The 44,812-nt window shown below is 67.7% G+C and carries 43 protein-coding genes and 7 pseudogenes; 29 read left to right on the top strand and 21 right to left on the bottom strand.

The window, feature by feature from the left end; genetic code table 11:
- Together ALI22I_RS02350 and ALI22I_RS02340 are read right to left on the bottom strand one after the other, a co-directional pair.
- Positions 1–574 (bottom strand): annotated as a pseudogene (locus tag ALI22I_RS02350) (helix-turn-helix domain-containing protein); the annotation flags it as partial.
- 806 nt (positions 575–1,380) lie between these two features.
- A complete protein-coding gene (locus tag ALI22I_RS02340; protein ID WP_077003908.1) occupies positions 1,381–2,856 on the bottom strand; it encodes an alpha/beta hydrolase in 1,476 nt (491 codons plus the stop codon).
- Positions 2,857–3,017: 161 nt separating this feature from the next.
- Here ALI22I_RS02340 and ALI22I_RS02335 point away from each other — a divergent pair, with 161 nt between their 5' ends.
- Positions 3,018–3,764 (top strand): MerR family transcriptional regulator, encoded by a 747-nt coding sequence (locus ALI22I_RS02335; RefSeq protein WP_077003915.1) that lies wholly within the window; start codon positions 3,018–3,020, stop codon positions 3,762–3,764.
- Positions 3,761–4,213: a CocE/NonD family hydrolase gene (locus tag ALI22I_RS02330; protein WP_083751359.1), complete on the top strand. Its 453-nt coding sequence runs from the start codon at positions 3,761–3,763 to the stop codon at positions 4,211–4,213. Before ALI22I_RS02335 ends, ALI22I_RS02330 begins: the two co-directional genes overlap by 4 nt.
- 52 nt (positions 4,214–4,265) lie before the next feature.
- Here ALI22I_RS02330 and ALI22I_RS02325 read toward each other — a convergent pair whose 3' ends face one another.
- The gene (locus tag ALI22I_RS02325) at positions 4,266–4,994 is read right to left on the bottom strand and encodes an SDR family NAD(P)-dependent oxidoreductase (protein ID WP_179118064.1); all 729 of its coding nucleotides are present in this window, start codon (positions 4,992–4,994) and stop codon (positions 4,266–4,268) included.
- Positions 4,995–5,054: 60 nt separating this feature from the next.
- Here ALI22I_RS02325 and ALI22I_RS02320 point away from each other — a divergent pair, with 60 nt between their 5' ends.
- From ALI22I_RS02320 to ALI22I_RS52825, 3 genes are all read left to right on the top strand, one after another.
- Positions 5,055–6,479 carry an alpha/beta hydrolase gene (locus tag ALI22I_RS02320; RefSeq protein WP_077003906.1) on the top strand — a complete coding sequence of 475 codons (1,425 nt, stop codon included), beginning with the start codon at positions 5,055–5,057 and terminating at the stop codon, positions 6,477–6,479.
- 352 nt (positions 6,480–6,831) lie between these two features.
- Positions 6,832–7,215: a TetR family transcriptional regulator C-terminal domain-containing protein gene (locus ALI22I_RS02315; RefSeq protein WP_077003905.1), complete on the top strand. Its 384-nt coding sequence runs from the start codon at positions 6,832–6,834 to the stop codon at positions 7,213–7,215.
- A complete protein-coding gene (locus ALI22I_RS52825; protein WP_179118063.1) occupies positions 7,212–7,892 on the top strand; it encodes a hypothetical protein in 681 nt (226 codons plus the stop codon). Before ALI22I_RS02315 ends, ALI22I_RS52825 begins: the two co-directional genes overlap by 4 nt.
- Positions 7,893–8,133: 241 nt before the next feature.
- On the opposite strand, the pseudogene ALI22I_RS55290 reads toward ALI22I_RS52825, so the two are convergent.
- The 4 genes and pseudogenes from ALI22I_RS55290 to fxlM (ALI22I_RS02300) form a co-directional block, all read right to left on the bottom strand.
- A pseudogene (locus ALI22I_RS55290) lies at positions 8,134–8,388 on the bottom strand (thiopeptide-type bacteriocin biosynthesis protein); the annotation flags it as partial.
- A 299-nt stretch (positions 8,389–8,687) separates the two neighbouring features.
- On the bottom strand, positions 8,688–9,950 hold the full coding sequence (fxlM, locus tag ALI22I_RS02305; protein ID WP_077003903.1) for a methyltransferase, FxLD system: 1,263 nt from the start codon (positions 9,948–9,950) through the stop codon (positions 8,688–8,690).
- 89 nt (positions 9,951–10,039) lie between these two features.
- Entirely contained in the window at positions 10,040–10,207 is a 168-nt protein-coding gene (locus tag ALI22I_RS50290; RefSeq protein ID WP_179118062.1) for a hypothetical protein, read from the bottom strand.
- Positions 10,208–10,224: 17 nt separating this feature from the next.
- Positions 10,225–11,508 (bottom strand): methyltransferase, FxLD system, encoded by a 1,284-nt coding sequence (gene fxlM, locus ALI22I_RS02300; protein ID WP_238598023.1) that lies wholly within the window; start codon positions 11,506–11,508, stop codon positions 10,225–10,227.
- Positions 11,509–12,216: 708 nt separating this feature from the next.
- Between fxlM (ALI22I_RS02300) and ALI22I_RS54370 the strand changes: the two genes are divergently transcribed.
- The 11 genes from ALI22I_RS54370 to ALI22I_RS51865 all read left to right on the top strand — a co-directional run bounded on the left by ALI22I_RS54370 (position 12,217) and on the right by ALI22I_RS51865 (position 20,710).
- Positions 12,217–12,345, top strand: a complete 129-nt coding sequence (locus ALI22I_RS54370; RefSeq protein ID WP_274522735.1) for a hypothetical protein — start codon at positions 12,217–12,219, stop codon at positions 12,343–12,345.
- Positions 12,342–12,884 (top strand): DUF6879 family protein, encoded by a 543-nt coding sequence (locus tag ALI22I_RS02290; RefSeq protein WP_077003900.1) that lies wholly within the window; start codon positions 12,342–12,344, stop codon positions 12,882–12,884. Before ALI22I_RS54370 ends, ALI22I_RS02290 begins: the two co-directional genes overlap by 4 nt.
- Entirely contained in the window at positions 12,811–13,728 is a 918-nt protein-coding gene (locus ALI22I_RS02285) for a helix-turn-helix domain-containing protein (RefSeq protein WP_238598024.1), read from the top strand. Before ALI22I_RS02290 ends, ALI22I_RS02285 begins: the two co-directional genes overlap by 74 nt.
- Positions 13,729–13,848: 120 nt before the next feature.
- Positions 13,849–15,000, top strand: coding sequence for a radical SAM protein (locus ALI22I_RS02280; RefSeq protein WP_238598021.1), 1,152 nt, complete (start codon positions 13,849–13,851; stop codon positions 14,998–15,000).
- Positions 14,997–15,575, top strand: coding sequence for a 3'-5' exonuclease (locus ALI22I_RS02275; protein WP_077003913.1), 579 nt, complete (start codon positions 14,997–14,999; stop codon positions 15,573–15,575). The genes ALI22I_RS02280 and ALI22I_RS02275 overlap by 4 nt, the downstream gene beginning before the upstream one ends.
- Positions 15,556–16,197, top strand: coding sequence for a dTMP kinase (gene tmk, locus ALI22I_RS02270; RefSeq protein ID WP_077003898.1), 642 nt, complete (start codon positions 15,556–15,558; stop codon positions 16,195–16,197). Before ALI22I_RS02275 ends, tmk begins: the two co-directional genes overlap by 20 nt.
- Positions 16,198–16,548: a hypothetical protein gene (locus ALI22I_RS02265; protein ID WP_077003897.1), complete on the top strand. Its 351-nt coding sequence runs from the start codon at positions 16,198–16,200 to the stop codon at positions 16,546–16,548.
- Complete coding sequence (locus ALI22I_RS02260; RefSeq protein WP_077003896.1) at positions 16,536–16,868, top strand: hypothetical protein; 333 nt, start codon at positions 16,536–16,538, stop codon at positions 16,866–16,868. Before ALI22I_RS02265 ends, ALI22I_RS02260 begins: the two co-directional genes overlap by 13 nt.
- A 1,122-nt stretch (positions 16,869–17,990) precedes the next feature.
- Positions 17,991–19,133 (top strand): carboxylate-amine ligase, encoded by a 1,143-nt coding sequence (locus ALI22I_RS02250; protein ID WP_077003895.1) that lies wholly within the window; start codon positions 17,991–17,993, stop codon positions 19,131–19,133.
- Between the two features lie 16 nt (positions 19,134–19,149).
- Positions 19,150–19,983 (top strand): NAD(P)-binding domain-containing protein, encoded by an 834-nt coding sequence (locus ALI22I_RS51870; protein WP_202970579.1) that lies wholly within the window; start codon positions 19,150–19,152, stop codon positions 19,981–19,983.
- On the top strand, positions 19,952–20,710 hold the full coding sequence (locus ALI22I_RS51865; protein ID WP_202970577.1) for a hypothetical protein: 759 nt from the start codon (positions 19,952–19,954) through the stop codon (positions 20,708–20,710). The genes ALI22I_RS51870 and ALI22I_RS51865 overlap by 32 nt, the downstream gene beginning before the upstream one ends.
- Before the next feature lie 174 nt (positions 20,711–20,884).
- Here ALI22I_RS51865 and ALI22I_RS02240 read toward each other — a convergent pair whose 3' ends face one another.
- Entirely contained in the window at positions 20,885–21,949 is a 1,065-nt protein-coding gene (locus tag ALI22I_RS02240; RefSeq protein ID WP_077003912.1) for a cobalamin-independent methionine synthase II family protein, read from the bottom strand.
- Positions 21,950–22,336: 387 nt separating this feature from the next.
- Between ALI22I_RS02240 and ALI22I_RS02235 the strand changes: the two genes are divergently transcribed.
- A complete protein-coding gene (locus ALI22I_RS02235; protein WP_143531903.1) occupies positions 22,337–23,014 on the top strand; it encodes a hypothetical protein in 678 nt (225 codons plus the stop codon).
- A 508-nt stretch (positions 23,015–23,522) separates the two neighbouring features.
- Here the strand turns inward: ALI22I_RS02235 and ALI22I_RS02230 are convergent.
- Positions 23,523–24,128 (bottom strand): hypothetical protein, encoded by a 606-nt coding sequence (locus ALI22I_RS02230; RefSeq protein WP_077003893.1) that lies wholly within the window; start codon positions 24,126–24,128, stop codon positions 23,523–23,525.
- 599 nt (positions 24,129–24,727) lie between these two features.
- Between ALI22I_RS02230 and ALI22I_RS02225 the strand changes: the two are divergent.
- From ALI22I_RS02225 to ALI22I_RS02205, 6 genes and pseudogenes are all read left to right on the top strand, one after another.
- Positions 24,728–25,026, top strand: a pseudogene (locus tag ALI22I_RS02225) (urease subunit gamma); the annotation flags it as partial.
- 43 nt (positions 25,027–25,069) lie between these two features.
- A pseudogene (locus ALI22I_RS52820) lies at positions 25,070–25,285 on the top strand (urease subunit beta); the annotation flags it as partial.
- Positions 25,237–25,416: a hypothetical protein gene (locus ALI22I_RS52815; protein WP_238598025.1), complete on the top strand. Its 180-nt coding sequence runs from the start codon at positions 25,237–25,239 to the stop codon at positions 25,414–25,416. The pseudogene ALI22I_RS52820 and the gene ALI22I_RS52815, both read left to right, overlap by 49 nt.
- A 328-nt stretch (positions 25,417–25,744) precedes the next feature.
- Positions 25,745–25,966, top strand: a pseudogene (locus ALI22I_RS55285) (NHL domain-containing protein); the annotation flags it as partial.
- Positions 25,967–26,165: 199 nt separating this feature from the next.
- The gene (locus ALI22I_RS52810; protein ID WP_077003892.1) at positions 26,166–26,540 is read left to right on the top strand and encodes a hypothetical protein; all 375 of its coding nucleotides are present in this window, start codon (positions 26,166–26,168) and stop codon (positions 26,538–26,540) included.
- Between the two features lie 9 nt (positions 26,541–26,549).
- Complete coding sequence (locus ALI22I_RS02205) at positions 26,550–27,056, top strand: PPC domain-containing DNA-binding protein (protein ID WP_077003891.1); 507 nt, start codon at positions 26,550–26,552, stop codon at positions 27,054–27,056.
- Positions 27,057–27,289: 233 nt separating this feature from the next.
- Here the strand turns inward: ALI22I_RS02205 and ALI22I_RS02200 are convergent, their stop codons facing one another.
- The 7 genes from ALI22I_RS02200 to ALI22I_RS02165 form a co-directional block, all read right to left on the bottom strand.
- Positions 27,290–27,568, bottom strand: a complete 279-nt coding sequence (locus tag ALI22I_RS02200; protein WP_077003890.1) for a hypothetical protein — start codon at positions 27,566–27,568, stop codon at positions 27,290–27,292.
- Positions 27,565–28,251, bottom strand: coding sequence for a hypothetical protein (locus ALI22I_RS02195; protein ID WP_143531902.1), 687 nt, complete (start codon positions 28,249–28,251; stop codon positions 27,565–27,567). Before ALI22I_RS02195 ends, ALI22I_RS02200 begins: the two co-directional genes overlap by 4 nt.
- A gap of 1,070 nt (positions 28,252–29,321) precedes the next feature.
- A complete protein-coding gene (locus ALI22I_RS02185; RefSeq protein WP_202970573.1) occupies positions 29,322–30,314 on the bottom strand; it encodes a sugar phosphate isomerase/epimerase family protein in 993 nt (330 codons plus the stop codon).
- A gap of 2 nt (positions 30,315–30,316) precedes the next feature.
- Positions 30,317–31,234, bottom strand: coding sequence for a myo-inosose-2 dehydratase (gene iolE, locus ALI22I_RS02180; RefSeq protein WP_077003887.1), 918 nt, complete (start codon positions 31,232–31,234; stop codon positions 30,317–30,319).
- Complete coding sequence (locus tag ALI22I_RS02175; RefSeq protein WP_077003886.1) at positions 31,234–31,797, bottom strand: hypothetical protein; 564 nt, start codon at positions 31,795–31,797, stop codon at positions 31,234–31,236. The genes iolE and ALI22I_RS02175 overlap by 1 nt, the downstream gene beginning before the upstream one ends.
- Positions 31,794–32,924 (bottom strand): ferritin-like domain-containing protein, encoded by a 1,131-nt coding sequence (locus ALI22I_RS02170; RefSeq protein WP_077003885.1) that lies wholly within the window; start codon positions 32,922–32,924, stop codon positions 31,794–31,796. Before ALI22I_RS02170 ends, ALI22I_RS02175 begins: the two co-directional genes overlap by 4 nt.
- A 118-nt stretch (positions 32,925–33,042) precedes the next feature.
- Positions 33,043–34,956: a GMC family oxidoreductase gene (locus ALI22I_RS02165; RefSeq protein WP_143531901.1), complete on the bottom strand. Its 1,914-nt coding sequence runs from the start codon at positions 34,954–34,956 to the stop codon at positions 33,043–33,045.
- A 592-nt stretch (positions 34,957–35,548) separates the two neighbouring features.
- Here ALI22I_RS02165 and ALI22I_RS02160 point away from each other — a divergent pair.
- From ALI22I_RS02160 to ALI22I_RS02145, 5 genes are all read left to right on the top strand, one after another.
- Complete coding sequence (locus ALI22I_RS02160) at positions 35,549–36,076, top strand: hypothetical protein (protein ID WP_143531900.1); 528 nt, start codon at positions 35,549–35,551, stop codon at positions 36,074–36,076.
- Positions 36,077–36,462: 386 nt separating this feature from the next.
- Positions 36,463–36,846, top strand: a complete 384-nt coding sequence (locus ALI22I_RS02155) for a hypothetical protein (RefSeq protein WP_077003883.1) — start codon at positions 36,463–36,465, stop codon at positions 36,844–36,846.
- A gap of 406 nt (positions 36,847–37,252) precedes the next feature.
- The gene (locus ALI22I_RS52805; protein WP_238598020.1) at positions 37,253–37,582 is read left to right on the top strand and encodes a hypothetical protein; all 330 of its coding nucleotides are present in this window, start codon (positions 37,253–37,255) and stop codon (positions 37,580–37,582) included.
- Positions 37,569–37,931 (top strand): integrase core domain-containing protein, encoded by a 363-nt coding sequence (locus tag ALI22I_RS50285; protein WP_238598019.1) that lies wholly within the window; start codon positions 37,569–37,571, stop codon positions 37,929–37,931. Before ALI22I_RS52805 ends, ALI22I_RS50285 begins: the two co-directional genes overlap by 14 nt.
- A 99-nt stretch (positions 37,932–38,030) precedes the next feature.
- Positions 38,031–38,948, top strand: coding sequence for a fructosamine kinase family protein (locus ALI22I_RS02145; protein WP_202970571.1), 918 nt, complete (start codon positions 38,031–38,033; stop codon positions 38,946–38,948).
- A gap of 1,325 nt (positions 38,949–40,273) precedes the next feature.
- Here the strand turns inward: ALI22I_RS02145 and ALI22I_RS02135 are convergent.
- Positions 40,274–41,314: an IS630 family transposase gene (locus ALI22I_RS02135; RefSeq protein ID WP_083751354.1), complete on the bottom strand. Its 1,041-nt coding sequence runs from the start codon at positions 41,312–41,314 to the stop codon at positions 40,274–40,276.
- Positions 41,315–41,383: 69 nt separating this feature from the next.
- Between ALI22I_RS02135 and ALI22I_RS02130 the strand changes: the two are divergent.
- Positions 41,384–41,652, top strand: a pseudogene (locus tag ALI22I_RS02130) (transposase family protein); the annotation flags it as partial.
- An 83-nt stretch (positions 41,653–41,735) separates the two neighbouring features.
- Here the strand turns inward: ALI22I_RS02130 and ALI22I_RS02125 are convergent.
- The 4 genes and pseudogenes from ALI22I_RS02125 to ALI22I_RS02120 form a co-directional block, all read right to left on the bottom strand.
- Positions 41,736–42,377 (bottom strand): PIG-L deacetylase family protein, encoded by a 642-nt coding sequence (locus tag ALI22I_RS02125; protein ID WP_077003881.1) that lies wholly within the window; start codon positions 42,375–42,377, stop codon positions 41,736–41,738.
- A gap of 280 nt (positions 42,378–42,657) precedes the next feature.
- A pseudogene (locus ALI22I_RS52800) lies at positions 42,658–42,857 on the bottom strand (IS5/IS1182 family transposase); the annotation flags it as partial.
- A gap of 341 nt (positions 42,858–43,198) precedes the next feature.
- Positions 43,199–43,540, bottom strand: coding sequence for a hypothetical protein (locus ALI22I_RS48465; RefSeq protein ID WP_143531899.1), 342 nt, complete (start codon positions 43,538–43,540; stop codon positions 43,199–43,201).
- Positions 43,541–43,742: 202 nt separating this feature from the next.
- Positions 43,743–44,339 carry a class I SAM-dependent methyltransferase gene (locus ALI22I_RS02120; protein ID WP_274522736.1) on the bottom strand — a complete coding sequence of 199 codons (597 nt, stop codon included), beginning with the start codon at positions 44,337–44,339 and terminating at the stop codon, positions 43,743–43,745.
- Positions 44,340–44,812: the final 473 nt, after the last annotated feature.

Here is a 44,812-nt window from a genome sequence, read left to right as displayed (position 1 = left end):
ACACGCGCTTGAGGGTGAGGGCGCAGTCGACGTGGAAGAAGTCGCAGGCCGACATGCTCGCGGCCTGGGTGCGCAGGAATCGCCGCCACGAGGTGTCGATGTCGCGCTGGGGTGCGGGCGGTATCCGCAGGTGCTTGAGCACGCGGCGGATGGTCGAGGCGGCTGTCCGGTGGCCGAGCTTGAGCAGTTCGCCCTGGATCCTGCGGTAGCCCCACCCGGCGTTCTCCCGGGCCATCCGCCCGATCAACGCCACGACGGTGTCGTCGATCGGCGGTCGGCCGGTTCGCTGTGGGTAGGTCCACTTCTTCGCGACCAGGCGCCGGTGCCACCGGAGCACGGTGCCCGGTGTCACCAACCGATGCTCACGCAGCAGTTGGGGGAGTCGGCGCACCAACGCGGCGAGCATGACGCGATCGGTCCAGTCCAACCGCGGGCGCGGGTTGGTTCGGCGCAGCACGGCGACCTCGTGCCGCAGCACCAGCAGTTCGACGTCCTTGGCTGCGGAGGAGCGTCCGAGGAGTACCAGCCAACCGCCGAGTCGAACGAAGATCAGGTACGGCAGTCGTAGCGTCACGTCTCACGATCATGCCGCCGTGGCGCATGGCGCACGATCACCGCAGGTCAGCAGCCCAGTGCAGAGTTCTGGCACCCCACAGGGTGAGCAGGTCGGTGGCGCGCAGGATGAGCAGGGTGGCGGCGAGGTTACCGATCTCGAACAGCGCGAAGGCACCCAGCAGCCGGCCGAGTTGGCCGTGCAGGACCGGGCGGACCCGGATCCGCAGGGGGCGTCGGCGTACTGCGTTGTCTGCTCAGTCGTGTACGGATGAACGTGCCCAGCATCCTCGTTCGAAACAGTCACCCTTCGGGCGACGCCCCGTGAGCCAGCGCCGCTGGTGTCCCCTCATGCCGATGTGCGAAGGCTGACTGGGTGAGATGAGGGTCTACGTCTTATTTCGCTGTTCAGTGCGGCGACGGTCGCCTACGGCGGGGTCCGCCTGGACTCGGCGGCTGTGGAAGCCATCTTCTCCGAAGGAGCCCGCCCTGCAGCGCCCGAGGTGCAGCCTTCTGATCTGGTAGGTCAGTCGGCTGTGCGGTAACTGGGTCACGTACACCTCACGCAGATGTTGGCTTGGCGGGCGCGTCGCGGTCGCCGCGCGGGACAGGTGGTTCGGCGTTGGGCGCGCCCCGGGGGTCGCGAGACGATCAGCCGCGACGCTCCGGGTTCGAGGCTGTGGGGCCCGACCCGGACGTGTCGAACGTGTGAACGCCGCGGCTCAACGGCGCCTCACAGTTCCACGTGGACACCGCTTGCTGACTGTCGGGCACGGCTCGGAGATCTGGGGGTCGACGGTGCTCTCGCACCGCCGCCCCCCGGGTCTGTCATCTGCAGGACATGTCCTGCTTCGGCAGCTTCCCGTCCACCAGGAAGCTCGTCGTGGTGTTCAGCGCACACGCGTTGTCGCTGAGGGCGTAGACGCCGTGGCCGGTTCCGTCGACGCTCACCAGCCGCGACCTGTCGCCGAACTTCTCGTCGATCAGTTCCCCGCCGCGGTGTGGGGTCACCGGGTCGCGCCGGTTCTGCACCACCAGTACATTCGCCGGGCCGTGGTCGTTCACCGCCACCGGTGGTTCCGCCGGCTCGTGTGGCCAGTACGCGCATGGCACGATGTTCGCGCTCGCCGCGCCGAACAGCGGGTACCGTTCGCGGTCCTGGGCCACCGCGCGCCGGTAGGTCTCGACATCCGAGGGCCACTCGATGTCGTTGCACGTCACCGCGAGGAACACCGACCACATGCTGTCGTTCGGCGCCGGCGTTGACAGCGTCGTCGCCGCCCTGTCGTCGCCGTCGCGCAGCGACTGCCATCCCTGCGCTGTCGGCGCGTACCTCGTCTTCCCGTACAGCCCCGCGAACGTGGCCAGCCGGAACAGGCGCCCGTCCATGTCGGCCGTTGGCGATTCGTCGAGCCGCTCCGCGAGCGCGAAGTAGGTCCTGCGCACCTCTGCCGGCGTGCGGCCCAGGCCGTACGACTCGTGCCGCGCCGCCGCCCACTTCGCGAAGTCCGGGAACGTGTCCTCCATGCCCAGGGCGTACCTGCGCAACCCGTCCCGGTCGAGGTGGGTGTCACCGATGTTGCTGTCCAGCACGATCCGGTCGGACCGCTCGGGGAACATCGACGCGTACGCGGCACCGAGCGCCGACCCGTAGGAGTACCCGAGGAAACTCGTCTTCTCCTCGCCGAGCGCGGCCCTGATCCGGTCCAGGTCACGCGCCATGTTCGCCGTCGAGATGTGCCGCAGCCTGCCGTCGGTGTCATGGGCGGCGCACTGGTGGGCGACTCCCTTCGCGACCGTGGCCTGCTCGACGACCGCCGCGTCGTCGACCGCGTACGGCGGGATGGCGCCGAGGTAGTCCTGGTCGGCGGTGAAGCCGCAGCTCACCGGCGCCGAGTGGCCGATACCGCGGGTATCCATGCCGATCACGTCATAGCTGTCCAGCACTCCCTGCGGCATACCATGCGACGCCAGGTCCGCGGGAAACGACAACCCCGACCCGCCAGGACCACCCGGGTTGAGCATCAGCACACCCCGCCGCTTGTCCGACTCCGTGCTGGCCAGCCGCGATATCATGATCTCGATCTGCTCGCCATCCGGCGCGCGGTAGTCGACCGGCACCGGCACGGTGGCGCACCGCAGCACCCACGGCGGGGGCACCACCACATCGTCGGGGCACGCGCCCCACACCAACCCCGCCGCCGGTTCATCGGCCGTCGCGGGCACCGCCGCCACCGAACCCGTCAGCCCGACCACGACCGCGAGGGTCACACCCCGGATCGTGTCACGCTTTCGTCGTCTCATCTCCAGCCTCCCCGAACTCGCTCTGTTCCCATGAGAGGCCCATTCGAATCTGTGCCCTCGGGGCATGGTCAAGCACACTTGACTGTGCCCCAGGGGCACGATGTCGAATATGGGTGCGAGCCGACGACAGGGCCGACGACGGGGAAGGGACGCGCACACGGATGGCGTGGAGCACGCGGGAACTGGCCGAACTGGCAGGCACGACCCTGAAGACCGTCCGCCACTACCACCAGATCGGACTGCTCGACGAACCGGAACGCGCCGCGAACGGGTACAAGCGGTACCGGGTCCCGCACCTGGTCCGGCTGCTGCGCATCCGCAGGCTCGTCGACCTGGGCGTGCCACTGTCCGCCATCCCGGTGCTCGAGAAGTCGGAGCAGGGTGCGGAGCAAACGCTGCGCGCGCTGGACGCGGAGCTGAAAGCGAGTATCGAACGCCAGCAGCGGATGCGGAAGGAGCTGGCGTTGGTCCTGCGACACCACAGCCTCGTCGACCTGCCCCCTGGCTTCGACGGGACCGTCGCCGACCTGTCGGACGTGGAGCGTGCGCTGCTGATGGTCTACTCACGAGTGCTCGACGAGCCGGCGATGGCCGTGTTGCGGCAACTGCACTCAACACCCCGGCCGCCGGAACAAGACGAGTTCGACGCACTGCCTGCCGATGCCGACGACGCCACGAGGCAGCGCCTGGCCGAGGCCTACGCACCGGTGGCGCGCCGCCAGTTCGAACAACACCCGTCCCTGAAGGACATAGCGATGAGCGAGGCCCTCACCAAGCCGGTCGTCCTCCACGGACTGGTGGAGCTGTACAACCCCGCCCAAATCGACGTTCTGCAGCGCCTGAACACCCTCCTAGAGCTCACACCCCCGGAAGCAACACCCACACCGAGAACCAACACCTCGGAATAACTCACCAAGGTGCTGGATGTCCGCTGGCGAAGGCCACCCGGCTGACCGGCACGCCGCGGCTGTCGCTGACCGCCGAGGGCCACGGCAACGTGATGGTCAAGCTGTACGACGTCGCGCCGGACGGCACCGCGGTCATGTTCGACGAGCAGGTTTCCACTGTGGACGGTGGTGAGCTGGCCTTCGACCTGCAGTCGACCGACTGGACCCTGGCCGCCGGGCACTCGCTGGCGGTGGAGATCGGCACCATCCAGGCCAACGCGCTCAACGACTGGATCGACACGCCGTCGCGCAAGAAGATCGAGGTCACCGGCGCGCGGTTGGAGCTGGCCACGGACGATCCCGCCGACGACGTCGCCACCGAAGGCGCTCGCGCGCCCTACCTGGACACGTACCTGGGCATCTACACGTCGAAGCTGCCCATCGGGGAACCGGAGTTCACCCTGCCCTGATCGTCCACCCGGCCGGGTGGAGCGGATTTCACGCTCCACCCGGCCGTTTTTGCTACAGGCGGAAGCCGCCGGTGGCGTCGACCAGTTGCCCGGTGATCCACCGGGCGTCGTGGGAGGCGAGCAGGCCGACGACATCGGCCACGTCCTCGGGTTCGCCAATGCGGCCAAGGGCGTTCTGCGCACCGAGATCGGCGATGAGATCGGAGTTGCCGCGCAGCCAGGAAGCGTTCATGTCGGTGTCGATGGTGGCGGGGACGACGGCGTTGACGGTGATTCCGCGCGGGCCGAGGTGCTGGGCGAGTGGCAGGGTGAGCGCGTCGAGCGCGCCCTTGGTCATGGTGTAGCCGATGATGTCGGGAATGGCGACACGGGTGGCGCCGGAGGAGACGTTGACGATGCGCCCGCCGTCGGCGAGGCGGGGCAGGCCCGCCTGGATGATCAGGAACGGCGCGGTGTCGTTGACCTGCTGCTGGCGGGCGAAGTCCTCGGCGCTGAACTCCTCGATGGTGCCGCGCAGGGAGATCCCGGCGTTGTTCACCAGCACCCGCACCGGGGCGTCGCGCAGCGGGCCCGCGGCGGCGTCGTAGGCGGCCCAGAAGGCGGTTCCGGTGTCGGGCGCGGCCAGGTCGGCGGCGAAGCTGAACGCCCTGCCACCGGACGCGGTGATCTTCTCGACGACGCCGGCGGCATCGGAGTCCTGGCGGTAGTGGACGGCAACGGTGCGCCCACCGACGTCTATTCCGATCAGTACAGAAGTCGATTTTTCTTGACCATGCCTCAAGGACACGGTTTCTACTCGGGTGGTGGGCGGGCGCATGTCCCGCCCACGGAGAGGGAAACCATGCGCAGAGCGTTGACCATCGTCGTCGCCGCGGTCGCGGCCGCGACGGCACTCGCACCACCGGTGCTCGCGGAACCGTCGTTGCGGTGGGGTGACTGCGAAGGGCTGGACGTTCCCGGCCTGCAGTGCACCACCGTGGACGTTCCGCTCGACCACCGGAACCCGGACGGGCCGCAGATCGAGATCGCGCTGTCCAAGCTGGCGAGCAAAAATCCCGAGCAGCGCCGGGGCGTGCTGCTGACCAATCCCGGCGGGCCGGGCGGAGCCGGGCTGGACTTCCCCGTCGGCCTCGGGCTGCCGCAGAGCGTGCTCGACACCTACGACATCATCGGGTTCGACCCGCGTGGTGTCGGCCGCAGCACGCCGGTGACCTGCGACCTGACGCCGGAGCAGCAGAGCCGCGGCAACATCCCGCCCTACGCGCACAACGCGGTCGACGTGCTGGAGCAGGCGAAGAACGCGAAGGCCGTCGCCGAGCAGTGCGCCAAGTCCGAGACCGCGCACCTGCTCCCGTTCATCTCGACCGCGGCCACCGCGCGGGACATGGACCTGATCCGCGGGAAGCTGGGCGAGGACAAGCTTTCGTTCCTCGGTTACTCGTACGGCACGCATCTCGGCGCGGTCTACACCACGTTGTTCCCCGAGCGCAGCGACCGGATCGTGCTCGACAGCAACCTGGTCCCGGCCGGACTGGACCGCGAGGCCAGCCGCCTGTTCGGCCCTGGCATGGAAGAGCGGTTCCCGGACTTCGCCGCGTTCGCCGCCTCGCATCCCGAGTACGGCCTCGGCGCCACCCCGGAGGCGGTGACCGCGAAGTTCCACGAGCTGTCCGACCGCTTGGACCAGAAGCCGGTGGACGGCATCGACGGCTCGACGTTCCGGTTGCTGACCTTCGGCGGGCTCTACCGCGACAACCGGATGCCCCGCTTGGCCGAGACGTGGCGGGCGCTCGACACGAACCAGCCGCTGCCGCCCACCGCGACCGAAGCGGCGGCGCAGGATGTGGACAACCTCGTGTCCAGCCACCTCTATGTGCTCTGCAACGACAACCGCTGGCCGCGGTCGATCGGCACCTACGTGCACGACACCGCTGTGGACCGGGAGCGCTTCCCGCTGTTCGGTGGGGCCGGGGCCAACATCCGCCCGTGTGCGTTCTGGTCGACCGAACCGGCCGAGCCGCCCGTTCGCGTCGGTGACCGCGGGCCGTCGAACGTGTTGCTGTCGCAGAACACCAATGACCCGGGCACCCCGCTGGCCGGTGCCGAGAAGATGCACCGCGCCCTCGGTGACCGGTCCCGGATGGTCACCGCCGAGCAGGGTGGCCACGGTGCCTACCTGCTCGGCGCGAACCAGTGCCTGAACGACGCGGTCACGACCTATCTGACCACGGGCGAGCGCCCGGCGGAGGACCTCGTCTGCTCGTAGACCCCGCGGCGGCCCGCCGACCACCAGGTCAGCGGGCCGCTCCGGGCTAGCGAGTGTTTGAAAGTGTTTGCGTGGCGGTGCGGGTGGCGGCACCTCAGGCGCCTTCTCGCTCCGGGAGCTCCACCTCATGAATACCAATTCACCACGGTGAAGCTGTCCTCGCGAGAAGACACCTGAGAACCCGCCGCGGTGCCGGTTGACTGCCCCACAGCAAGCGGCTCCGCCGCTTATAAAACACTAGGGGGATTCCGCGATGAGGGCGTTGACCTTCGCAGGGCATCCAGCTGGGCCGGGTTGTAGAACTCGAGTACGCCGTCGAGGACCTTTCCCACAGGCTGCCAACCGGGTCCGGTTGGCAGCGACCACCGGAACCGTCGGTGACCAGCTTTTCTCAGCGCTCGCCACGCTGCTGCCGCTGGACGAGGAGCGCAGACGCGAGGCAGGCGTGTGGCTCGCAGTCGCCGCGCGGGCCAACACACTTCCCCGGCTGGCGCGGATCCAGGCCGAGGGCAATGCCGAAGTCCGCGCGGCATGCGTTGCCGCGCTCCGGCTTGCCAAGCAGCGCAAGGAAACCCAGGGCCCGGTCGACCCGGATCTCGACGGGGCGGCGCTCGCCGCGTTCGTCGACGGCCTGTGGGGGCACATGGTCAACGATCCAGCCGCGTTGGACGCCGACCGAGGGGTCCAGCTCCTCGCCGCCCACCTCGGCCGCCTGCTGCGGATGCGTGACCGATGACCCGCGAATCGCTCACCACCGACCCCAGGACCGAGCCACCCACCGCACGGGCTTGGGCAGCCGCGGTCGCCCCGATTCTGCTGCTGGCCGCCATCTCCGCCTATCTCAGCGACGGTCGCACCATCCGCACGGCGGTGGCGTTCGCGGGTGCCGGGGTGTCGATCGTCCTCGTGGTGCTGCTCGCCGGTCTGGCCCTCGGCCGCAGACACCTGGTTCCCGGCGCACTCACGCCGGTCGCGGTAGCGGTGGCCGCGGTCATGCTGCTCGTGGTGGCGAACTCGCTGCCCACCCTGCCCGCGCTGGCCGGTCTCGACGGCAGCTGGCAAGCAAAGCTGCTCAACCTGGTCTGGCTCGGGATACTGCTGGCCTGTTGGCCCGCCGGGCGACGGGCCGTCGGACTGACCACCGTGCGCCCGCAGCCCGGTTCCGGACGGCCGATCCTGCTAGCCGCCTCAGCTGCTGCAACCAAGCGGCAAGACCCGAGTGCCTGTTCAAGAAGGTTCAGGCTGGTCGGACTTACCGCGCCCCGCGATCCAGCGGGACGCGCTCGCCCCGCGCCGGCGGCGGGAGAGGGGTCAAGCCCCGCGGGCGCTCTTCCCGCGGGGCTTGGCGCCCGACCGGCGACGGCGCAGCGTGCGCGACGTCCCGCCGGATCGCGGGCAGCGGAGAGGCAGTAGGTGAGAAGGTGTATCGGTCCGCGGCCCGCAGAGAGCGGACGACTTGGATGGCCAGGTCTGCATGCGGCTCGGGGCGGTGAGGCCGCTGGCAGTGGGCCGGGAAAGGTAGGGCGTGCTCATGAGGTGTTCCCGGTATGGGGGTAACTGAGGGCGACGGCGCGGGCCGCCCAGGCAAGAATGCTTTGGGCAGCCCCGAGCGGTTCCAGTGGAAGATCACCAGGTAGCTCAAGACCTCGCGCAGGCCCCTCTCCAAGGTGCCGGCGCGAGCTGCGACGCCCGGCGTCCGGCCGGCCTGGCGGAAAGCGGTCGCCCACTGGGCTGCCGCGGCCAACGGGCCGTCGGCCTGCAGCAGCGGCCCCTCGGGGGAGGTGTCGGTGAGCATCAGTCGTTTGAGGGCACCGGACATGGCGGCCGGTCTCGTCGTCGGGATGTCATCAGGAAGAGGGCGTTCTTGGGCGACGCGGTGCCAGACATCGCCTTGCTCATACCATTCCAGTCCGGCAGCGCATGAGGGTGGTGCACAGCAGCACCGACAGTTCGCGTCGGCCGAGCCCGATGCCGCCGTCAGGATTTCAGGCCCACGAGAGGGCGTGGTTTAGGACATTGGCGGCTTGTTCGGCGGCGGTATGCAACCGGCCTCGAAGGTCTCGGGGATCGTTCCTCGCTGTAGTCCGGCTGATGCGACGAGGCTGTTCAAGCGCGGATGTCCAGCTCGAACTCGTCCTCGAAGGGCGCCTCCAGTCGCGCTGTCGCACCGCCGGGCGACTCGATCGCTACTACGGTCACTGTTCTCCTCTACTGGTGGTTGGGGTGGTGCAGGATGTCCTGGCCGACGGCGTTCGCGGGATGTGGCCAGGAGATCAGGACCCGGCTGTGGCGCTTGCCGACGACGAAGTCCGCCGCCGGCAGCTGCTCGTCGGGGGTTGTCGTCGGGTAGACGAGGTACTGCGGTCCCGGGCCGCCGCGGTGGTCGCGGTCCCAGATCCGGAGCTGTTCGGCGACGACCTGAGCCAGGGCGGTGGGGGACGGGCCGTAGGCGTGGACCTCCAGCGTGAGGTGGTCCCCGCCGAGTCGGCGGGAGGCCACGTACGCCAGGTTGGCGCCGTCGACGGCCGCCATCCCGGTGTGGATACCGCCCAGCGGCCGGGGCGACGCCTCGTTCGCGGCGCGGTCGAGCATGATGCGGCAGAACCCAGGGACCGTGGTGGCCAGCCACATCTGCATGGTCGCCCACGGCTCGCCCAGACGGAGCCCGGCACCGCTGTCCACCACCGGCTCGTACTCCAGCACGCCGTCCAGCCGCGACAGGTCGGCCGGGGGCTGCTCGTCGAAGACCAGCCTGACCGCGCCGTCGCGCAGCACCAGCTCTGTGCTGTCGTGGGCGCCGGCACCCTGCATCGGCACGAACCCGAACAGCCGGGCCGACTCGCTGACCAGCCGACCACCCTCGCGCACCAGGGCCACGGTGCGCATCAGCCCCATGACCTTCAGCGGAACCACGAGCAGGCCACCGTCCACGAGTTGGTCGATCCAGGCCGGCGGCACGTCCCACGACCCGACCGTGACCAGGATCCGGTCATAGGGCTCGTGCTCCGGCACGCCGTACTCGGCGTCGGCGAGCACTACGTTGACCCGGGTGTATCCGGCCTGATTCAGGAACCGTGAGGTCCGTTCGGTCACGAACTCGTCGATGTCGACGGTCGTCACCCGGCCGGTCGGCCCGACCAGCTCGGAGAGGTAGGCGGCGTTCATCCCGCCGGAGCCGATCTCCAGCACGTTCATCCCCGGCTCGATCCGGGCCTGCTCCAGCATGTGCGCCTGCGCATCGGGCGCGGACAGCGAACTCAACGGCCGTCCGTTCTCGTCCTTCTTCGTCACGAGCCCGTTCCACGGCTCGTAGACCGCTTCGAGATCGGCCTCCGGGGCGAAGGTCTCGCGGGGAACCGCGCGCATCACGGCCTCGATGCGGGGAGAGACGATCGTTCCCGCATCCTTGAGCGCATCGACGGTCTGGTTGCGCAGCTGGGTAGCTCGCTCTCCCGGAGTCGTTCCAGTCACGAAATGTCCTTAATCGTCGTACTTCATGGTGGTTTTGCTGCTGACCTCACCGGACCAGTGGGCCTACGCGTCGGAGCTTGGCGCGCCAGTTATGCGATCAGCAGGAAACGGTTCCAGGCGGTGTCGCTTCGGGGATTCGCGAGGGTGCAGGGGCTAACGCGAGGCTGCGCCGTGGTCGGGGCGGTCAGGACCTCGATGTCGAGGTCGAACGGATCGCCGGTGGCCGGGGCGGTGACCGGTTCGAGGGTGGTTGTCATGCGGGTTCCCCTTTTCGTCAGCCGCGTGTGGCGGCGGTGTGGTCGGCGTGGTCGGGGCCGGTGGGCCAGGTGACGATCACGCGGGTGTGGCGGCGGTCCATGACGAACCCGGCGGGCAGTGCCTCGTCCGGGGTCGCGGCGGGGTAGACGGTGATGTGGGCGCGGTGCCCGCTGTGGCGGTGCTCCCGGTCCCAGGTGCGGATGTCGGCCACGACCTGGTCGGCCAGCGCCGCGGCGTCGGGGCCGTGGGCGAACACGCCGAACTCGGCGCGGTCGGTGTCGGGGACGCGGCGGGTGACCCGGTAGGCGAAGCCGGTGTCGCTGTAACGCGTGGGCGCACCCCACCGCGCCCAGCCGCTCACCAACTTGGCCTCGACGGCGGGCTGGAGCGCCTGGAGCAGTCCGAACCGGCCGGGCCGGGTGGCCAGGAACAGGTCCAGGTCGTCGAACGGCTCCGTACCGCCGACCTCGACCCCCGACCACGCCTCGGTCCGGGGGCCGCGCAGCGCGTCGGCCAGCAGCGCCGCGTCGGTGTCGGCCGGACCGTCGATGCGCAGGCCGACCTGCTCCCCGTCGGCGATGGACAGGAACGTCTCCTCGTGCGCGCCCAGGCCCTGCATGGCCACGAACCCGGCCCGCTGGTGGTCACGGTCCACCAGGCGACCCTCGACCTTGTCCAGCGCCACGGTGCGGGTGGTGCCGCGCATCAGCAGCGGCACCACGATCCGGCCACCCTCGACCAGTTGCTCCCACCAGGCGGGCGGCAGGTCCCAGGCACCGACGGTGACGATGATGCGGTCGAACGGCTCCTCGTCGGGGATGGGGTGTTCGGCGTCGCCGTGCACCACCCGCACCGCCGGGTAGCCGGCCTCGGCCAGCAGGCGCGGGGCGCGTTCGACGACGTCGCCGTCGATGTCGACCGACACCACGTGCCCGGCCGGGCCGACGATCTCGGCGAGCAGCGCGGCGTTGTAGCCGCCGGAGCCGATCTCCAACACCCGCATCCCGGGACGCAGGTCGGCCTGCTCCAGCATCGCCGCCTGGATCGCCGGCGCGGAGACGCTGCTCAACGCCGCACCGTCGGGACCACGCTTGGTCACCACGGACTTGTTGGCCGCATACGCCTGCTCCGGCGTGACTTCCGGGGCGAACACGTGACGCGGCACTGCGGCGAACGCCTCGGCCACGGGCGCGCCGCGCAGCGCCGACAACGTTCGAAGCTGGTCGATCATCCGCAGTCGAAGCTCGTCGGGACCGGCCGGTTCGGTGTCGGACTGGGTAAGCGGTGAAGTGTCGGTCACGAAGATCCCTCGCTTGCGCATCCAGAAAGGTGAGCACTGCTCATTGATGCTGGTGGTCGAAGTCGGTCGAACCGTATCGACATGGTCACTGTCCGCAATCATGCGGTGGTGCTGCCCGTAGCTGTCTTGCCGGGGGTCTCGCTGGTGGGGCTTGCGTCTTCCGCGACAAGCTCACCCTGTGGTCCGGGAGGTGGGGAACGCCGCGGCGTTCCCCACCTCCAGCAGCCGCCGACGGCGTGTCCGCAGTGTGGCCGGCGGGGTGGCGTGTCGAGCCGCGCCGGTCGGGGGCGTGGCGTGTTCGACGGCGATCAGGTGCCGGTGGGCGGTAGCCCAGACCTGGTAGCTCGGGGTGCGACCGCGTCGCCACCTGGGACGGCATTGGGGACACCGGCCGCTGTGGTCGGGCCGGTGTCGACCGAGCAGATCACGAAGGGTGGCGGTGAGCCGGTGCAACCCGCCGTCCAGCAGCCTGGTCCTGGCGGCGGCGTCGTCGCCTTCGGCTGCCAGGCAGGCGGTCGTAGTAGCCGTCGTTGACGAACTCGGCCCCTGCGCCACGATGGCAAGAAGTTTTCGTGAAGTTCGAGCAAGGAGGGGCTATGCGGGCCGAATTTCTTGGATAAGGATCCTGAGTCGACGGAGGGGGATTCGCCTACGCTGTTCGCCACGGACAGGACCGACCGTGTCACCTACATCGCACAGGGTTGGAGGGTGACCGACCCTCAGGTGCTCGCGGACGTCGGTCCCGTTCCCGACCACGAGACCTTGATCGAGATCCCTGAGGACGTGCTGAAGTTCTACGTGCGTCGTTACCAGCAGCAGAAGGAGGGGAACAACTGACCCTCATCGAGCCCGGACCTGACTTCATCCGGCTCTTCACGACGTTCGAGCACACGGCGTTCCGGCTGGAGACACGCGACGAGTACAACTCGCCCCGCGAGGCGGAGTCGTTCCGGAAGTTCGTCGCCGGCGAGCCGGACGTGTCGTATCACGAGGGCTGGCTGAGCATGGTTCGTCAGGCGACATCCGAAGGGCGCCTGTTCTCGCGCGTGCGGGTGGTCAGCTTCCCGCTGACCGACTACATCCGCTTCAGCATGTGGGTGGCCGGGTTTACCGGAGAAGCCGGTGACGACATCCGCTATCTCACACGTGAACAGGCAGGGGAAGCCGGGCTGCCGCAGTACGACTACTGGCTGTTCGACTCACGCAAGCTGGTCAAGATGCACTTCGCCGACGATGACCGGTTCGTGGGCGCAGAGGTTGTCGAAGACCCGTCAGTCATCGTGGAACACAACTACTGGCGTGATGCAGCTCGTCATCACGCCACTGATCGAGATGAGTTTGTCGCCAAGCATGAGCAGCGGGACATCCAGCGTTGACGAAGCGCGCAAGGCGCTGGGCAAGCGACTCCGCGAGCTGCGGGTAGCCGCCAAGCTGTCCGGGAAACAGCTCGCGGAGTCTTTGTCATGGGCGGGGTCGAAGGTTTCGAAGATAGAGAACGGTCACCAGACGCCGACCGATGACGATATCCGGGACTGGGCGAGGGCCACTGAGTCGGAAGGCCAGACGGCGAGTCTGCTGGCTGCGCTTCATAATCTTGAGCTTCAACATGCCGAATGGCAGCGGGTACTCAAGGCGGGCATGAAGACCCACCAGGCCACTCTTTCTCAGATAGACGAGAAGACCAGGTTCTATCGTGGATTCGACAACACGGTGATCCCCGGCCTCATTCAGACGCCCGAATATGCCCGTGCACGCTTCGCTCAGGTGGTGATGGTCCACAAGGTGCCGAACGACGTCAACGAGGCGGTGCGGGTGCGAATGCAGCGCCAGGAGATGTTGTATCGCCCGGACAAGCGCTTCCACTTTGTCTTGACCGAGGCGGCGCTCCGCTACCGTCTGGTCTCGGTGGACATCATGATCGGCCAGCTTGACCGGCTGATGGCGATCTCCTCGATGCGCAACGTCAAACTGGGGATCATCGACTTCAAGACGCAGTACGTCACCGACCCACGTCACAACTTCTGGGTGCTGGACGACCACCTTGTTCGGGTCGAGACCTACTCGGCGGAGCTGAACCTTCGCCAGCCTCAGGAGATCGAGTTGTACACGGGGATCTTCGAGCACCTCGCGGGAGTCGCCAGTTACGGCAGTGCGGCCAGGGAGCTCATCGGCCGCGTCATGCGGGATCTGGCCGCCGAAGCCGAGGGGCCTGGCGCGTAATTTCGATCAAGCAACCCGTGCGAGCTTTTCGAGAAAAAGCGAGAAAATTTCTGGCGCGGTCAGTAGTCACACGCTTACGCTCCACCGGCGTCGACCCCTCCGGCCTTGGAGAACAGCAGCGTGATCACACCTGTGCCCCTGCTCGGTTCCGACCAGGTCAACCGGCTCCCCGAGCGCGCCCGTGAAGTTGTCGAGTACCGGAAGAGCGGCTTGAGCCTCAACCACATCCAGGGCTGCCCGCTCGGATGCACCTACTGCATCCGCCACACCTACGGCCTGTGGGACCAGAACCAGCCCGTCGCGCTCATGACCGACGCCCGGGCCGTCGAAGAGCTGGTCCATCACCGTTACTTCCAGCCGCACGCCACGCCGATCCAGCTCTTCAACCGCGCGACAGAGCCCTTCTTGCCCAACGTGCGCCCGCACACCTTCGCCGTGCTCGAGGACTTGGACGAGCGCGAGTTGACCAACCACGTGCTGGTCATCACGAGGCACCGGCTCAAGCCCGACGACATCGACCGGCTCAACCGGCTCCACCACCTCAAGGTGACGCTGCTGTTCACCTACTCCGGCATCGACAGCAAGAAGATCGAGCCCTACGCATCGCACGTCGCGGCCGACTCGCTGAAGCTCATGAGCACGCCCCCGCTGCGGAAGTACCGGACGGTTCTCTACTGGCGCCCCTTGGTCCCCGGACTCAACGACACCGATGAACACCTGGCCACCGCATACGAGCTGAGCAGGTACGCCGACGCCACGGTCTTCACCGGCTTGTTCTACCGCGACCAGATCGCCGAGTACTACAAGACCAACGGCCTCCCCGAACCGTACACGGACACCGCCCGCCGGAAGATCGTGCCCGAGACCTTGGAACGCCGCGTTCTCGACGCCTTCTCCCACTCGTCCGCCTTGTTCCGCAAGACCTCCTGTGCCGTCTCGTATGCGCATGGTCTTCCCGACTACAACGGGCACTACGGCATCAGGGAGCTGTGCGACATCTGTCCACTCAGTCAGCTCGAACTGTGCGCCGGCGCTCACCGCGTCCCGACCGCCGAAGACGTGCACCACGTCGCCGGCGTGTTGCCCGAGGCGAACAACCTGAAGGTCGTGGACGTCTCGGAGCGCGCCGTCGTCGTGTCCGGCCTGGGGACCGAACAGCCGCGCTACTTCCTTCAGCACACGCTCGGCTTCCAGATCCACGACCAACACCACCCGCACCACGAGCGACGGCACGGCCGCGCGGACATCGGATGGAAGGGAACGCCGGCATGACGCACTGGACCTCGTTGAACTACGTGGTCGTTGACGTCGAGGGCAACGGCCGGCAGCCGCCCGACATCGTGGAACTGGCGGCCGTCCCGATCGTCGACGGGATCATCTGTGAGCCGAAGAACTGGTTGGTCCGGCCCGATCTACCGATCACCCACTTCGCCAAGAAGATCCACGGCATCGGCAACGAACAGGTCGAGAACGCCCCTGCGTTCACCTACGTCGAAGTCGACGTTCTGAAGGCGCTGGACACCTCGGCTCTGATCGCCCACAACGCACACGTCGATGTCGGTGTGCTCCAGCGCAAGCTCGGGGACTGGAAATGCCCCGAGGTGTTCGACACGCTCAAGCTCGCCCGTCGCCTGCTGCCCGGCCGCACGACCTACAAACTCGGCGCGCTCGTCGAGGAGTTGGGCCTCGCCAGTGGACTCGACGGTGAGGCCCAACCACACAGGGCTGCCTACGACGCCGTCGTGACGGCAAGGCTTTTCGTACATCTCGCAGGTCGGCGAACACTCGAAGAACTCCGCGATCAACCGACGGGAGGAGACGGCAGTGATGAGCCCGCTCTCTTCTGACCGCGGGCGCGGCTTGTTCGTCACCATCGACGGACCGAGCGGCGCAGGGAAGACCACGATCATCAGACATTTGGCACAAATGCTTGTGACTCAAGGCGAACAGGTACACGTCACTGCCGAACCGTCCAGCGGCCCCATCGGCAAGCTCGCGTCCGAATTGACCGAGACGGTCACCGGCCACGCGCTCGCCTGCCTGTACGCGGCCGACCGCTACCACCACATCGAGACCGAGATCAAGCCGCTCATGGCGTCCGGGCACATCGTGGTGTCCGACCGCTACGTCGCGTCCGGCCTGGTGATCCAGCGGTTCGACAACCTCGACCCGGTGTTCTTGTGGCAGCTCAACGAGGACGTCGAGATTCCCGACCTCGCCGTGATCCTCGAAGCCGACCCTGACGTGATCGCCGAACGGCTGGAAGCACGCGGACCACATAACCGCTTCCAGGTCACCCCCGGCAGTAGCCACGCGGAAGCCGCGTACTACCAGGAGGCCAAGCAGCAGCTCCTCCGAGCCGGCTTCAACGTGATCGCTGTGGACTGCACGAAGCGACCGGCCGAGCAGTCGGCTGCGGTCATCCGCACCCAAGTCCAAACGCTTCTCTCCGGGGCCGAGGTGGGCTGAATGAACCGGCCAATCAGCGAGGCGGAGGCGGTCCGTCGCTACCCGGAGCTTCACGAGCTGGTCACCGCGGGCCGAGCCGGTTGGACCTTCCGGTCACTCCACGACGCCGGTGGTGAACTGGTCGGGATCGCCGCGAGCTACAGCCGCCGGCAGTACACCGATGCCCTGTTCATCGGCGACCGCACGAACGTCAGCGCGGCACGCGTGTTCCATGAAGGAGGCGGCTGCGCGTGGGTCAAGGAAGGTTCTGACCTTCACGACGTGGTGCAGGAGCTTCACGGTCTTCCCGAGCCGGGGGAGCCCGGCACACCCACCCCCGTCAAACGTTCAAGCCTGCTGTGGACGCGATGATGAGCACGCTCGCGAAGGTGAGCGGAGACGTACCCGTTCAAGCCGACGTACCCCGGATGCGTGAAGAGCCGCGGTTCCTGGACACGCTCGACCTGGTGGCGATGCCTACTGCGGTCACAGTCGCACGCATGTTCGTGTCATCCACCCTGAGCCGATGGCATGCCCTGTTCATCGAGGACTACATGACGGCCGTCGCAGTCGAGCTGGTGTCGCTCGCCGTCGAAGCGACCGGACCCGGGACCAAGCCGATCACGCTGCGGATGCTTGGTTACCAGCGGCACATCGTCTTCGAGGTCACCGACACCCACCATGAACGCTGACGGCGCCCGAAGACACCTACCTGCCTGACGACTCGGGTCTTGGCCTGGTGGACACGCTCGCGAGCCGTTGGGGTTCGTCCATCGCTCCGCAGGGCCGAGTGACGTGGGCCGAACTGTCCGTCTACGAGCGCACCGAGGCTGGTCTGCCATTACGCCCCCGTTCCGTGTCGAGTGACAGGGAGAAGCCTGGCGATTCGCTGCCTCCTCCTGATCCCGGACTTCTCCGCAAGGTGCTCGACGGCCTCGGCCGTCTCTAACGCTCAAAGGAAGACGTACATGGTCGACCAGACAGAGAACCTTCCCAAGGACATGCCATTCCCGCCATTCCCGGCCACCTGACCACTTCGCGAAGCCGAGCCGCCCTGTGCCGCGTCCCGACCCGGCGACCGTGCCGGAGGATCCGATCCGGCGGGATTTCTCCTGCGCCGCAACCGAAACCGACACCCGCTCGTGCGGTGACATCACTTATCCACACCTGGGAGGGGTGGCTCTACCTGGCCACGGTGATCGACACCGTCTCCCGGCGCGTGGTCGGCCGGGCCATACCGCTGGACCGACGGCATGAAGGAGTGCGACAGCTCCTCGAAGGCCGGCGAGGATGGAGTCATGGTCGGCCGGCAGCACGACGAGGATGAGAACGGCACGACCACCTACCTCTACGCCAGGATCGCGGGCTAGCGCGGCAGGAGGGTGTCCGCTGCCCGGGGCGACCGCCTCGGGCGGCGAACACCCACCCTGCCGCCGAACAGGTGCTCCACGCGAGCCGCCACGTGTCCGACGAGCGCGGAACGCGGCGGCTGCACCGCCTTGTCGGACGTCGGACCACCTCGTCGTCCCGTCGTGGGGCTCCGCCGAATCAGCGCGCGAGGTCGCAGACCGCCGCCGTGGTCACCGGTCTGGTTTGCCCGGCCGTCTGCCGAGGGCTTGCGCTGGACGCCGAGGTCGGGGCAGTCGGCCGGCGGTCTCTCGGCGCGCTGTCCCGGCGCTGTCCCGGTCAGGTCTCCGACACGATCGGGTGAGCGGCGCGCGGTCGTGTCGGATCGGCGGTGAAGTAGGGAGGACGGGGCCCGGTCACCGGTGGGATGCCCGACGAGGTGGCTCGCGCGAAGGGGTGGATCAGACATGCGCTTACCCGGTGTCTCCACGCGGAGGATTCATCCGTTTCCCGGTGCTCTGGCCATGGGTGTGGAGGAGGAACTGCTCCTTGTCGACGCCACCACGCTGCACGCCGCACCCGGAGCGACGGCGGTGCTCGAACGCTGTACGGCCGAGGTGCCGGACCGGGTGTCCGCGGAGATCACGACGTTGCAGGTGGAGACGAACAGCACGCCTCGGCTGCACCCCGATGACCTGCTCGACGAGTTGGCCGCGCTGCGACGCATGGCCGCTCGTTGCGCCGCGTGCGAGGGCCTGCGGGTGGTCGCCTCCGGGCTGCCGGTGCTCGGCGCTGTCGTGCCGCCGCCGATCACCGAGGGCGACCGTTACGCGCAGGGCATGGACACCTATCGAGGGCTGCACGACGAGATGTCGATGTGCGCGTTCCAGGTGCACATCGACATCCCCGATCTGGCCTCGGCACTGGATGTCGCCAACCGCCTGCGCCCCTGGCTCCCGGTGCTGCTCGCCATGTCCGCCAACTCGCCGTACTTCGCCGGCCGCGACACCGGGTACGCGAGTTGGCGCGCGCTCGCCTGGGCGCGGTGGCCCGTGGCGGGGCCGCCGCCGTACTTCCAATCACCGGCGCACTACGAGGAAGTCCTCCGCGCTCTGGGCGAGTCCGGTGCCTTGGTCGATCCCGGCACCGTCTTCTGGGACGTGCGCCCCGCCCCGCGGCTGCCCACCCTGGAGGTGCGGGTCGCGGACATGACCACGACCGCCGAGGAGTCCGTCGTGTTCGCCGCGCTGATCCGCGCCCTGGTAGCCGTGTCCCTGCACGAGGCCGAACGAGGCGAGCCTGCGCCCGCGCCCTCCTGCGAGGTGCTGCGTGCCGCCTACTGGCGGGCCGCACGCGACGGTCTGGGCGGCACGGGCCTCGACGTGATCGCCGGGAAGGCGGTGCCCGCCGCCCTGCTGGCCGAGCGCATGGTGGCCCACGCCCTGCCCGCCCTCGAAGCGTACGGCGACGCCCTCCTGGTCACGTCCGGTGTGCGGCGCCTGATCTCGCACGGTTGCGGTGCGGCCCGTCAACGCGCCGCCGCCCGGGGTGGCCCGCTGGAGGCCGTCGTACGCCATCTCGTCGAGCAGACCGTGCCGGGCCAGACGTGACGGGTGGAACGCGCGGATGACTGCGAACACGACGACCGAGCACCACCGTTATCTGGTCCTGGGTGCGGGTCCGGCGGGGTTGCAGCTGGGCTGCTTCCTGCAGGCCGCCGGGTGCGACTACGTGGTGTTGGAGCGGGAGGATGTGCCGGGGGGCTTCTTCCGCCGCTATCCGCGTCACCGCAGGCTGATCTCGCTCAACAAGGTGCACACGCTCGATGACGATCCGGAGATCCGGCTGCGCTGGGACTGGAACTCGTTGCTCTCGCCCAGCTCCCGGCCGTTGTTCGCGGAGTACAGCTCGGAGTGGTTCCCGCACGCCGACGCGATGGTCGCCTATCTGACGGACTATCAGCGGGCTCACGTCCCGGCGGTCCGCTTCGGCACCGACGTCCGCGAGATCGCGCGCACCGACACCGGCTCGGGCTTTCGGCTGCGTGCCGCCGACGGGCGCGTCTTCACCGGTGACTGCCTGATCGTGGCGACCGGCTGGGGCGGCCCGTACGTGCCGGACATCCCCGGCATCGAGCACGCGGTCGGCTACGAGGACGCGCCGGTCGTCCCGGAGGCGTACCGCGGCAAGCGGGTGCTGTTCATCGGCAAGGGCAACTCGGCGTTCGAGCGCCACCCCCTTGCTCGACCACGCCGCGCTGATCCACCTCGCCTCACCGCGGCCGACGCGCCTGGCGTGGCACAGCAAGCACCTCGGCGACGTGCGCGGACAGTACGGCGCACTGCTGGACGGCTACTGGTTCAAAACCCTGCACGGCGTCCTGGAATGCGTGATCGAACAGATCCGCCCGGTCGGCGACGCTTACCAGGTGTCGATCGCCTACACGCTCGCCGACGGTGAGCGGGAGGTGCTCGACTACGACGTGGTGGTCCGCTGCACCGGGTTCCGCATGGACGACACGGTGTTCGCCGCCGACTGCCGCCCCCGACTCGCCCCCGCAGGACGCTTTCCCGCGACCGGCCCCGACTGGCAGTCCGTGAACGTCGACGGCCTGTACTTCGCCGGCACGCTGGCACAGTCCCGCGACACCAAGCACGCCTCGTCGCCGTTCATCGACGGCTTCCGCTACAACGTGCGCACCCTGTCGCGCCTGCTGGCCGAGCGCTACGACCACCGCCCCCTGGACCACCGCACGCTGCCCGACACCCCGACCGCCCTGGCCGACACGATGCTGGACCGGGTCAACCGATCTTCGGCGCTGTGGAGCCAATTCGAGTACCTGGTCGACGTCTTCGTCCTCGACCAGGACCACGGCCGGGTACTGCACTACGAGGACCTGCCCGAGGACTACGCCGTCGACCGCTTCGGCGACCGCCCGCACTTCTACACCCTCGGGCTGCGTTGGGGCCGCCAGGAGCACGCCGACCTCTTCGCGATCCGGCGTCGTCCCCAGCCCGACCACGCCGCCGAGTCCGCCTTCCTGCACCCGGTGATCCGCCGCTACCACCACCACGAGCCCATCGCCGAGCAGCACCTTCTGGAGGACCTGCTCGCCCAATGGCGCCGCCGCGACCGACACGTGGAGCCGCTGCGCGCGTTCCTGCGCGAGCAGCATCCCGAGAAGTGAGCCGACACACCGTGTCGGAGGCGACACCACCCAGATGTGATGGTGGTGCGACGCCTGCGAAGTTGCCGCACAGGACGAAGATCGCCCGGTCCGGCCCGCCCGCCGACGGCGCGTGATGCGTGCCGGTGACAGGGACAGCATGGGGCGGCAGGGGCCCTACCCGATCCCGGTCGTCTAGAGACCGAGGCCTGGGGAGGCCAGCGCGGTGCCCCGTACTCGTGCTTCGATCTTGGCGAAGGCCAGTTCGCGCGAGGTGGAGGTGTCGTCGGCGAACGGCGAGAATCCACAATCGTCGCAGGTTCCCAATTGGTCGACCGGGATGTACCGGGCCGCGAGCAGCACCCGGTCGCGCACTTCTTCCGGGCTCTCGACAGCGGTGCTGATCGGGTCGGTCACCCCGATGAACACCCGGACCCCGGGACGCAGGTGCTCGGCGATGACGCGCAGTACCCGCTCGGGATCCGGTTCGCCGGCCAGTTGGACGTAGAAGTTGCCGACCTTGAGCCGGAAGAGTTTCGGCAGCAGGTCGGTGTAGTCGACGTCCAGGCTGTGGGTGGAGTCGTGGTCCGCGCCCGGGCAGGTGTGCACTCCGAGGCGGGACCGTTCGGCCTGGGTGAATCGGCCGAGGACTTCGTTGTTCAGGGCGATGAAGTCGTCGAGCAAGCCCCCGGACGGGTCGAGCTTGAGAGACAGCCGGCCTTCGGTGAAGTCCAGCTGTACGCAGTAGGCGCCCGCGTCCAGGCAGCCGCGGATGTCGGCCTCGGCCTCGTCGGCGAGGTCGTGCAGGAATGCCTCGCGGGAGTATCCGGTGATGGGCTCGTTCGGGTAGAGCAGGCTGAGGGCGGAGGGCGCGATGACCGCCTGTTTGATCGGGTGGTCGGTGTGGCGCTGGGCGTCGCGCAGGTAGCTCTCCGCGCGAACCTGGTAGCGGAACGGGCCCGAGGCGAGACGGGGCAGTTGCCGGGTGTGGCCGTCGGCGAAGGCGAGGACCACGCCGTTCGGGTCGAGGTTGTCAGACCCCGCAAGGGGGTAGGTGACGAAGCTGGGCTTGGACTGCTCACCGTCCACCAGAACGTCGCAGCCGAGCTGTTCCAGCCTGGTCAGGGTGTCGATCGTCGCCTTCTCCTGAAGTGCCTTCAGGTCTGCGTCGGTCAGGTGGCCTTCGGCGTGATCGGTGAGGGCCGTCTGCAAGGAGCGTGGCCGGGGGATGCTGCCGATCGGTTCGGTGGGAATGCTCATGATCTGCACCCTAGGGACGGGCCGTCGCCCCGGACACACGACGCGAGGAGGCGCTTGTCCTTGCCCGGAGTGCGGCTCTGCGTCCGGCGACAGCCTCTTCCCGCAGGTCATCGGAACCTGCGGCGAGTTCAAGGACGACTTCATCGGCATTTCGGGATGTCGCGACCAGCTGAGGTGCCACTGGAGATTCACTGGACCGGGTGATCGTCGATCGTCTCGCGGTAGCGGCGGCAGGTCGTCAGCGATCCGCGTGCCGCAGAGTGCTCCGCGGTGATGTGGAAGACCTCGAAGTGGCGGTCGATGAGGGGTTGGAGGAGCTTCGCACGTGCGGGTGAACCGTGGGTGGCGGTCGACGCGGTGCCGTGGAGGGCGCAGCATGATGGCGTCGTGACGACGAGTGACGATCCGCGCGGGCGCCGCGGGTTCCTGAAGCACGTGCTGCTCGCGATGGCGGGCGGGGTCGTGGTGCCGGTGTCCGCCGGTGCCGCGCCGGCTGGATCGCCGGGGCGTCGGAGCCCTGCCTCGCTGCCGTCCGTCGGGCAGGAAGTGTCCACCGTCGTGAACGTGTGGCGTGCGCCCGTCAAGATGTCCCTGCTGCCGGGGACGGACCACCCGTTGCCGGAGTTGAACTTCGTCGGCGTCCGACGGCAGCGGGTCGCGGTCGGCGGGGCCGACCACGTGCGACTGCGGACCTTGGACTTCGAGGTGCGGGCGTCGGACCCGGTTCTCGGGGAGGTCACCCTGCGGCTTCCCGATTCCGGGTCGCCCCCGTTGGGCAGGCTTGAGGACCGTGGTGATTCCGGGCTGAGGGAGACGTGGGTGGAGGCTCCCGAACTGGTGATCGGGCGTTTGGGCGACCAGGAGGGGCCATTCGTCTTCCAGGCGCGGGAGCCGTTCACCTGTACCGCGGACATGGAGCAGTGGCCGCCGCCTCCGCTGGGGACGAACCCGGACGGTTCGCCCGACGGTGGTGCGCTGTACGCGCTCCACTCGCCCATGGTGTTCACCGACGGGGAATCGACGGTGGAGTTCACCGCGTTCCCTGCCCGCATCGGCGCGGTGTGAGGCCGAGGCGACCAGCGCCGGTGGACCGGGTGAGTGTCGGCCCGTGTCACGTGATTCGCCCGACTTCCATGCCAGTCAGGTGTCATGTCGTCGAATCGGCTGGTGCGGCAGGTGCACCGCGGGCCGGATGTCACGACGACGTGCTGCGCCACCGGGTCCGCGCCGCCGACGGACCTGAGCCACAGCGCTCGGCTGGCTGCTGCGGAGGGCCAGGAGGAGTCGAGGACCGCTGCGCGAGCCGGTGCCGAATAACCCAAGTGGACGGTGGTCCCGGTCGGGCAAGGACCGGGTCGCGGGAATCGACGCCTCCGAGTCGGTGCGGGACTCCCCGTCGGCCGAGTGAGGAGCAGGCCGCCGCAGGTCCGGCCTGCTCCTCGAACTGGGAGGAGGTGGGTTCACGGCGGAGCAGGGCAACGCCAGATGACTTCCTGCCGCTCTCCGGGCAGCGTGGCCGTATCCACGCCTGCGCCGCTCTGTGCCCGACCGGGTGCATCGTCGGGCTTCGCAGCTAGTATTCGTCGTACCACTTGGACGCCTCCTGTCCCTCCCTCACTGCGTACTGGCCCTTCTTGCGGACCGGGACGGCTTCGCCGGGCAGGTCGACCTCCTCGAAGCGCCACGTCTGGTTGGCGGTGCCGCGCGGGGCCACGACGGCGCGGTGGTTGCCGTGGCCGTCGGAGAGCAGGGTGACGACCTTGTCCTGGTGCGAGCCCGGCCAGAACATCTCGTCGCGGGCCTTCCACTGGGTCTGGCCTTCCCGGCCCCAACCGTAGAGGCCGAGCCCGACCGGTTGGGAGAAGCCGTCCAGGGGGCCGACGTGGAGGGCGAACGGGCTGCGCTTGTCCTTGTCGGCGTTGACCAGGTGCCACCACGGTTCGTTGTGGCTTTCGAGCTCGCAGAAGAACCAGACTTCGTCCCGGCTACCCTTGGGCTTGCGCACGGCCAGGACCTGGTCGTTGGTGTGGGAGTAGGGGATGTAGCCGGTCTCGCCGGTCCAGACGTCCTGTGCCTGTTGGGCGCCGTGGGTGGTGCCCCCGTGCGCGGCGGCCAGGCAGAGCCCGGTGTCCTCGTTGACGATGCGGAAGAACTTGGCGGTCGGGAAACCGTTGCCCATGTGACTCCTCGATGATGGCTGGGACAAGACTGACATTCGCCGCGGGCCCTTGCGGCGTCACGGCGGGATGAAACGCTCGTCCTGTCGCGTGCGGCGCAACAGGTGTCGTGCGCGCACTCCGCGTAGGACAGTTCCCGCTGCAGCGCCGGACTCGGGCAGTCGACTTCTGGCGCGGACACGGCGGGGCCGAACAGCCAGCCTCCGGCCGTTCGGGTCGTTCCGGTGCCGGATTCAGCCTTCAGGCAGAGCGCAGTCGGTGTCGATACATCGGAAGGGTGCAGGCGATCATCCGATCAGGACGACGGATCCTCGCGGACAATCGATCGTCGAACGCGCTTCCGCGCGGCTGAGAACCGCAACGGACGACCCGTTCGCCATGACCCTCGATCCCTACCGCGGCAAGCTGGCGAAGCCGCGCAGTGGCGGACTCGTTCAGCCCGTGGACGACACACCCCGTGATGGCGGACTTCCCGTTCGAATGAAGCGGTATCGGGGAAGTCACCTGTCGCCCCGAGCCGAGTGGCACCTCTGGGTGGACCGCACCCCTTCCAGGTGGTGTTGGGTGCGGTCGGCACGGGTGCGCGGTTAGCGTCGCCGGTGTGCATCTGTCACCACAGGAACTGGACAAGCTGCTGGTCCACGTCGCCGCCGACCTGGCGAAGCTGCGGTTGGAGAGCGGTCTGCGGCTCAACTACCGGAGGCGGTCGCGTTGATCACCTCCTATGTGGTGGAGGGGGCGCGGGCCGGACGGAGGGCGGCGGAGCTGTCCGCCTCAGGGCGCACCGTGCTGCGGCGCGACCAGGTGCTCGACGGTGTGCCCGAGATGGTCGACACGGTGCAGGTCGAGGCGACGTTCCCGGACGGCACGAAGCTGGTCACCGTCCACGACCCGATCCACTGCCGCGATCGACCGAACCGGTCCGACGAACGCGGAGGTCGGCGTGCGCCCCGGCGAGATCATCCCGGCCGACGAGCCGATCTCCCTCAACCCCGGACGCGCCCGCGTGCACCTGGTGGTGGTCAACGAGGAGGACCGTCCGATCCAGGTCGGGTCGCACTACCACTTCGGCGCGGTGAACCCGCTGCTGCACTTCGACCGGAAGGTCGCGTGGGGGCACCGGTTGGACATCGCGGCCGGCACCGCGGTGCGGTTCGAGCGCTGGCCCACGGCGGCGCGCTCGCCACCGCGCTGGCCCACGACACCATCACCGCCGAGCACCTTCTCAGCACCGCACTCACGGCCACCACGGTCGCACCGGGACGCCTGCGCCGCCGACACCACCCATGACGCTCGCGTCGACTCCGGCGCGACTCGTACCGGCGCCCAGCTGAGCCGGCCGGGGGCCTGTCGTCGACATCCCGCAGTTCCACAGATCGGGTGCAGGGCTCACCGTTGACGAGGTCGCGGCCGCTGCACGGACGGAAGGCATCCGGTGCCGCGTCGGCCGGAGCCCGAAGTCGATCGTCCGGCACAACACCATGCGCGCACATTCGCTTGCAGCGGCACGGCGACGATGCCGTCGGCTGTCTTCCACATGTACGCGGCATCGAACCCGCCGAGCAGAGTCGGGTAAGCGCTCTGTTCGACAGGGACGGCACCAGACAGCGGAGAGGTCATGATGAGCACAACCCCAACGGTCACGGATCCACAGGCCCCCACCGTCACGATCACCACTGTGGCGGGGACCGGTACCCAGGGGTTCGACGGTGACGGCGGTCCTGCCACCTCCGCGCTCCTGGACGGTCCGGGTGGGGTGGCGGTGGACAGCACCGGAGCCCTCTACATCTCCGATACCGGCAACAACCGGGTCCGCAAGGTTACGCCCGATGGAACGATCACCACGGTGGCGAGAGACGGGACGGCTGCGTCCGGTGGCGACGGCGGTCCCGCCACCTCCGCTCAGCTGAACTCCCCGACCTGGTTGGCGGTGGGCGGCGACGGCAGCCTCTACATCGTCGAACGCTTGGGGCGTCGGGTCCGCAGGGTCGCGCCTGACAGGACGATCGCCACGACAACCGGTCGCCGACGGCGGCGCGGTGACCACGACCACCACCGACATGGCGGAGACAACGACGACCGCCGCCGAGACCGCGTACTTCGGCAACGCCGAGCACGTGGGCGAGAAGGTGACGATCACGGCGGTGGTGGACACGGACCTCACCGACGAGTCGGTGGTGCTCGACGCGGGCGCCTACGGCGACGACAGCCTGCTCGTGCTGTTCAAGGGCGACCAGCCGGAGTTCACCGAAGGGCAGTCGCTGACGGTCACCGGCACGGTGCGGCAGTTCTCCTACGACGACTACGCCGACGACTACGGCCTTGCTGAGTCGGCGCTGTTCGAGGTCTACGCCAACGAGGAGTTCCTCGCCGCCGAGGAGATCGTCGCCGGGTCGCCGGCACCCACCAGCTGAGGAGGTCGCATGGCCACGCACGCCGTGGTTGACAGTGGAGCCGCACGTCAGTACATCGTCGTGATGGACGCCGGTGATTCGGCGTTGGACGAGTTGCTCGCCTTCGCCCGCGAACACCGCTTGCGGACCGCGTCGTTCACCGCCATCGGCGCGTTCAGCGACTGCACCCTGGCGTTCTACGACGTCGAAGCCAAGCAGTACCTGGACAACCCGGTCAGCCAGCAGTCCGAGGTGGTCTCGCTGACCGGCAACGTAGTCCGCACTGAGGAAGGCGACTGGCAGGTGCACGCGCACGCCGTGGTCGCGTTGCGGGACGGCGCCACCCGGGGAGGCCACCTGCGTCGAGCGGTCGTGCGCCCGAAGCTGGAGGCCGTCGTCACCGAGACAACACACCGGTTGACCCGGCGTTTCGACCCTGACAGCGGCCTCGCCTTCATCGACCTCGGCAGCGGTGACGCCATCGTCGACCCGGATCCGCTGCGGCACGGCCTGGCGCCGGGAACGGGCGGGAGTTGACCCGGCGACCGCCGCACCGACGCGCCCCCGACAGGAAGGAGCCGACGATGTCCAGGACGAAGCGCCCGAGCGCGGCGCTCTGTCCGCAGCGGAGGTGGGATGTTCCGCAGGCAGGCTCAGCGTCGTGTCGAAGGTGTTCGGCGATGAAGAAGCATGGCCAGGGGTTGCATCGATCCTGTGGCTTCCCGAACGACCTGGTGGGATCGCGACATCATGCCTACATGCTCAGTGGATTACGGTGCGACTCCGAACGCGATGGTGATCCGGTAGTCGTCGCCGGACCGGCTGATCACGTCGATCGTGGTGTTGCTCGCCGTGTCGTGGAACCGGCTGCCCACCGTGAACGGCGCGTCGTTGAGCTCGTGCCCGTCGCAGCCACCCGAGCTTGGCCGCGCATCCCTGATCAGCACGGGCCCGTTGCCGGAAGCGGCGGCCGTGTTCACGGAGTACACCGGGACGCCGGTGGGCCAGGCGGCGGAGTCCAGGCCGGTGCGTGCTCGCGCCTCGGTCACCAGTGCGGTGGTCGCTGGTGCGGATCACCACGGCCTTGCGTCCGCCCGGCACCAAGATCGGAACGAGGGTGTCGATGTAGCGGCCGGTGGTGCTCACGCAGCCAGCTCAGCTTCCACTTGTGCAAGGCCAACAGGTCCGGGCTCGGTCCGGGGATCAGGCCCATTAGGTCCCAGCCGCCGACGAACCGGTGCACGTCGCCGCCGTAGCCGTAGAGGTCCGGCAGACCGAGCGCGTGCCCGGTCTCGTGGTTGAGGACCTTGTTGCCCAGTGCGCCGTGTCCTAGCCGAAGGTGACGCGACCTGGCGATGACCGTGCCGTCTGGCGCGGTAAGCGGGCCCAGGGAGGCGATGCTGAAGGAGATCTCGCCCGCCGCGCGGGTGGGCACGACGTAGAGCAGGTGCGTGCCGCTGAACGACACGGTCCGGCCGACGGCGGTCAGCGCGTCGTTGAGGTAGTGGGCGTGGGCCTGCGCGGTAAGGCCGCGTCGCCAGCCGTAGTCGGTGGACGGTCGCGGCAGGCGGTAGAACCTGTCGGTGACGGCATTGACCGCCATCGTCAGGTTGCCGTAGGAGCTCGTGGAGAACCAGTCCGGGCCGCCGGGCAGCAGCTGGTCGCGCAGGCCGGTGGTCGAGTCGTTGGCCGGCGCGTCGGAGAAGTCGACGAACACCATTGTGGCCCGCATCGCGCCGTACGACGCGGAGTGGGCACACCTTCGGTCAGGTGCGCACTGGCGGCGGCCAACGCGCACGCACCCGCTGGTACGTCGGCGTGAGCCGTCCCAGCCGGCAGCACCACCGCGGCGACCACGACTGCGCCGGCGAGGAGGAATCGGCGGCCTGTCATGAGGATCTCCCCGCGTTCGACGGCTGGATAAGCGGAACGCTGGTTTTGCCCCTGCTCTACGGTGGAGTCCTGTGGAGTCGGTGTCGCCCGTCCCGTGCCCGGACAAGCCGTCCTGGTGACGGTAGCCGTGACGTCATCGCCGACCGTGTGCGAGTGCGTCCCGCGCGGACCGCATCGGGAGCTGCTGCAGTGCGGTGGAGGTTCGGTTCGCTCATCACCTTGGTGGGTGGGACGAGTGGGCAATGTGGGTGGTGGCGTGCCGTTGCCGTGCCGACCGTGAACCGAAGGTGGAGCCAAGGGGGCGCATCCCAAGCCTGACAGCGGCACCGAGCGGACGCCCGGCTCCTCCTCAACGACGACACCCTGCCGAACCCGGACCGCATCGCGGGACTGCTGCTGATCCTCTACGCACAGAAGATCGCCACTATCAGCCAACTCACTGTCGATGACGTCGACTTCGACGGCGTCTCCATCACGTTCGGCACCTCGTCGGTCGTCCTCCCAGCGCCGCCGGCCAGCCTGGTCCGCGAGCTCGTCGCCACCCGCTGCGGCAAGCCAAGATCGACACCCCGGAGGACGCCCCCCTGGCTCTTCCCCGGAGGCCAGCAGGGGCGCCCCCTCAGCGAAGACCAGATCTGCCGGCGCCTCCACAAGGTCGGGATCCGGCCCAAGCAGGATCGCTCCACCGCGCTGTTCACCCTCGCCACCGAAGTGCCTGCGGTAATCCTCGCCCGGATGCTCGGGTCCACGTCAAAGTGGCCGTCCAGTGGCAACAGGCATCAGGCGGGGTCTGGGCCGCCTACGCCGCAGACGTCAGTCAACGGGAGCGGACGTGACCGCGGCATCGGCAGCTCCCTCGTCGATCCTCAACCTGACGTTCACGGCGCCTTGACCGATGGGCAGCTCGGATCATGTCGCGTGCAGCGTGGCCAGCTCCGAACGCAGTTTCTTGATCCCGTGCTCGGCAACCTCGTAGGCGCTCGGCACGCCCGGAACTGGCTCGTCCTCCGTGGGGATCCAGAACTTCCGCCTTGTCAGCCGCAATGAAGTGAGGAACGCCGGGATGGCGTTGAAGACTTCGATGAGCAGCGGTCCGTCGTACACGGGCAGGACCGGATCGAGGAACGTGCGCCAGGGGATCCAGCTGTCCGCGACCTCGCCACGATCCGGCGGGGACACCTGCACGTAGTGCAGGCGCCGCTGGTCGGCGGCATCCTGGATGTCGCGGCGGTACGCATCCGGGCCGCTGCTGCCGAGGACGACGTGGGAGCTGTCCACGCACACGCCGACGTTCGGACTGCGCACGCCGGCGAGGAAGTCGAGCACGTCGCGCACCATGTTCGGGGCTGGTGTCTCCCAGTGGTCGACGGGTTCGATGGCGACCTGGACGCCCTTCTCCGCCGCGTATTCGCCGAGCCGCTCAAAGATCGGCTGCGCGATGTCGTACCGGGGCCGCAGCCAGTCCTGCAGCGCGTCACTCCACAGCGGTTCGCCGTTGAGGGTGGGGAATACGTTGTAGGGGAACAGGACGGGGCCTGCCAAGATGGTTCCGCGCAGGGCCGCTGTGATGTCCACCCGGGACTTGAGGTAGGCCAAGGCTGCCTCGCGTTCCTCGGGGTTCAGCGATGTGGGATCGTAGGCTGGCGTCGTGGCCACGTTGGTGGTCAGGCCTACGTCCTCCAAGCCGGCTGCGTCGAGAGCCTGCCTGAGCTTTTCGTAGCGAGGCACGTCCGCTTGGGGGTTGCCCGTGTCGTTCGGGAGAACGGGCATGTCGAAGCCCGTGTATCCGATGTTCTGCAGCTCCTTCATGTGCCTGACGATGACCTCGGTGTACCGGGGATCATCCGGGTGCAGGTTGACGGTGAACATGAAGAAGCTGAGATAGATGTCGCGTGTGCTCATCGTTACCATCCCAGGACTTCGGTGAGGTAAGCGCGGGCCATCTTGGCGTACTTCAGCGGGCATGCCGTCGCCGGGTTCTGTTCGGCCTCGACGACCAGCCATCCCTCGTAGCCGGCTTCCCCCAGCGTCGAGAGGATGGGCTCGAAGTCGATAGCGCCTTCTGGGTCCCCGGGCACGGTGAAGACGCCCTGCAGAATTCCCTCCTGGAAGGAGAGATGGTCGCTCTTCACCTTCTCGGCTACCGACTGGCGGACGTTCTTGAGGTGAACGTGCTTGATTCGCTGCTTGTGCCTCTCCGCGGTCTCGAGCGGGTCGTCGCCCGCGAACTGGAGATGTCCGGTGTCGAACAGCAGATGCACGTAGTCCGGGTTGGTGCCCGCCATCAACCTGTCGATGTCCTCGGCCGTCTGCACACCGGTGCCCATGTGATGGTGGTAGCAGAGCCGCATCCCGCCATCCGCGGCCAGCTTTCCGATCTCGTCGAGCCCGCTGGTGAGGAGACCCCAATCGTCTTCGGTGAAGTGGGGGCGGTGCTCGAAAACAGGGATGGGCTGCAGGTGCGACGACTGCCCGAACTCTGCGACCACGATGTCCTGGCCGCCCACTTTCTCGAGAAACTCCAGCTGCCTCTTGAAATTTTCGACGGTCCGGCCCTTGTCGCCGATGGTGAAGTAGGTGCTCACCCACGGCTCGGACACCCTCAGGCCGCGCAGGTCGAGTGCCGCCTTGAGTACAGCGGGGTCGGCCGGGTACTTGTGGCCGATGCTGCAGCCCTGGAAGCCCGCGAGCGCCATCTCGCTCACGCATTGCTCGAACGGGATTCCGATGTCGATCAGCGGAAAGTCGTCGTTCCACCACAGGGTCGGCGTCACGCCGAGTGATACATTGTCGCGACTCAAATTCGGGACAGTGCCGGTCATTACACTTGCTCCTTCTGGTAGTTCTCGAATGCGGGAGGATTGACCCACGACCCGTAGCCCGGCGCCTTCGCGCCGGATGGGTGGGCACCGATCGCCCGCCACAACAGCCCTTCGGTGTATGCCTCGGAGGAGACGACGAACAAGGCTTTGCGTCCGTCTTCGGCGTACGCGCCGCTTTCCCCGGCCTGGTGCTGTCCGGGCACGGCCTGCCTGTTCCAGCTTTCCTCGGGCTGGCTGTCATCCGAGACGGCGGGCTTCGCGCCGCTCCGACCGGGCGCCGTCCAGGCCGCCACGTCCACACGTCCCGCCAGTTCCGGGCCGTACCAGACGCCGACGTACCAGAGCTTGATGATGCTTTGCACCACCGGATCGGCGGGGACGACAGAGGGATCGGAAGAGATCGCATTCTGGATCGCATCCGGCCCTACTTGATTCACGACCGTTTCGTAGTACGCCTCCGCCTGACCGGTTCCCCACAGGTCGAACTCGCTGAACCCGGTCACAGCGGCAGAGAACTTCACGAATTCGCGCAGCTTCTCATCAGCGGTCGGTCCTTGCGTCACGGTGTCTCCTCCTTCGACGGCCAGAGCTCGAATGTCGGGCCGGCATTCTCCCCCGACTGCCCTGTGAGCGGGTTGCGGATGAGGCGGTTCATGCTGTCGCGAATGCGGAACATCTCCCAAACGGCCTTGAGCAGCAGGTCGGGCTGACCGTTGTAGGCAAGATTGATGTCCGTGAGGAAGGCGGCATAGGACTGGTTGAATTCCTTGGCCGCCGCCAGGATTTCCGGGTCTCCCTCGAGGTGCTTCAGCTTGATGTCCGGCTTCACCGGATAGACGGCACTCCAGTCGACGTGCAGATCCGGGCCGGAAGGATCGCCTGGCTCGTCGCCCTTCTGGTAGTACTTCCCCATCTCCAGTTGCTGGAACCTGTAGTAGTGGGCGATTTCATCCTGGTTGTCGAAGATGGCGCCGTGCAGCCCTTCACCCTGCTCCGCGACGAGGGTGAGCGCCGCGACCGCGGTGTCCCGCCCCGTCACCTTGATCACGTCGCCGCCACCCGAGTAGAAGTACTCGGGGGTCACCTGGTGGGCGGGATTGCCAGTGAAGATCGTCTTCCCTACCTTGCGTGCCTGGTCCTCCAGGTGGTTGATTCCCCGGATGATCTCTTCGTAGAACTCGCCGATGCTCGAGAAGCGCTGGGTGGGGTCTCCGGGGACGAGGCCGAGGACGGTGCCGGACTCCTCGAGTTCCGCCAGTTCGTCCGGTGACGGCGCCGAGCCGTTGGACGTCAGTCCAAGGGTCGCCCAGTCCATCGGTACGAACCTGTCTTCCTCGCTAGCCGCCTGCGCGGGCTTCTCGATCCTCAGGAACGTGGCGAGAGCCTCGGGCGAGAACGGTCGGAGATGCACCTCGAAGTCATCCGGACCAGCCGGCAGGCGCGTCGGATAGTTCGGCACGAAGCCGCGCTTGGTGAGGTTCGGCGTCCCGCCCACGGCGTTCAGGACGTTCGCGACCAGGGTGAGGTGCAGCATCTCCTCGACGGCCACGACCCTGATGACGTGCCGGGCATCCGAGTTCTTCCCAGGGTGTAGCGAGTAGAGGGCGGTCAGGTAGGGCGGGAGCGTTGCATGCTCCAGCTGGAGCCCTTTGTAGAGGTACTCGCGTAGCTCCTCGATGGTCTGGATCATGGAGCCCTGGGACGGCTCCGATTCTGCAACGGACACGGATTCTGAAACGGACATGTTCCCCCAATCGTGGGCGGTGGCGGTGGCGGTGTCGCGTTCGACCGCCGATCTGTTGGCCGTCTTAGCTGCCGACGGTGACCGGCGCCTTCGCGGCACGCAGGTACCTGGCGATGTGGATCGAACTGCGGAAGGCGAGCGCCGCCATGGTCAGGCTGATGTTGGAAGTCCCGATAGACGGCAAGCTGCCAGGCCCGACAAGGTAAAGATTGTCGTGGTCCCACGACTGCTGGGTGTGGTCGACCACCGAGTTCGTCGGGTCGGTTCCCATGATGTGGGTGCCCGCCAGGTGGTTGCCGCCCAAAATGTTGTACCACTGGCCGTCGTACTCGACAGCGCTGTAGCTCTTCTCGTCGTAATGGGTCTTGTCCTCAGCGCCGAGCTTCTCGAAGATGTCGGTCGCGAGCTTGCGGGCGAACGCAGCGCCCCGCATGGTGTAGGGCGGGATCTTGAGCGACACGACCGGTTTCAAGTTGCCGATGGCATCCTTGTACCGGTCGTCCACAGTGACCGTGTTGCTCCTGTCGGGCAGCAGGTCGATCATGAAGGCCAGCAGGAGCTGTCGGGAGATCTGGTCCCCGAGTGTCCTGCGCAGCTCGGGCCCGCGCAGGCCCCGCTTGTCGACGAGTTCGACCAGGTCCGTGTAGGGCGAGCCGGTTGCCCACCCCCAGCCGTCGTTGTGGATGTCCACGCCGAATCCGGCCTGGGTTACACGGAATCGCCCGCCGCGCAGGTCGGTGATTCCGCTCGTGCAGGTTGTGCCTCGCATCGTGCCGGCCGGCTTGGGCAGCAGGCCCCAGGACAGCAGGTAGGCGTGGTCCATCAGGTTGCAGCCGATCAGCTTGCTGCGGCTCATACGCTGCATGTCGGAGGCCAGCATGATCCGGGCGTTCTCGATGGCGTGCGCGCAGAGAATGTAGACGGTGCCCTTCACCGTGTACGTCTCGTAACTGTCGGAGTCGAGCGAGTGGTAGTTCTTGATGGTGATCCCGGTTACTCGTCGGTCCAGGTCGTTGATCTCGACCTTGGACGCGACGGCTTGCGTCACGATCTTGACGTTGCCCTTGCGGAGCGCCTTGGCCAGCGTCTTTCCCGCGTGATATTTGGCCTGCACGGGGCAGATCGGGACGCAGTTGGTGTTGCCCTGGCAGCGCTCGCCTTCTTCCGCCTGGCTCGTGCTCACCGCGCCGACCGGGACGAAGCCCTTGCCGCCGTCGTACGCGGCGTTCGGCACGCCGTTACGGGCCTGCGGAAAGCTCCGTACCTGAAGTGTGTAATCGTCGTCCGCCAGGTTGACCCGCATGCCGTCCACGCCTCGGGCGACCGTCTGGTCGAGATAGGACGGCGGCATGCGGTGCATCGGGAACACGTACCCCTTGGGGAAATGCATTCCCAGGTATGTCTGGTCCTCGACTTCGGCGGCTACGCCCAGTTCGGCCTCGGCCTGCCGATAGTAGGGTTCCAGGTCGTCATAGCTGAGCGGCCAGTTCAGGCCCTGGCCGTACTTGGTTTGCAGGTCGAAGTCCTCGGGAAGCATGCGCAGCGCTTTCCCCTCCCAATGCATGGAGGTGCCGCCGAGGACCCGAGTGAAGGTGGTGTCCGTGCAGTACTTGTCCTCTTGTACGAGGTAGAAGTCGTCTCGGGGCGTGTCCGGATGCACCGGCATGGTGTCGGTGCTCCTGGGCATCCGGGCATTCGGGTTGAACGGGTACGGAGACTGGTTGTCCTTGACGACTGCGCCGTAGAACCGCGACAGGTACGACTCGTACTCGGCGAGGTCCAGGTCCTTGCCGGGGCCGGCTTCGAGAATCAGCACCTTGTAGCCTGCCTGGCTCAGCTGCTCGGCGACGATGGAACCTGCCATGCCGCCACCGACGATAACGGCATCCCACTCGCCTTTTGCGGCCTCTGCGGCGCTGGTCTGCGTCGCGGCACCGGCTGGGAAAATTATCTGCTCTGCATCATCGTAAGATGTCATTGATATCCCTCTTCGCATCTGGGGTGACCTCACCCCGGTTACGGGCAGAACAGTCCGGTGACAGATCCCGCCAGCCGTCAGCACGGAGGGTGATCGAATGATCATCGAAGGCCCGCCATGTTACTGGCAAAAAAGAACCAGCTCAGAATTTGAGTTCAAGCTGAAGAGCTAAGGCGAGCAGGCATCGCGGCGCCTACCGGTGAATTGCTAAGAGATTCCCGGAAATCCGCAGCGGATCCCGTTGACAACTGTGGCCACTCGCCGCGTTGTCGACCCCTCCGCGTACGCCGCATACGTGGACCACCCTTCGCCTGCCATTGATCACATTTGACGCCGCTCACCGATCCACCGGGATCGCGGCAAGGGCCTCAGCACGAGGCTTGCATATGATGCTGTCTTCCGCAGCGGGTCTTGTCGGTGAATCCACCGTTCGGGTGTCATCAAAGAGCCTTTTCAGCGTTGCCTCTCCAGGGTGAGGACGCAGGGCGATTGCGTAGTCAGGCAGCAACGCGCTGAGCTGGGTGTTTGCAGAGTGAGCGGCCTCCGCAGAGGCGATGGCGGCAGGTGAGACCGCATCGGTGATCATGGAGTGGTGACGCTTCACGACTCCGAGGAAGACCCCCTCCGCCGATGGCAGGTGCAGGTCCACATCCAGGGCGAGGTCACCGCCGTCGACCCGGTCGAGTCCAATCAGGTCGACCTCGCCTCACCGCTGCCGACCCCTCCCGTCCGGTGGGGCACCGCTACCGCGCTGCTGCCCCCGTCGGTGATGTTTCCAAGCCTCTTGGGCGGCGACGTGTTCCGACCGGCCGCCACAAGGACCGGGGTGCTGTACCGCAACGACGGGTCGACGACGCTCACCGTGACACTGGAGGCACTGCGCCCCCGAAACGTGCACGACACCGACCCCGACGAGTTTGCCCTGGTCGTCCACGCCCCCGACATCACCGAACTGCGCGGCACCTGGCGGATCACCGCACGAGGACACCACCGCGTCTACAAGGGCGAGCTCACCATCCCCGTCGAGCAATTGAACGACGTGGGAGAGGCGATCCGCGCCGTGCTCATCCCCGAAGAGGACACCGACGACGCCCCGGACATCGAGGAGGACGAGGACTGAATTCGGTGCCGGTGCTGCTTCGACGCCGGTTGCTCCCTCCCACTGTCGTCGCGAGGTCGGCTCAGGCTGGCACGCTCATGGTGCTGTTGGCCGCCGGGATCGTCGGGCGTGCCGGCGCGTGGATCCGATCGGTGTCCCTCGGTACGACGATCCTGTGCCGCTCGGAAGGTTATCGCCGCAGCTCATGCGGCATGGGCAGCGGTTCTAGCACCCATAAGCCATGGCGCGGACCGTCGCCGAGAGCGGGAACACACGTTGCCTTCTGCTATTCGGTGCAGCACACACTGCTCTCTGCGGGTGAATCCGGCATGAGGCGCCGTCACTGCGGTGGAGGTGCCGCGTCACCTCGGCGCACATCACCTCTCCGACGCCGAGGACCGACGCACATGACCGTGTTCACCCCTTCGCGCCCCGCGACACTGGCCGAGTGGATCGCCGCCACCATCCCACCGGGCATTCCCGCCCTGGACGCCGCCCCGACTGGGGTGTTGAAGTTTCTGTTCTACGGTCGGGCCTCCACCTCCGAGCACCAGGACCCGCGCACCTCGCGTGCGTGGCAACTCGACGTCGCCCACCGGCTCGTCGACGGGCACGGCACGATCATCGGTGAATACTTCGAGACCGCCTGCTCCCGCCAGGTGCCCTGGCCCCAACGCCCCCAAGCCGCAGCCCTGCTCCGGGCCATCGCCGACTCCGACAATCGGATCGACGCGATCGTGGTCGGCGAGTACGAGCGTGTGGGGTGCCAGAACTCTGCACTGGGCCGCTGAGCTGCGGTAATCGTGCACTATGGGCCATGGGAGCATGATTGCAAAGCGTGGCATTACGGCTGCTCTACCTGATCTTCGTCTGGCTCGTCGGCGGGTTGGTTCTGCTCGGTCGCTCGTCTGCGGCAAGGATGTCGAGTTACTGGTACTGCGGTACGAGGTCGCCGTGCTGCGCCGGACGAGCCAGCGCACGCGGCTGGACTGGGCCGACCGCGCGGTGCTCGCCGTGTTGGCTCGGCGACTACCCCAATCGGCTGCGCGAGCACCGGTGGGTGACGCCGGGCACCGTCCTGCGATGGCATCGGCGCCTGGTCGCGAGGAGGTGGACCTACCCGAACCGGACCGGGCGCCCGCCGATCGACGACACCGTGGTGGCGTTGATCGAGCGGATGGCGCGGGAGAACAGCGGTTGGGTTACCGCCGGATCCAGGGCGAACTGCTCAAACCCGGCCACCGGGTGGCCGCGTCGACCATCCGTCGCGTGCTCAAGCGCCTGCGGATACCTCCCGCACCCGGGCGCGACAGCGACACCTCGTGGCGGCGGTTCCCGCGTACCAAGGCCACGAGCATCTTGGCCTGCGACTTTGTCCACGTCGACTGCGCACTCGCCCTCAAACGCGTCTACGTGTTCTTCGTAATGGAAGTCGCCACCCGGTACGTCTACATCCTTGGCACCACCACCAACCCCGACGGAGCATGGACCACAACAAGCCCGCAACCTGCTCATGTACCTCGGTGACCGGGTCGACGATTTCCGGTTCCTGATCCGCGACCGGGCCGGCCGGTTCACCACCTCGTTCGATGCCGTCCTCGCCGACGCCGGCATCGAGGTCGTGAAGATCCCGCCACGCTGCCCGCGAGCGAACTGCTACGCCGAACGGTTCGTCGGCACCATCAGACGCGAAACCACCGACCGACTGCTCATCATCAACGAACACCACCTGAGATCAGTGCTGGACCAGTACGTGTCCCACTACAACCACCGCCGACTACACCGGGCCCGACAACTCACCCACCACGACCGGACCATGCGATCCCCCAGCCCAACCTCACGCCGGTACGCCGCCGATCGATCCTCGGTGGCTTGATCAACGAGTACGAACCCGCAGCAGCCTGAAGTGCAGGTCAGACCGTATGGCCGATTTCTGGAACCCCACACGGTCCGACCAGTATTCGTGGGATCACGCTTGGGAGATCGACGCGGCGAGGTTGAGGTAGCTTACGTTCTCATGCAGATCGCCTCTCTACTGTTCGACCGCCTGCACACCGCAGGACTGAGCGACGTCACGGCGGTCGAACCGGTCGAGGGCGGGATGGCGGCGCTCGCCGGCCTCGCTACCAGGCGCGGCGGGCCCCCGGTGTTTGTCAAGTCGTTCGTCGACGTGCCCGCGGACGATCTGTTCGCGGCCGAGGCGGAAGGACTCGACGTGCTGCGGGAACGCGGTGCGCTTGCCACGCCCCAGGTCGTGCTTGCGACGCGGGAGGTGCTGGTGTTGTCCGTCCTGCGGGCGCGTCCGGCGCAGGAAACCTTCTGGGAACAGTTCGCCCACACGCTCGCACGGCTGCACACCTCGACCGTGCACGACAGGTTCGGCTGGGAGCGTGACAACTGGCTCGGCCGCTACCGGCAGGATAACGCGTGGACCGTCGACGGATACGAGTTCTTCGCCCGGCGCCGCCTGCTGCGCTGGCTGCCGGAGCGACGTGTCCAGGCGGCGCTGGACGAGCGGGACCGGCGGGCCTTGGAAAGGCTGTGTGAGCGACTGCCCGACGTGTTGCCGCCCCGGCCCGCCTGTCTGGCCCACGGTGACCTGTGGGCGCACAACATCCTCGCCACCGAGGAGGGGCGCCCCGCGTTGATCGATCCGGCGGTCTCCTACACGTGGGCCGAGGTCGACCTGGCCCACCTGTGGTGCTCTCCGCACCCGCCGGAGGCGAAGCGGTTCTTCGACGTATACGCGGCGCTGACTGGCCTGGACGACGACTGGCGAGCCCGGATGCCACTCATCCAGCTGCGTCAGCACCTGGCCGTCATCGCCCAGTTCGACCACGACTGGGGCGCGGCGCAGCAGGTCCGTGCCGCTCTCAAGCCGTTTCGCCGATAAGACGCAGGTCCGTCGAGGCGGTCACGCCGCAGAGTCTAGGTGCGCGCCGTCGTTGAGTTCTTGCGAGTCCTGACGAAGTGCGTGGTTGCGCACTTGCCGCCGGCAAATGATTGGCGCAGCCGAGGGTGTCGAACGCTTCGTGGATGTCGTCGCGGATCTCCCAGCGAATGCGAAGGCGGCGGACGGGCATCCGGTGGCCAATCGGCTCAGCAGGAACCGGCCATCGTGGTTCGGCGGCACCACCGCGGTGACCCGTCCGGGCCCGTTGTGGGCCACGGGCGCGCACGCGCCCGCCGGATCACACCGACCGGCCGGGTACCGCCGAACCAACGCCATGCGGGCAAGCGCCCCCACCGTATCCCGGGCGCACCGCGACCAACGGCCCGGCCGCGTTCACGAAAACCGGCGAACCGGCCCCGTGCTGAGTCCACTATGGACCGGAAACGGACGGCTCTGCGACGGCGACCCGGGACGGCGTGTATCGCCGAGGATTGGACGTGGGACCGTGATCAGCACGTGTCCGCGGCCCGCCGTTCCACGGATCTGCCGGCCGGCGCTACTCCGGCAAACACCGCGCCGCCACGGCGTCATTGTCCAGATCGTCGCCGACTCGGCAGGACGGTCCGCACGCCATTCAAGCGCCACACCGCACGGCCACGCGGACAGAAGGCGGTCAAACCGCGCCCGCGCCCGCTGGTCGCGGAGTGCACGACAAGTGCCCGTTCGCGGCTGCCACCCCGCGCGCTCGCGCGGTGGGGACGAGGCGGCGGAACGCGTGCGCCACCACGTCCTGCGGAGCCATGCCAAGCAGCCTTGCGCTGACTCCGCGAAACCCCCGTCATAGACGAGGGGTCGGTGTTGAAGCCCTCCCAGGTGAGCTTCGTCTTCCAGACGAACAGTCGCGGAGGGTGTCGGCGTGGGCGTCACCGTGGTGTTCATGGTCAGTCCCCGTTGGGCACGTCGAGGCATGGAGAGGCGGCGCTCACGCCTGGGAACGACATGGGCGCGCCTCCCGTCGCTGGCAGCACACCCCCGTGCCGGACCGGTGGAGTCAGACCGGGTCGGCTGTCCAGGCCGGGCGATGGGGACGGAAGTCGTCTTCTCGGCGTACACGCATACCGGGCCTTTCATCCTGACTCGGATGCGTTGGCGGGCATGACTTCTGCGTGATCACAGGTCGCCGACCATCGGCGTATCGGTGCCCAGACATGGCGAAGCCTCTGGTAGCCGACCTTTCGGCCAAGATCGTTCGCATGCCCAAGGGCTTCACGTGCTGTTCTACCGTGCTGTGCTGCCGTTGTATTGAGCCGAAAATGTTCGGTTGCCTACATGATGGCGTAGCGGACGTGGTGGGCGTGGAGGTAGCCGCGGACGATGTGTGGCTGGCGCTGGCGACGGCGCAGGAAGCGTCGGGTCTCGTGGGCGAGCCGGTCGACGTTGCGGGCGCGTGAGGCGTTGACGTTGCGCTTGAGATCGGCGTTGAGCAACTCATCGGGGTTCAACTCGGGGCTGTAGCCGGGCATCAGGTGCAGCTCGACCCGCTCGGTGTTGTCCTGCAGCCAGGCGCGGACGGCCTTGCTGCGGTGCACCGGGTGCCGGTCGGCGACGACGTGCACTTTCCGGCCTGCCTGACGGGCGACACGGTCGAGGAACGCGGTGAACACGGTCGCGGTGAACCGCTCGGTGGACACGGTGAACCACAGCGCGCCGCGTGAGGCGACCGCGGACATGACGTTGACCCGCAGTCGTTTCCCGGTCACCCGCACGATCGGCGTACGGCCCTTCGGCGCCCACGAACGACCGGGCGGGGCGGTGTCGGAGCGCAGTCCGCACTGGTCGACCCACGCGATCACCGCACCCTCGGACCTCGCCCGTGCCCCGATCGCCGGGTAGTCCTCGTCCAGCCACGTGCGCACCGCGGCGGGCTGCTGTTCGTAGGCCCGCCGCGCGGGGCGCTGCGGGGTGAAACCGTGCCGACGCAGCCACAACCCGACGCCCTGCTCGGTCATGACGACCCCGACGACCAGCCGGATCAGCTGGACCACGGCCTGGCGGGTCCACAACGGGCCGCCGATCAGCAACTCCTCCGGGGTGTGGTCGGCCATCGCCGCGAACAGCGTGCCCCGGTCCTCCGGAGTGATCAGTTCGGCAGGGCCGGGGCGTCCCGTGCGGGTCGCCAGGCCGTCGCGGCCGTCCCGTCGGTAGGCGCGCCACCAGGTGCCCACCGAGCGTTCGGAGACCCCGAACACCTCCGCGGCCTGCCGGTAGCCCTCGACCCGACCGGCCTCCAACGCCGCCACCACCCGCAACCGCAGCACCTCACGCTCCGCAGGCGACAACCGGTGAGCACCCCCGACCTCGATCACGAGTGATCAACCTATAGGAAGGCGATCACTTTCGACTCAATAACATCGGACCTGGCCTTCGTCTCCGGGATGATCCGCACCATCGCCGGCAGTCGGGCTCGGTGTGGCGCAAGCCCGACCCGGGACAGCAGGCCCTGCCGGTGCTGGTCTCCCTGCGCAAGGGCGAGACCTCCGCCGAGGTCGGCGCCGGGTTCGCGGTCTCCACCACGACATGCTGGCGCTTTGCCAACGAAACCGTCGAACTTCCGGCCTCGCGGGCCCCGAAGCTGCGCCAGGCGCTGCGCACGGCGAAACGCCAGGGCCTGGCCTACGTGGTGGTCGACGGCACGCTGATCCCGAAAGGGTTCATTGATCAGAGGCGTGAAGCCGGCGTCGGCGAAGCTGTTCGCCAGCGCGGGAACGGGCACTGGGATTTCAGTTGTCAGTGCCCTCTGTCGGGGGCCGGCAGGGTCGTGTACTGGTGCCTGACGACCTGGAACGGCTCGGCGGCCAGGTGGCCACTCAGCCAGCCGAACCACGCGTCCTTGAGCGCGAGGTGCTCCGGGCGCAGGTAGGGGCGATCGGACTGGGTGTGGTGCATCTCGATCGCGCGTAGTCGCACGCTCGCGAAGTGGTCCGTGACTCGGAAGAACGCGGTCGGGGTGAAGCTCTGGCCGCTGCTCGGAGTGCGGTACCAGGACAAGCCCACGGCTGATCGGCGCAGCGCCGCACTGACGATCGCCGTCGTCGCCCGGTGATCCTGGTGGGTGTCGTCGGGATGCGGCGCGAACACCATGTCCGCCGTGGCGATGTGCTCCTCCAACCAGCGCACACGCGCCCGCGTGACGGCGAGGCCGCCGTCGCGGCCGGTCGGGTCGCCGACCAGTTCGGCGCCGAGGACGGCCGCGGCGGACTTGGCCTCGGTCAGCCGGATCTCGTCCCCGCCGGTCATCAGGGCGATGGTGACCCGATGGCCGTTGGCCGCGTATGCGGCCAGCAGGCTGCCGGCGCCGTACTCGGCGTCGTCGGGGTGCGGCGACACCGCGACGACGTCCAGCGATCGGAACGGGCGCTTCTCATCCACCGTGACCGTCCTTTCAGAGAGGAGCCTTCCGGCGACTGTGGAATCACGCCCGCCCGCGTGGTCAGGGCAGCCGCGGATCACAGTGCGCCGAATTCCCATCTTGGACGGTGTCGGCAGGTCGAGCCAGCGGGGATCCGGACCTGGACGAGTGAAACGTCGTGTCGTATCGCCGCATACTGAATCGATAAACACCTGAGAGTGTCACGTGCGCTCGCTAACGCATTGAGCACGAATTGCGATTCGCTAATTCCGTCGATTGCCGGCGCCGGTCAAGCGGCTTTCATCGCGGCTGGCGGTGGCCCTCGAAGTGGTGCAGGACGAGGCTGGCTGCGACGATCGCGGTGGCCCGGTGAGCGCAGCATGCGGCTTGACCAGTGCTTTCCCGCCCTGAGGAGAACCCGGCGCGTTCGCCGAGGGCGCGGATGCGGGCGTGGCGTGGTTGACCGACTTCTGTCCGCGTGACAGTCGTGGCCGTCGGCGGGGGCCGACGCCAGCACGTTGTCCGCCATCCTGTTCGACGCGGGCGCGGTCATGAAGCCGACGACCGCCAGGACGACACGTACTTGACCCGGTCGCCGTCCTTCTCTTCCCGGCCTGCCCGGATCGCCCAACATGGCCTTGAGCCGGCAGTGCTGCGCCGGGGTAATCGCGCCTGTCCAGTCGCCCTTGCCGATGACCTCGCGCTGGTACACGCGCAACCCCGTCAACGCCGGTTGGACGCCACCGCCCGGACCCTCGCCCCCGACCAGCTGCCGGGGAACACGTGCGCATACCTGCCCTCGCGCAACCAGCGGGCCACCGTCTTCGGCGACTCCTTCTCCTCAGCACATCAACGCCTGCACCGCCGCGTCCACCTGTTCGGGCGACAACTTCTCGGTCAACCTCGCCCAGGTCTCCGGATCGCGCGACAGGTGATAGAGCTTCTCCATGTGCAACGAGATCCACGGCGCGGCCAGTTCGGTGCGAATGTCGGCTTCCCGCCGAGGCAGGTCATCGAGAATGCGCGTGAGGTTGCGCTGGTGTTGGCGAGCACGGCAGGGAATCGGTAGGTGCCGGTCTATCGGTAACCCCGGGAGTTGGAACTTGCGGAGTTCGCAGTGAGTCAACGATGAGGTTCGGCCGCGCGGTGCTGCCGCGCCCCGGCCCCGGGCAAAGCTGCTCACGATCGGGCTATGGGCGAGACGGCGTCAGATGGGCCCGGCTTGTCGCTGTTCCTGCACCAAGCGACGCGAGGCCGCCGATCACACGGCGTTATGGCGAGTGAGCCGACCCTGACCGGATTGCCGAAACAGCATGGTTGGTTGTGGCAGGGTCGTGGCCCACGGAGGCCCGTAGGGCCGCCTTGATGCACGGGCAGGGGTCGCCTCAGTGCGAGGCCAGTGGCCGCAGCTTGAAGATCAGGATGCCCAGGTACTTGTTCATCCACGCCCGCTTGTGCGGGTAGCGGCGCGCGGCTTCCTCGGCAAGTTGGGGCTCGATGGCGGTCTCGATCCACATTCCTGCCGTGCTGAACACGTTGAGCAGGTCGGACATGGTGTAGGTGCGTTTCGTCAGCGCGATGTGCTCGTTCCAGCCAGTGCGGTAGGTGTAGTCGGCCTTGGCGAAGTACTCTTCGCCCAACGTGGTCCCGTTCTGCTCGGCGCGTTCGAGGGCGTACCGGATCGGCTGAGTCCTCGTGAGCAGAATGAATCCGTCCTGGTTCAACATCGCTCGCGCGGCCCGCAAGGTGTGCACCGGGTCCTTGGCGTAGCCGAACGACTGCAGGAACAAGATCCGATCGAACGTGCGACCACGCAGCTCCGGCAACGAGTCCGGATTGGACAAGTCACCCCGAATCAGCTCGACACCGGGAGGTGGGGCGGTGATGAAGTTCCCCCCGATGTCGACACCGGCGGAGGCGACTGCGCCTTCGCGGACGAGCTCCGCGAGCTTGCCACCGTTGCCGCAGCCCAAGTCCAGAATCGAGCGTCCGGTGACATCACCGAGAATGTCCTGATCCTCACCTGGTTGTACGGACCCGGGTTACTGGATGATCACGCGTCTCAGTAGCCCGGAGGACAGCCCACGGTGCCGGAGCGGTATCCACCCGAGTTCCGAAGCAAGGTCCTCGCCCTGGTCGCGTCCGACCGCCGTGTCAACCAGGTCGCGGCGGACCTCGACATCAGCGACCGGATGCCGCGGGCTCACCGACGATCCAGGCGGCTCGGACTGCTCCAATCGAGCGCATCTCCGTAGTTCTTTGTCATGGCGGCGAGGGCACCTCGTCACCCCGGCGTCCATCCCCGTTCCGACGTCGAGGACCAAGCATGACGGTGTCCGCCCCACCGCGCCCGACTACGCTCGCCGAGTGGATCGCCGCCACCATCCCGCCGGGCATCCCTGCTATGGACGCCGCGCCGGTCGGAAGTCTGCGGTTCCTGTTCTACGGTCGCGCT

The sequence above is a fragment of the Saccharothrix sp. ALI-22-I genome (assembly GCF_001984175.1).
Taxonomy (GTDB): domain Bacteria; phylum Actinomycetota; class Actinomycetes; order Mycobacteriales; family Pseudonocardiaceae; genus Actinosynnema.
Note: the sequence above shows the minus strand (reverse complement) of the source record. Positions and strands in the feature narration are given on the sequence as shown.

Bases quoted from the DNA above. Each gene is read 5' to 3' on its own strand.
- ALI22I_RS50290 (WP_179118062.1), bottom strand. From the start codon at position 10,207: ATGACAACCACCCTCGAACCGGTCACCGCCCCGGCCACCGGCGATCCG.
- ALI22I_RS02170 (WP_077003885.1), bottom strand. From the start codon at position 32,924: ATGATCCAGACCATCGAGGAGCTACGCGAGTACCTCTACAAAGGGCTC.
- ALI22I_RS02240 (WP_077003912.1), bottom strand. From the start codon at position 21,949: ATGAGCATTCCCACCGAACCGATCGGCAGCATCCCCCGGCCACGCTCC.
- ALI22I_RS02335 (WP_077003915.1), top strand. From the start codon at position 3,018: ATGGCGTGGAGCACGCGGGAACTGGCCGAACTGGCAGGCACGACCCTG.
- ALI22I_RS02340 (WP_077003908.1), bottom strand. From the start codon at position 2,856: ATGAGACGACGAAAGCGTGACACGATCCGGGGTGTGACCCTCGCGGTC.
- ALI22I_RS02265 (WP_077003897.1), top strand. From the start codon at position 16,198: ATGAACCGGCCAATCAGCGAGGCGGAGGCGGTCCGTCGCTACCCGGAG.
- iolE (WP_077003887.1), bottom strand. From the start codon at position 31,234: ATGACCGGCACTGTCCCGAATTTGAGTCGCGACAATGTATCACTCGGC.
- ALI22I_RS02195 (WP_143531902.1), bottom strand. From the start codon at position 28,251: ATGCGGGCCACAATGGTGTTCGTCGACTTCTCCGACGCGCCGGCCAAC.
- ALI22I_RS02165 (WP_143531901.1), bottom strand. From the start codon at position 34,956: ATGACATCTTACGATGATGCAGAGCAGATAATTTTCCCAGCCGGTGCC.
- ALI22I_RS02275 (WP_077003913.1), top strand. From the start codon at position 14,997: ATGACGCACTGGACCTCGTTGAACTACGTGGTCGTTGACGTCGAGGGC.
- ALI22I_RS51870 (WP_202970579.1), top strand. From the start codon at position 19,150: ATGACTGCGAACACGACGACCGAGCACCACCGTTATCTGGTCCTGGGT.
- ALI22I_RS02285 (WP_238598024.1), top strand. From the start codon at position 12,811: ATGCAGCTCGTCATCACGCCACTGATCGAGATGAGTTTGTCGCCAAGC.
- ALI22I_RS52825 (WP_179118063.1), top strand. From the start codon at position 7,212: ATGACCCGCGAATCGCTCACCACCGACCCCAGGACCGAGCCACCCACC.
- ALI22I_RS02185 (WP_202970573.1), bottom strand. From the start codon at position 30,314: ATGAGCACACGCGACATCTATCTCAGCTTCTTCATGTTCACCGTCAAC.
- ALI22I_RS02155 (WP_077003883.1), top strand. From the start codon at position 36,463: ATGACCGTGTTCACCCCTTCGCGCCCCGCGACACTGGCCGAGTGGATC.
- ALI22I_RS50285 (WP_238598019.1), top strand. From the start codon at position 37,569: ATGTACCTCGGTGACCGGGTCGACGATTTCCGGTTCCTGATCCGCGAC.
- ALI22I_RS02250 (WP_077003895.1), top strand. From the start codon at position 17,991: ATGCGCTTACCCGGTGTCTCCACGCGGAGGATTCATCCGTTTCCCGGT.
- ALI22I_RS02320 (WP_077003906.1), top strand. From the start codon at position 5,055: ATGCGCAGAGCGTTGACCATCGTCGTCGCCGCGGTCGCGGCCGCGACG.
- tmk (WP_077003898.1), top strand. From the start codon at position 15,556: ATGAGCCCGCTCTCTTCTGACCGCGGGCGCGGCTTGTTCGTCACCATC.
- ALI22I_RS02230 (WP_077003893.1), bottom strand. From the start codon at position 24,128: ATGGGCAACGGTTTCCCGACCGCCAAGTTCTTCCGCATCGTCAACGAG.
- ALI22I_RS02205 (WP_077003891.1), top strand. From the start codon at position 26,550: ATGGCCACGCACGCCGTGGTTGACAGTGGAGCCGCACGTCAGTACATC.